The sequence below is a fragment of the Kitasatospora sp. NPDC051705 genome, from assembly GCF_044453265.1.
Lineage (GTDB): Bacteria > Actinomycetota > Actinomycetes > Streptomycetales > Streptomycetaceae > Kitasatospora.
Map to the genome: position 1 here is coordinate 226,874 of NZ_JBITCO010000004.1, position 54,525 is coordinate 281,398.

Consider the following 54,525-nt stretch of genomic DNA (forward strand, 5'->3'; position numbering starts at 1 on the left):
CGGCGGCCGGGCTCGTCCCGCTCGCCCTGGTGGTGCTCCAGCAGCGGCTGCGCCACGACGCGGCCGACACCCTGCGCTACTTCGAGGGCCAGCGGGTCCAGGCCAAGGTCATCTCCGGCGACGCGGCCGTCGCGGTCGGCGCGGTCGCCGCCCACCTCGGCCTGCCCGGCGCCGACCACCCGCTGGACGCCCGGACCCTGCCCACCGAGCCGGAGGCCCTCGCGGACACCGCCGAGCGGACCACCGTCTTCGGCCGGGTCACCCCGCAGCAGAAGCGCCAGCTGGTCGGCGCCCTGCAGTCCCGCGGCCACACCGTGGCGATGACCGGCGACGGCGTCAACGACGTGCTCGCGCTCAAGGACGCCGACATCGGCGTGGCCATGGGCACCGGCAGCGACGCCACCCGGGCCGTCGCCCAGATCGTGCTGCTGAACGACTCCTTCGCCACCCTGCCCTCGGTGGTCGCCGAGGGCCGCCGGGTGATCGGCAACATCGAGCGGGTCGCCGGCCTGTTCCTGGTCAAGACGGTCTACTCGGTGCTGCTGGCGCTGCTGGTGATCTTCACCCACTCGCCGTACCCGTTCCTGCCCCGGCACTCCACCGTGCTCTCCACGCTCACCATCGGTGTGCCGGCCTTCTTCCTCGCCCTCGCACCCAACAACGAACGGGCCCGCACCGGCTTCGTCCGGCGCGTGCTCAGGCTCGCCGTCCCCGGCGGCGTCATCGCCGGGACGGGCACCTTCGTCGCCTACTCGCTGGCCCGTGCCGACCACGCCACCGACCTCAAGGCCGACACCAGCGTGGCCACCCTGACGCTCTTCCTGATCGCCCTCTGGGTGCTCGCCATCGTCGCCCGCCCGTACAACTGGTGGCGGCTGCTGCTGATCGGCTGCATGGGCGGCGCCTTCGCCCTGGTCCTGCTGGTGCCCTGGCTGTCGGACTTCTTCCAGCTCTCCCTGGTCGGCACCCGGGACCCGTGGATCGGCGTCGGCGTCGCCCTGGTCTGCGGGGTGCTCCTGGAGATCACCTGGCACTTCGTGCAGCGCCGGGCGGACGACTGACCGGCGCGGGGCCGGACCGGCCCGCCCCACGACCGGGACCGGACCGGACCGGGCGGCCGCCCCGCCTGCTCAGCCGGCCCCGCCCGGTCAGTCCGGTCAGCCCGTTCGGCCCGGTCAGCCCTCGAAGTCCCGCGCCGCCGACAGCTCGTAGGCCCGGTCCGGCTCGCTGAGCGCGGCCAGCACCTCGAAGCGGCGGTGCCACTGCCCGACCGACCAGGCCAGCCCGGCCGCCAGGCCCTCCGGGGTGGCCGCGTGCAGCAGTCCGGGCACCGGCGGGAGCTCGAACTCGTCGTCCTCGTCGGCGGCCTCGGCCGTGTCCGGGTCGTACGGCGCCTCCGGCGCGTCCGCCCCGGTGTCCCAGCGCCAGTCCACCGCGGCCTCGGCGCCGTCCGGCCCGACCACCAGCAGCTCCTCGTGCTCCTCGTAGGCGACCGGGCAGCCGGGGAGCAGCTCCCGCACCACCGCGGGCACCCGGTGCAGCGTCCCCTCCGAGAGCACCCGCCCGCCGGCCACCTCGCTGGCGAGCGAGACGTGCAGCCGCTCGGCCAGGTCGGCGGCGAGCGCCGGGGCGACCGGCAGCAGCGGGTAGCCGTGCAGCAGCTGGACCAGGTCGGGGGCGTCCGCGACGACCGCCTCGGTGGCGTCGACGATCACCGTGTGGGCCGGGCGGCGGCCGGTGTCCCGGTCCAGCGGTGGCAGCGCCCGCACCACGTCCAGCGGTTCGATCCGCTCCGCGTCGACCCGGGCCAGCGCACTGTGCACGCCGTGCAGTTGGCGGTGCCCGATCTCGGACGCCGGGTCGGTGAGCCGGTCCAGCACCTCGTCGGGGCCGTGCGGCTCGGCCAGCAGCGCCGCCAGCGTGGTGCGCACGCCCAGCGCGTGCAGGAACTGCTCGTCCAGCGTGGTGCGGGCCTCGTCGTAGAGGCCGCGCAGCAGCGGGTCGGCCCCCGCGGCGCGCAGCCCGGCGGGCTCGCGTCCGTCGAGCACCGGGTGGTCGCGCAGCCACCAGGCGGTGTAGGGCGGCAGGTCGGCGTAGGAGCCGTCGGGCAGCAGGGTGCGGACGGGGTTGACCACGGCGTCCCGGTACGGCGGGCGGGCGAGGGCGGCGAGCGCCTCGGGCCACGCGTCGTCGTCGACCAGGTCGAGGTCGCGCACGGCCAGCAGTTCGGCGGCCACCGGCGGCACGCCCACCGCGTCGTCGGCGTGCAGGGTCTCCAGCACCTCCTCGGCCCACTCGGCCAGGCCGTCGGGCGCCTCGTCGAGCAGTCCGGTGGGGTGGCCGCCGGCCGCGCGGTCGGCGGGGGCGGTGGGGTCGAGGCGCTCCAGGTCGTCCGGGTCGAGCACCACGTCCTCGGCGCGGACCAGCACGAAGTCGGCCAGCACGCCGACGGCGGTCAGCACCTCCGGGCCCCACCGGTCCAGCAGCTCGTCGTCCACCCAGCCGGCGTCCTCCTCCCGGGCGAGGGCGGCGAACGGGCTTCCGGGCAGGACGAGTTCACCGGCCCGGGCGGGCTCGCCCTCGTCGTCGAGCAGGGCCAGCCGGGCCAGCCAGGGGTGCTCGCCGGGGGCCGGGGCGGCGGCCCTGACCAGCGCCAGGACGGCGTCGGCGAGGTCCGCGGCGGCGTCCGGGTCGTCCTCGGCCAGGTCGTGCGAGCGGGCGACGGCGGCGCGCACCTCGGGGGTGTCGAGGACACCGGCCGGGGTGGCGGTGCCGGCGCCGAGCCGGGCCAGCAGCGGGTGGGCGGCCTCCGGGTGGGCCAGCCGCAGGTCGAGGGCGGCGAGCGCGCCGGCCAGCGACTCGGGGTAGCCGGGGAAGGCCGCCCAGTCCGCGTCCTCCGAGGGCAGCAGGACCCTCCGGGGGCCGGTGACGGTGCGGCCGTCGGCGAGCGGCACGGGCAGCGCGCCGAGCGCCTCCGGGTCGGCCGCGCCCAGCGCCGCGTACAGGTTGCGCCACCAGGCGGGCTCGCGGTCGAGGCCGCCGAGCTGGTCGACCACGTCGGCGAGCGGCACCCGGCGCACGTTCAGCACCCGCAGCTCGGTGCGGCGCTCCAGGCCGGCCGGCAGCAGCCCGGGGAAGATCGGCGCGAGCGCCTCGACCACCGAGCCGTCGGCGCCCTCCAGCAGGGTGGCGTCCCGCGGCCGCAGCGCGGGCGTGCCCTCCTCCACCGGGGCCGGGTGGGGCAGGAACGGGGTGCCGGGCAGCCGGGCGAGGACGGCCGCCCGCAGCGCGCTGTCGAGCGCGCCCCGGCCGAGCGGCCCGGGGACGAGTCCCAGCGAGCCGAGGTCGGCGCCGCGGGCCCGCAGCAGGTCGGCGTAGCTGTCGGCGGCGCGCTCGGTGAGGAAGTCGGCGAGCGGGCCGGCGGCCACGTGCCGGCGGGTGGAGTCCAGCGGGTAGGAGGCGATGAGCAGCGCGGGCAGGCCGATCGGCTCGTCGCTGGGGGTCGGGGCGTGCAGCACCGCGGCGATGCCGGGCGGCTGCGGGGTGCCGTCCGCGGCGACCGGCACGGCCCAGGTGACCGTCCAGTACGGGCGGGCGCGCTCCTCCGTCGGGCGGTCGGCGAGCAGTTCGGGGGCCAGGGTCCCGGTGGCGCCGGCGGTCTGCCAGACGGTCTGCCGCAGCCGGCCGCCCGCGTCGTCGGTGACGGTGACCTCGGTGACGCCGTCGGGGCGCGGCTCGGCGGCGGCCCGGGTGAGCGTCCGGGTGCCCTCCGGGGTCTCCACGACGACCTCGGCGAGGCCGGGCAGGGTCAGCAGCAGGGCGTCGTCGACGCCGGCCAGCAGACGGCGGGTCAGGTCCTCGGCGGCGGCGTCGCGCAGCGGCAGGACCACCACCGTGTCGTAGCCGTCCGGGGCCGGGCCCTCGGCCGCGAACGGCAGCCGCAGCAGCGGGACGTGGCCGTCCCGGCGGCGCAGTTCGTCGGCCAGCGCGGGCTGCGCGTCGGCCAGCGAGCGGGCCTCGCCGAGCGACCAGCGCACCCCGCCGGCGGCACCGAGCACGGCCGGCTCGTCGGTGACGGCGAGGACGGCGGCGAAGCCGACGCCGAACCGGCCGACGGCGGGTGCCTCGCCGCGCTTGGAGGAGGCGCGCAGGGTGGACAGCGACTCGACGGCGGCCGCGTCCAGCGGGGCCCCGGTGTTCGCGGCGGCCAGCACGCCGTCCGCGAGGGTGAGCCGCAGCCGGCCGGGACCGCGCCCGGCCCGGACCGCCGCGTCGGCGGCGTTCTGCGCCAACTCGACGACCAGGCGGTCGCGGTAGCCGCCGAGGGCGAGCTCCTCCTCGGCGTTGGCGTCCTCCCGGAACCGGGCCGGCGAGGCGGCCCAGGCGTCCAGCACCCGTCGGCGCAGCGCGGCGCTCCCGAAGGGGTCCGCGAGGTGCTCGTCCGTGCCGCTGCCGATGATCCGAGGTTCCACTGGACCCGCCGCCTTCCGCCGCCCTGTACTTCGTACGGGGGGCATTCTCCCCCGCCGCGCCCCCTGCTCCGGACCGCGCCCCCGCCCGCGCCGCCCGGTCCGGCCCGCGGGCCTCCCACCTCCGGAAACGGAGCGGCCCGCCCCACCGGTTCGGTGGGGCGGGCCGCGGACCGCGTGCTCAGGAGTGCCCGAGCTCCTCCGCCGGGGCGTCCGGCTCGACCGAGCCGGAGGCCCGGTCCGGGTGCAGCTGCAGCGGCTCGACCACCAGCTCGTCCAGGATCAGCTCGGACGGCGCCGGCGGGGCCGGGATGACGGCCGCCTCGGAGTGCCCGCCGCAGCCGTAGGCGAAGGAGACGATCTGGCCGTCGGCCGGGCCGAACTCGTTGCCGCACACGCCGAAGGCCTGACCGAGCGAGCCGCCGATCGGGATCAGGAAGCCGCAGCTGCCGCACGCGGCGGGCGCGGCCTGCGCCATCGGGGTCTGCGGGCCGTGGGCCTTCTCCCAGCGGTCGGCGGCCAGGTGCAGCCCGAGCCGGGAGAGCACCCGGCTGCGGCCCATGCCGAGCTCCTCGGCGACGGAGTTGATCTGCGCGCGGGCCGGCGCGGGCTGGATGCCCGGGTCGGTGACGACCAGGTCCTCCTCGGCCGCCAGGACGACCGCGGAGTTCGGCGCGGGCTCGTCCTCGCCGCTCCAGCCGGGCTCCAGACGGGCGTCGTCGGCGCCGGTCGGCAGCAGGTCGCCGGGGCCCATGTCGCCGGGGCGCAGCCGCTCGCTCCACGGCACCCACTCGGGGGCGAGGACGGCATCGGGGCCGGGCAGCAGCACGACCTCGTCGAGCGTGACGTTCTTGGCGCGCGGGGCGCGGGCGACGGTCACCGCCCAGTGCCAGCCGCGGTAGGCCGCGTCGAGGCACTCGAAGGTGTGGGTGACGACGCGCTCGGCGTCCGCCTGGGCACCGAGGTGCGGCCCGACGGTCTCCGGTCCGACGGCCTCCTCGGCTGCCTGACGGGCGAGTTCGACGGCGTCGGCACAGAGCCGGTCGGGGGTACGGCTTCGCATCGCAGCACTCACGGCGTCGATTCTCTCCCAGTTCTTCTGTCGCCCACGGCGTGTTGCCTGTCCCGTCGCGGCTCGGTAGTCCCTCGTCCATTCTGCGCGACCGGAGGCCGCCGCGGGTACCGGCCGCGCCGCCCGTCCGGGCCTGCAGGGGCCCTGGCGCCCGATGACCGGACCCTGGGCAGGCTACCCGTCGGTCGGTGCCGCGGCACAGTCCGGGGCGGTACCGGCCGTTCCGGAGAGCGTGCCGGGCCGCGCCGAACGGGGTCGAATCCCGCGTCACCACGGCGATTCTGGGGCAGGATGGGCAATGTGGCGGACGAGAACCCGTCGCAGCACCCACTGCGCGCCTCGCAGGCCGGCAGCCCCGACGAGGCGACCGCCGTGCCGCGACAGCAGCCCCAGGTCCTCGCTGCGGGCGAACCGCAGCCGGGGGGCCGTCCCGCGCCGCCCACCGCCGTCGTGAGCCTCCTGAAGACCGCTCCCGACCCCGGCCCCGGCCGGGGCGACGGGCCCGCCGGACACCCCGCGGACGACGCGGACGACACGGCGGTGCACACCCGGCACCTCACCGCCCTCGACGAGGACCTCGCCGAGGAGGCCGCCGAGCCGCACCGCAACCTGCTGGTCCGCACCGCCTCCGCGGCCGGCGCGCGCACCGGCCGGGTGGTGCACGGCACCGGCCGCCGGATCCGCAAGGCGACCTCCGCCGAGGGCGCCGGCGAGTCCGGCCTGGCGAAGCTGATCGAGCTGCACGCGCTGAACTCCTTCGGCGACATGCTGATCACCATCGCGCTGGCCTCGACCATCTTCTTCTCCGTGCCGACCGGCGAGGCCCGCGGCCGGGTCGCGCTCTACCTGCTGATCACGATGGCCCCGTTCGCAATCCTCGCCCCGGTGATCGGCCCGCTGCTGGACCGGCTGCCGCACGGCCGCCGGGCGGCGATGGCGATGTCGATGCTGGCCCGGGCGGTGCTGGCCTGGACGATGGCGGGGGTGATCGCGGGCGGCGGCCTGGCGCTGTACCCGGAGGCCCTGGGCGTGCTGGTGGCGTCCAAGGCCTACGGGGTGGTGCGCAGCGTCGTGGTGCCCCGGCTGCTGCCGAAGCAGCTGTCGCTCGTGAAGGCGAACTCCCGGGTCACCCTGGCCGGGCTGCTGGCCACCGGGGTGGCCGCCGGAGTGGGCGGCCTGCTGCACCTGATCGGGCCGGGCTGGCCGCTGCGCGGGGCCTTCCTGGTCTTCGTGATCGGCACCCTGATGGCCTTCCACCTGCCGCACGAGGTGGACTCGGCGAAGGGCGAGCAGCGGGCCGTCCTGCACGCCGAGGTCCACGGCGAGCACGCCCGGCCGGGAGCCAAGGCCCCGAAGGCCTCGCTGCGCACGGTCGGCCCGTCGGTGATCCTGGCGCTGCGGGCGATGTCGGCGCTGCGCTGGCTGGTCGGCTTCCTGGTGATGTTCCTGGCGTTCCTGCTGCGGGACGAGCCGATCGGCGGCCTGCAGCCGACGCTGGCGCTCGGCCTGGTGGCGCTCGCCGCGGGGACGGGCAACGCGCTGGGCTCGGTGCTGGGCTCCTGGCTGCGCACCCGCGGCCCGGAGGCGACGGTCACCGCGATGCTGCTGCTGGCGACCTGCGCCACCGCGGCGGCCGCGCTCTGGTACGGCGCGGTGACGGTGATCCTGGTCGCCGGCGTCGCCGGGGTGGCGGCCTCGCTGGGCAAGCTGGCGCTGGACGCGCTGATCCAGCGGGACGTCCCGGAGGCGGTGCGGACCTCGGCCTTCGCCCGTTCGGAGACGGTCCTGCAGCTGTCCTGGGTGGCGGGCGGCGCGGTCGGCATCGTGCTGCCGCTGAACGGGACGCTGGGGCTGTCGGTGGCCGCCGGGGTGGTCGGCCTGATGCTGCTGTGGACGGTCCACTCGCTCTTCCGGGTGGGCCTGCGCCGGCGCCCGGCGGCACCCCGGGTGGCGTGACCGGGCTCCGGGCAACACGCGGTGGCCGACCCCCGCGTAGCGTGATCGGCGAAGCCCGGTAGATTCTGACGCATGAGCCTCAATACCCGTGTCATCGCCGCCCTCGGCGCCGTCGTCGTGGTCGGTGTCGCCACGGTCGGCACCTCCGTCGCCATCGCGAGCGACCAGACCGAGCACAGCTCCCACCGCGCGACCATCACGGTCGGCAACTCCTCGATCGCCGCGGACCCGCTCTGCTTCAACGGCGGCAGCCCGATCACCGAGGACCTGCAGCAGGAGTGCCAGGACAAGGCCACCCAGGCCCTCAAGGACGGCACCCTGCCGACCTCCGACGTCGTGGTCAGCGACAACGTGGGCGTCGGCGTCTCCCCGAACGTGGCCGACCGCGGCTGGTGGGCCTTCACCAACGGCGGCTCGCAGGGCCAGGGCGGGCGCTACAGCCTGTTCTCGTACGCCAAGGGCGCGACCTACTCCGGCTCCCAGCAGGCCGCCAAGCTGCTGAACGCCTCCGGCAAGACCCTGGTCACCGTCGTCGAGGGCGACAAGAACTCGGACAACCCGGTCGCCGTCTGGTACTTCCAGCTGAACACCCAGGACAACTGACGGTCCTGCGATGACCGCGCACGCGCCCGCCGACGGGCGGAACGAGCAGTCGGGCCCCGGGCGGGCCCGGCTGCTCGTCGTCGTCGCGGTGCCCGCCGAGGCCGAGGCCGTCCTGCGCGGGCTGGGCGGCACGGCCGCCGCGCTGCCGCTGCCCGGCGGGGGCCTGCACCGCGCCCAGGACGCCCCGGTCGACGTGCTGGCCGGCGGGGTCGGCCCGGCGGCCTCCGCGGCCGCCACCGCCGCCGCGCTGGGGGCGCACGACTACGCCCTGGTCGTCTCCGCCGGCATCGCCGGCGGCTTCGCCCCGCACGCCCCGGTCGGCGCCACCGTGCTGGCTTCGGCGATCGTCGCCGCCGACCTCGGAGCCGAGACCGGGGACGGCTTCGCCGACGTCACCGAGCTCGGCTTCGGCACCGTCCGGCACACCCCTCCCGCGGCGGCCGTCGCCCGCGCCGCCGGGGCGCTGGGCGCCCTCACCGGCCCGGTGCTGACCGTCTCCACCGTCACCGGCAGCGCGCGGCGGGCCGCCGAACTGGCCGCCCGCCACCCGGGCGCCCTCGCCGAGGCGATGGAGGGCTTCGGCGTGGCCGAGGCCGCCGCCCGGCACGGCGTGCCGGTGCTGGAGCTGCGGACCGTCTCCAACCCGGTGGGCCCGCGCGACCGGGCCGCCTGGCGGATCGGCCAGGCCCTGGGCGCCCTGGAGGCGGCCTTCGCCGCGCTGCCCGTCACCGAACTGATCGAGGAGGCCGGCCGTGGCTGAACGGCTGAGCATCGCGTACTCGCCCTGCCCGAACGACACCTTCGTCTTCCACGCGTGGGCGCACGGCCTGGTGGCCGGCGCGGACGCCCCCGAGGTGACCTTCGCGGACATCGACGTCACCAACGGCCTGGCCGAACGCGGCGAACTGGACGTGCTGAAGATCAGCTACGGCGCGCTGCCCTGGGTCCTCGACGAGTACGCCCTGCTGCCCTGCGGCGGCGCGCTGGGGCGCGGCTGCGGCCCGCTGGTGCTCACCCGGCCCGGGACCGCCGCGCCGGCGGACCTCACCGGGAGGACCGTGGCGGTGCCGTCCGAGCGGTCCACCGCCTACCTGCTGTTCCGGCTCTGGGCGGCCGGGGCGGTGCCCGGCGGGTTCGGCGAGATCGTCGTCCTGCCGTTCCACGAGATCATGCCCGCCGTCCGGGACGGCCGGGTGGACGCCGGCCTGGTGATCCACGAGGCCCGCTTCACCTACCGGCAGTACGGGCTGCACAGCCTGGCCGACATGGGCGAGGCCTGGGAGCGGGAGACCGGGCTGCCGATCCCGCTCGGCGCGATCGTCGCGCGGCGCTCGCTGGGCGCCGAACGGCTGCGCGAGCTGGCCGGGACGATCCGCGCCTCCGTCCGGCAGGCCTGGGACGACCCGGCGGCCAGCCGCGGGTACGTGCTGGCGCACGCCCAGGAGATGGACCCGGCCGTCGCGGACCAGCACATCGGCCTCTACGTGAACGAGTTCACCGCGGACCTCGGCGAGGAGGGGTACGCGGCCGTGCGCGCGCTGCTCACCCGGGCCGCCGCGGAGGGGCTGGTGCCCCCGCTCGACCCGGGTGCGCTGGCGTTCTGAACCCGGCCGCCACGGCCGGGGCCCGCGGGCCTCAGACGTCGAACTGGTCGGCCACCGCGCGCAGCAGGCCGGCCAGCTTCTGGCCCGTCGGCTTGGCCGGGTAGCGGCCGTGCTGCAGGCCCGGCAGCACCGCGTCCAGCGTGGTGATCAGGTCCTGGACGATCGGCGCCATGTCGTCGGCGCTCTTGCGCTGGGCGGCGGCCACCGACGGCAGCGCCTCCAGCAGCTGCACGGCCATCGCCTGGTCGCCGCGGTGGCCGGCGACCACACCGAACTCGACCCGCTGGCCGGGCTTGAGCACGGTGACACCGGCGGGCAGCGCCTTGGTGTGGACGAAGACGTCGCCGCCGTCGTCGCGCGACAGGAAGCCGAAGCCCTTCGTCTCGTTGAACCACTTGACCTGGCCGGTGGGCATCTCGAACAGTCCTCGAATGGGTGTGAGGGATCCCGGCCCTGGCCGGGGATCACTGGGTGGTGGGAAAGGCGGACGACCTCGGCTCGGCGCCCGCGGGCGCTCACGGTCGGCACGCTGTCAGGAGCAGACTAACGGTCCGTCACTGCCTCATCCGCGTTCCGCGGAAGATCCGCGACCGGGGCCCGGAGCGGGCGGTGCGGACGCGGCGATCTCGCTGTCGCGGGCGACCCGGCCCTGGCACGGCCGCGGCGCGACTCGGCGCGGTCCATCGGCTCACACCCCCGGGTCTGAGGACACGGGGCGCACCTGTCGCACCCCTCGGCACCCCCTGCATACCCCCGCTCAGCAGGGATCAAAACGTTCAGCTTCCGAGAAACTGCGCAACGTGACCGGACCGCTCCGGTGGGCGGGCCCGGCCGCCGCTCTGCCAGACTGGACGCCCCGCCGGGCACCGCGCCCGCCAGCCCCGAGGAGCGAGCAGACGTGAGCAGCCAGAGCGCCGACCCCGGCGACGTGTACGTCAAGGCCGGCACCGTGGTGTTCGGCCTGGGCGCGCTCGCCACCCTGGTCACCTTCGTCCCGCTGTTCCTGCACCTGACGCCGCTGCCGACGGCCGCGTACTGGCTGAGCATGCTGATGCCGGCCGGGTTCCTGTCCGCGCTGGTCGGGCTGCTGCGCAACGCGCGGGCCCAGCGCCGGCGGGCGGAGTCCGCCGCCTAGCGCGTTCCCGCGAGGTGGGCGGCGAGCCAGGCCGGGAACCCGGTGAGGTCCGCCAGGACCACGTCCGCGCCCGCCGCGCGCAGCTCGTCCGCGCCGTAGGGGCCGGTGGCCACGCCGACCGCGACGGCGTCCGCGTGCCGGGCGCCCCGGATGTCGCCGAGGTGGTCTCCGACGTAGACGCTCGCGCCGTGCTCGCGCAGCGCGTCGCCCTTGGTCTCCGCCCACAGGTCGCCGACCAGCGCGTCCGCGTGCAGGCCGGCGTGCTCCAGGTGGAGCCGGGCGTTCGGCTCGTACTTGCCGGTGATCACCGCGATCCGGCCGCCGTGGCTGCGGACCGCCTCGACGGCGGCGTGCGCGCCGGGCAGGGCGACGGTCGGGGCGAAGGCGTGGTCGCGGTAGAGCTCGCGGTAGCGGGCGGCGGCGCGCTCCACCTCCTCCTCCGGGAACCAGTTGCGGATCTCGTCCAGCAGCGGCGGGCCGAGCCGGGTGACCACGAGGTCGGCGTCGATGGGGGTGCCGGTCTCGGCCGAGAGCGCCAGATAGGTCGCGTGGATACCCGGCCGGGTGTCCAGCAGCGTCATGTCGAGGTCGAAACCGACGGTGAGCGGGGCGGCGGAGGTCTCGGGCATGCCGCCAGGCTATCCAACCGCCGGCGCCCCCGACGAGGGGATTTGCCCGCGCTTCGCGACGGAACTTAGGTTTGCCTGAGTTGTCTGCGGAGAGGCCTCATGACCGACACCACCGACACCACCGCGCCGCCCGGCGCAGGACGGACGCCGCCCCGGCGAATACCGTGGCTCGCCGCCGCACTGGCGCTGCTGGCCGTCGCGGTGCTGCTGAGCCTGGCGGTCGGCAGCCGCACCGTCCCGCTCGGTGACACCGTCGACGCCCTGCTGCACGGCGGCGGCACGGCGGACGCCGTCGTCGTGCGCGAACTGCGGCTGCCGCGCACCGTCGTCGGACTGGCCGTCGGCGCCGCGCTCGGCCTCGCCGGCGCGGTCATGCAGGGCCTCACCCGCAACCCGATCGCCGACCCCGGCATCCTCGGGGTCTCCCAGGGCGCGGCCGCCGGCGTGGTCGTCGCCATCTCCGGGTTCGGCGTCTCCACCCTGACCGGGTACGTGTGGTTCGGCTTCGCCGGGGCCGTCGTCGCCACCGTGCTGGTGTACGGCCTGGCCGAGCGCGGCCGGGGCGGGGCCACCCCGGTCAAACTGGCGCTGGCCGGCTCGGCGGCGTCCGCCTTCATCGCCTCGCTCAACACCCTGGTGCTGACCACCGACGCCGCCACCATGGACCGGTTCCGCTTCTGGCACGTCGGCTCGCTCTCCGGGCGGACCTCGGACGTCGCCTGGCAGCTGCTGCCGTTCCTGGCGGTCGGCACGGTGCTGGTGGTCGCGGTCGCGCGCGGTCTGGACGCGCTGGCGCTCGGCGAGGACACCGCCAAGGGGCTGGGCGCCAGGACCGGCCTGGTCCGGGCGGTCGGCGCGCTCGGGGCGACGGTGCTGACCGGCTCGGCCGTCGCCGCGGCCGGGCCGATCGCCTTCGTCGGCCTCGCCGTCCCGCACGCGGCCCGGGCCGTCGCCGGGGCGGACCACCGCTGGGTCCTCGCCTTCTCGGCCGTGCTCGGCCCGGCCCTGCTGCTGCTCGCGGACACGCTCGGGCGGGTGCTCTTCCCGCCGTCCGAGGTCCCGGCCGGCGTGATGACGGCGCTGGTCGGCGTACCCGTCCTGGTGGCCCTGGTCCGGCGGCGGAAGGTGGTCGCCGCATGAGCTCCGTCTCCCTGCCGGGGTACACCGCGCTGCGGGCCGGGCGGGCCTCCGTCCTGCTGCACCGCCGCTCGGCGGCGGTGGCGCTGGGCCTGCTGGTCGCCCTGGCGGCGGCCGCGGTGGCCTCGCTCTGCCTCGGCGAGTCCGCCGTGTCGCCGGTCGAGGTGGTGAAGGTGGTGCTGGGCCGGCCGAGTCCGCACGAGCTGGTGGTGGGCGAGTTCCGGCTGCCGCGGGTGGTGGTCGGGCTGCTGGTCGGCACGGCGTTCGGGCTGGCCGGGGCGCTGATCCAGACCGTCGCCCGGAACCCGCTGGCCAGCCCCGACGTGGTGGGCGTGACCTGGGGCGCGACCGCCACCGTGGTCGGCCTGACGGCCTACGGCGTGGTCGGCTCGACCGGGCAGGCGCCGTACGCGGCGGTGGCCGGCGGCCTGGCGGCCGGCTCCCTGGTCTACGCGCTGGCCTGGCGGCGCGGCCTGCACGCGCAGCGGCTCGTCCTGATCGGCATCGGGATCAGCGTGGCGCTCTCCTCGCTCACCTCGGTCTTCCTGACCAAGGGCGACGCCTTCCAGGCACAGGCCGCGAAGGTCTGGATGACGGGCAGTCTGAACGGCGCCGGCTACGACCAGGCCGGCTGGCTGGCGCGGGTGCTGCTGGCGGCCGTCCCGGTCGCCCTGTGGGCGGCGCGCGCCCAGCGCTCGATCTCCTTCGACGACGCGACGGCTGTCGGCCTGGGCCTGCGGCTGGACCGGATCCGGCTCGGCACGGCACTGCTGGGCGTCGTGCTGGCCTCCTGCGCGGCGGGCGCCGCCGGCCCGGTCGACTTCGTGGCCCTGATGGCGCCGCAGATCGCGCTGCGGCTGGCCCGGTCCGCGCAGGTCCCGCTGTTCTGCTCGGCGCTGACCGGCGCGCTGGTGGTGGTGCTGGCCGACCTGATCGCCCGGCGGCTGCTGGCACCCACCGAACTGCCGGTGGGCGTGGTGACCGGGCTGGTCGGCGCGCCCTACCTGATGTGGCTGCTGATCCGATCCCGTCGTGGAGGTTCCTGATGACCGCACACCGCCTGGAGGCCCGGGGCCTCACCCTGGCCTACGAGGCGCGCACGGTCGTCGACGGCCTGGACGTGAGGATCCCGGACGGCCGGGTGACCGTGATCGTCGGCCCGAACGCCTGCGGCAAGTCGACCCTGCTGCGCGCGCTGGGCCGGCTGCTCAAGCCGGTCCGGGGTGCGGTGCTGCTGGACGGCGAGGAGCTGGCGCGGATCTCGACCAAGCGGATCGCCCAGCGGCTCGGCCTGCTGCCGCAGTCGCCGACCGCCCCGGAGGGCATCTCGGTGGCGGACCTGGTCGCCCGCGGCCGGCAACCGCACCAGAGCTGGTGGCGACAGTGGTCGGCCGAGGACGAGGCGGCCGTCGCGGAGGCGCTGGAGCGGACGTCGACGGCGGACCTGGCCGCGCGCAGCATGGACGAGCTCTCCGGCGGCCAGCGCCAGCGCGCCTGGATCGCGATGGCACTGGCCCAGGGCACCGACATCCTGCTCCTCGACGAGCCGACCACCTACCTGGACATCGCGCACCAGGTGGAGGTGCTGGACCTGGTCCGCCGGCTGAACGTCGAACGCGGCCGGACGGTGGTGGCGGTGCTGCACGACCTCAACCAGGCCGCGCGGTACGCGGACCACCTGGTGGCGATGCGGGACGGCCGGGTGGTGGCGCAGGGCCCGCCCGGGGAGGTGGTGACGGCCGGGCTGGTGCGGGAGGTCTTCGGGCTGGACTCGGTGGTGGTGCCGGATCCGGTGACGGGCACGCCGCTGGTCGTCCCTGGCGCCCCCTGGGCGGCGACGGTGGACGCCTGACCGACCGGCGCAGGGCCCGGGGCGGTCGGGCGGCCCGTTCGTGGCGGGGACACGGCGGGGGGACGGCGGGCACGCCATCGGCACGGCGCGGGTACTTAACGGAAATCCAGCCACCAACCCGGACATAATCGACGCGCCCCCGAAGTCCGACCGTCCGAGGACCGCCGATGCACCGGATCACCCGCCGTTCGTTCCTCACCGGCCTCGGCGGGGCCGCCGTCGGCGCGACCGGCCTGACGGCCTGCACGACGGGCCGGCCGGCCCCGCCCACCACCGACAGCGTCGGCACCGACCCCTCCGCCTCCCCGACCCCGCCGCCACCCGTCACGGTGGACACCGCCACCGGCCCGGTGGTGGTGCCGGGCGCTCCGCTGCGGGTGGTCGTCCTGGACACGGACGCACTGGACTCGGCGCTGACCCTCGGCATCACCCCCGTCGGCGCCGCGCTCCCCGCCGCCGACACCCGGTTCCCGGAGTACTGGCCGGACTCCCGGGTCGCCGGGATCCGCCTGATCGGCCCGGCCGGCGCGCCGGACCTGACCGCGGTCCGGGCGCTGCGGCCGGACCTCCTGCTGTCCAACCAGACCCGTGACGGCGACCGGTACGACCGGCTGCGGGAGATCGCACCGACCGTCCTCACCCAGACCAGCGGCGCGCCGTGGAAGGCGAACGTCCAGCTGCACGCCCAGGCGCTGAGCCGGGAGGACGCGGCGGCGGCCTTCGCCGGCGCCTACCAGAAGCACGCCGGGCAGGTGGCGCAGTCGCTGTCGGCGGCGAAGCTGTCGGGCCGCCGGGTGAGCCTGGTGCGGTTCGTCGAGGGCGGCGGGATCCGGATGTTCGGGAGGCAGAGCTTCCCCGGGACGGTGCTGGCCGACGCCCAGGTGGCGCGACCGGACGCCCAGAACGTCGACCAGTCCGACGTCGAGGTCCCGCTGGACCAGATCGGGCGGGCGGACGGCGACCTGCTGCTCTACGCCACGTACGGCGACCCGGAGCGGGCGGGCACCGCCGCGGCGCTGGCCAGCCCCGGCTGGCAGGCGCTCGGGGCGGTGCGGGCGCACCGGGCCTTCCCGGTGGACGACCAGCTGTGGTTCCAGGGCATCGGCTACACCGGCGCCAACTTCGTGCTGGACGAGCTGCAGCGCTTCCTGGGGGCCTGAGCCGCGCCCTGGCGCGGGGCGGCGGCGAGCGGCGGTCCAGCGCCGCGGTCGAGTGCGGCCGTTCAGCGCGGCGGTTCCCCGGCGGGGCCGGCCAGCGCCGCGCGCAGCCTCGCGTACAGCAGCCGGACGGCCGGCGAGTGCTGGTCGGGGCGGGCGGCCAGGCCGAGGCGGGAGCGCGTCGCCGCGTCGACGACGGGGACTGCCCGCAGGCCCTCGCCGTCCATGGAGGACGGGCTCAGGACGGCGACGCCCGCGCCGCGCCGGGCGAGCAGGAGCAGGGTGGCCGGGGAACTGGCGTCGATGTCCACCCGCGGCTCCAGGCCGAGCAGTCCGCAGGAGTGCTCGTAGGCGGCGCGGATGCCGGTGCCCGGGGAGAGGCAGAGGATCTTCTCGTCGCGCAGGTCGGCGAGCGTCAGCCCGTCCCGGTCCAGGCGGTGGCCGACCGGGACGACGGCGGCGACCGGCTCGTCGAGGACGACGGTGACGTCCAGGCCGGGGGCGGGGTCGCCGGCGAAGCCGATCAGGGCCAGGTCGAGGGCGCCGGCCAGCACCTGCGCCTGGAGGCGCTCCGAGTGGCCCTCGTGCAGGCTCAGTTCGATGCCGGGATGGGTGCGGCCGAGGTCGGCGACGACGTCGAGGAACGGCGGGATCGAGCAGCCCATGATCATCCCGAGCCGGACCCGGCCGCGGACGGCGTCGGCGAACTCGGCGGCGGTGTGCCGGATGGCGTCCAGGGTGGCGAGCGCGTCCTTGGCCAGCGGGAGGACCGCCTCCCCGGCCGGGGTGAGACGGACGCGACCCCGCCCGGAGCGGTCGACGAGCTGCTGGCCCAGCTCGCGTTCGAGCTTGGCGACCTGGGTGCTGACCCCGGACTGGCTGACGTGCAGACGCATCGCGGCGGCCGTGAACGATCCCTCGTCGACGACGGCGGCGAAGTAGCGCAGCTGATGCATCTCCATAATCAGGAACGATAGTCGGCATCTGATCCATCTGTTGGACGGATCGATCGGGCGGGCAGAGGATGGATCCATGACGACGAGGACTGCACGCGAGATTTCCGAGACCTACTTCGCGGCCTGGGAGGCGGGCGACTTCGAGACGCTGCGCGGGCTGCTGGCGGAGGACGTCGACTTCGTGGGGACACTGGGCACCGCCTCCGGGGCGGAGGAGGCGCTGAACGGGCTGCGGCGGCTCGGACAGGTGCTGGAGCGGATCGAGGTGCACGGCCGGGTGGCGGAGGGCGACGACGTGATCACCTGGTTCGACCTGCACACCTCCGTCGCGGACCCGACGACGACGGCGAACTGGACGCACGTGGAGAACGGGCGGATCGCCCGGATCCGCGTCACCTTCGACCCGCGCGGACTGCTGGCGGGCTTCGACCGCTGACCGGGCCGCGGCGGCGGGCGGAGCGGCGGGCGGAGGAGGCTGCGGAGGCCGGTGCCCCACGGGGGCGGGCACCGGCCTCCGCGGTGCGGGCCCGGGATCGCGACCACGGCAGTGATCCACAGAGCACTACCGGCTAGGCGACCGACCGGCCGGTCCGCCACAATGGGCGCGCTCCATCCGCACCACCTCGGGGGAATCAACAGAGTGTCAACTTCCATCGCCCCGGCCGCTCCCGCGCGCAAGGGCAAGGCCGCCGTGCTCGGTTGGCTGGTCAGCCTCACCTTCAACGTCGCGGCGCCGATCCTCATCTACAACCAGCTGCACGACCACGGCTACAGCGAGTCCGCCGCCATCCTGCTCTCGGGCCTCGGACCGGTGCTGGACACCGTCATCTACCTCGCCTGGCACCGCCGGATCGACGAGTTCGCCGTGGTCTCGCTGGTCTTCGTCGGGCTCTCGCTCGTCGTCGCGCTGATCGGGCCGCAGGACCCGAAGATGCTGCTGGCCAAGGACTCGTTCGTCTCGGGCCTGCTCGGGGTGTTCTACCTCGCCTCGCTCGCCGCGCCCCGGCCGATCATGTTCTACTTCGGCCGCAAGTTCGCCACCGACGGCACCCCGGAGATGGTCTCCTGGTGGAACGGCATGTGGCAGTACCCGGGCTTCCGCCGCGTCCAGCGCAACCTGACCATCGTGTGGGGCACCGCCTTCGTCCTGGAGGCGGTCCTGCGGATCGCGCTCGTCTACACGATGTCGCACGGCACCGTGGTGACCGTCAACAGCATCCTCCCGTACGCGGTGCTCGGCGGCCTGGTCTACTTCACGATCGCCTACGCCAAGCGGGCCGGCGCCCGCGGCCGGGCCCAGGCCGAGGCCGAGGCCCAGGCCCGGGCGGCCGCAGCCCCCGCCGCGGCCTGATCACGACGGACGACCCGCAGCGCCTCCCCGGCCCGCGCCGGGCGGGGCGCTGCGCGCATCGGACGGTCCGGGCGCGGGCGTCCGGCCCGGAGCCGGACGGCCGGGCTAGAGCCGGCCGCCGGGCGCGGACGGGCGGAAGAGCTCGTCCAGGTGGTGGGTGAGGACGGCCAGCGCGGCGCGGCCGTCGCGCTGACCGCCGAGCACGCTCGACCCCAGGCCGTTGACCATCGCCAGCAGTCCGGCGGCCGTCATCGCGGCGTCCCGCTCCCGGTCGATCCCGCCGCTCTCCTGCGCCGCCCGGAGCTGCCGGGCGAGGAAGCCCTCCAGCAGGTCGGGCTGACCGGCCCCGGTACGGCCCATCACCTCGGGGTCGTCGAGCACCAGCGCGTAGTAGGCGGTGTAGGTCCGGGTGATCCGGCGGCTCTCCTCGTCCGTCGGCAGGATGCTCGACAGGATCGCCGTCACCACCTCCCGCGGGGCGCGCGCGTCGCCGATCCACCGCTGCATGCGGGCCTGGAGCTGGGTGCCGAGCCGGGCGAAGGCGTCGAGCAGCAGCCCCTCCTTCGTCGTGAAGTAGTACTGCACGAGGCGCAGCGAGACGCCGGCCTCCGTCGCGACGGCCCGCATGCTGGCCGACTTCAGGCCGTCGGTGGCCGCGATCCGCAGCAGCGCCTCGGCGATCTGCCGCCGGCGCTCCTCGTGGTCGGGCTTCGTGGTCATGGTGCGGCCTCCGCTCACCGACTCCTGGTACATCCGTATCATGCCTGTGATACATCTGTACCATGCGAATCAGCGAGTTCCGGAACACCAAGACCGAAGACCGCTTCCGCGCCGCCTACGAACGCGCCCTGGCCCAGCTCTGGCCGGGCCACCGCACGACCCTCGACCTGCCGACCGCCTTCGGCACCACCCGCGTCTACCGCACCGGCCCCGACCGCGGACGGCCGCTCGTGCTGCTCCCCGGCTCCGGCGGCAACGCCCTGATGTGGCACCGCTACGTCGCGCCGCTCGCCGAGCACCACCCCGTCATCGCCGTCGACACCGTCGGCGAACCCGGCGCCAGCATCCAGACCGCCCCGGTCCGCGACGGCCGCGACGGAGCCGCCTGGCTCGACGAACTCCTCACCGCCCTGGGGCTGTCCGACCCCCACCTGGTCGGCTGCTCCTACGGCGGCTGGCTGGCGCTCCAGCACCGGCTCCACCACCCCGGCCGCACCGCCGGCCTCACCCTCGTCGACCCGGCCGGCCTCGCCGACCCCGGCCGACGCTTCTACACCTGGCTGATCGCCGGCGGCCTCGCCGCCACCGCCCCGCGGCCCCTGCGCCCCCGACTGGCCCGCCTCGTCGACAACAGCACCATCCTGGAGACCGAGCTGATGACCCTCGTCCGCGCCTCCCTCGGCTTCCGCCGCGCACTCCCCCCGGCCACCACCCTCGACGACCGGGAGCTCGCCCGGCTCGCCGGCCTCCCGACCCTCGTCCTGCTCGGCGAACGCAGCGCCCTGCACGACGCCCACCGGGCGGCCGCCCGGCTCGCCCCGCACGCGCGGGTCGAGATCGTCCCCGGCGCCGGCCACGCCCTCCCCACCGACGCGCCCGGGCTCGTCGTCTCCCGGATCCTCACCTCGGCCGCCGGGCAGGCCGCCTGACCCCGCGCCGTCCCCGCCTCAGCCCTCCCCCGGACCGTCACCGCCTCGCTCGTCGGGTTCCTCGTCGGGGCCCTCGTCACCGTCCTCCGCGTCGTCGTCCTCCGGCGGCGGCGCGAGGACGATCGGCCGGTCGTCCCCGGCGGCGAGCGCCTCCTCGACCGGGGTGCCGGCCGCGGCCCTGACCACCAGCGTGCCCTCCCAGAGCCGGGCGGCGAGCTCCGGCCCGACGGCCGCCTCGGCGCGCAGCACCACGACGGCCCGCGGGTCGACGGCCGACCGGACGGGGAAGCCGGCCGGATCGACACCCACCTGCTCCAGCGCGAACGGGTACACCGCGACGTCCACGGCCAACCGGCCCCCCGCCCACGCGTGCTCGGCCCAGCCGTCGGTCTGCACCAGGTGGAACACCCCGTCGCCCTCGTGGCAGTACGACCCCAGCCGGTTCAGGGCGCGCTCGCCGGGGCCGCCCTCCGGGTCGACGAGCAGCACGGCCACCGGCACCAGCGGTGCGTCGGGGTACAGGCCGGAACGGACGGACAGTCGGGCCATCGGCCACCTCCACGGCACGGGAGCGGTTCGGACCGGTGCGGGCCACCGTCGGCACGGGCGGGTGCCGACACCGGTGCGGAGCCAGTACACACCGGCCCGCCGACACCCCGGCCGGCCCCGCGTCACGACTGCGCATCGGCAGCGCCGACGGGCCGCCCGGCGCACGCCCGGGCTGCGAGGATCGGTCGGGAACACGACCGGGGAGGGGACGGTGGCCGCACCGAACGGAACGCCGGCGGACGCCGACCGGTGGTCGGCCGCCGAGGCGGAGATCACCCGCCTGAACACCGCCGGGCTCTGGATGCCCGGCCCCACCACCGTGCTGGACGTCCTGGGGACCGACCGCAGGGAACGCTCGCACCAGCTGCTGATCGGCTGGCTGCTCGACCCCCGCCGCCCGCACGGCCTCGGCACCGCCGTCCTCGCCGGGCTGCTCGCCACCGCGGGACGCGCGGACCTCGCCGCCGCCGACGGGCTCCACCGGGCCCGGGTCGAGCTGGAGGTGGTGCGGGCGCGGTCGCGCGCGGACATCGTCGTCACCGCGCCCGCGTTCAAGCTGGTGATCGAGCTGAAGGTGGACGCCGCCGAGGGCCCCCGGCAGACCGAACGCCTCGCCGACGACCACGCCCAACCGCAGCCGCTCGTCCTGCTGTTCCTCACGCTCGACGGCGACGCTCCCGCCGACGGCCGCTTCACCGCGGTGTCGCTGCGCACCTTCGCGCGGGTGCTCCGCCGCGCCCTCGCCGACACCCCGCGCCCCGCGCACGCCCACCGCGGCCGGGAGACCGCCGCGGACCTCCTGGAGACCTTGGAGAGGATGACCGGCATGACTCCGGCGAACCAGGCGGCAGCCCGGCTCTGGCTCGGTCACGGCGAGCACCTGCTCGACGCCCGGGCGGCGGCCCGCGACGTGCTCACCCGGCTGCCCGCCGCCGTCGGCACCGCGCTCGGCGGGCTCGGCCTGGCCGGGCCGGTGCGGGTCGTCGCCCCGTTCGACTACCGGGCCGAGGGCCGCACCAGGACCGGCGGCGAGCCCGAGACCTACCCCGAACGCGCCGTCCTGCTGACCAGACCCACCTGGTGCACCGCCGACGGGAGGCCGCGCGCGGGCATCGGCCTCGGCTCCCGGGCCAAGCCCGACCCCTTCGAGAAGCGGGGGCAGTTGCGCCCGTTCCTGGGGATCCGGGCGACGGATCCGGCCGTCTACGACCACCTGGACGAAGCCTGCGAGCCCCTCGTGGGGGAGGCGCCCTGGGACTGGTGGCCGCGCTGGGAGTACCTCGACCTCGCGCTGCCGGCGGACGACGAGGACCTGGTCGAGGCCTACGCGATGCGGGCGGCCGTCCGCATCGCGGACTGGTGGGAACGCCACCACGCGCTGGTGGACCGGGCGCTGCGGGCGGCGGGGCCGGCGTAGCGCCCGGTCGGGTCGTGGTCGGTCGGGCCGCGTCGCGCTGGGGCGCAGCGCGCTCTGTCAGGCCGCGTCGTGCTCGGCCAGGTCGGCCGTCCGGTCCGCCTTCGGGCGGGTGACCAGGCCGCGGGCGGCGTGGACCGCCGCGGCGAGCGCGAAGCCGTAGACCGCCACCAGGCCGTGGCCGTTGTCCTGGGCGAGCCACATGGCCAGGCCGAGCACCGGGACGCCGACCGCCAGGGCGCGCTCCTTGGCGAGGCCCGTGCGGGTGAGCAGCGCGAGGGCGAGGGTGGCGCCGAGGAAGTAGGTGGCACCGGAGCTGCCGGCGAAGTTGCGCGGGTCGGTGCTGGGGCCGTCGCCGAAGCCGAGCAGGTCGTCGATCCGGCCGGGCAGCAGGATGCCGGCGAGGAAGAAGGAGAGGGTGAGCGGGCCGCCCCAGTACCACTGGGCGAGCGCGGCGACGGCGGCGAGGGTGGCGAGGTTCCAGAGGCCGCCGCCGAGGCCGCCGTTCTGCATGAACACCGAGGTGAACTCGCGCCACCAGCCGGACTTGGCGGGGTCCGCGTCGAGCGCGTCCATGGCACCGGACCAGAGCAGCTGGAGCAGGACGCCGCCGACGGCGATCGCCGTCAGCGCGACGGCCGCCCAGGGGACGGGCCGCCCGCGCAGGGTGTCGCGGCCGACGACGCCGAGCCCGCAGTTGACCATCATGACCATCAGTGCGGCCGTGGTCACGTTGAAGACGATCGCCTCCATGTCCTGGCCCTCCCCCCGGTTGCGGCGTTTTCCAACACCGTTCGAAACCTGCTGGCGCAAAGCTAGCACAGTTTTCGAACGGTGTTGGAAAAGGCTGTACGGTGGTCCCCATGAAGCTCACCAAGGAGCGCATCGTCGCCGCGGGCATGGCCGTCTTCGCCGAGGTCGGGTACCACAACCTGTCCATGCGTCAGGTCGCCGACCGCCTCGACGCCCACGCCGGAAGCCTCTACTACCACGTGCGCGGCAAGGACGAACTGCTCGCGCTGATGGCCGACCGGGTCTGCCGACAGGCCTACGACGCCGGCACCGAGGCCCTGACCTCCCTCCCGCCCACCGCCACCTGGCAGGACCGGATCGAGGCCCAGGCCACCACCCTGCGCCACGCCATCCGCCGGCACCCGGGCGGCGCGCTGCTGCTCGCCGAGAGCCCCGGCGTCCTCAGCACCGGCGGCCTGTCCCTGATGGAGCGCCTGCTGCGCACCCTCCTCGACGCCGGCCTGCCCGAAGCCCACTGCGGCATCGCCGCCGACACCCTGCTCAGCCACGCGACCGGCTTCGTCCTCCAGGAGCAGAACCAGCCGGCCTCGCCGCCCGCCGTCACCGCCGAGCGCTACGCCGACCTGTGCGCGCGGTTCCCGCTGATCATGGGCGGGGCGATGCCCCGGCTGACCCAGGACGAGAAGTTCACCCGGAGCATCCGCCAGCTCTGCACCGGCTTCGCCGCCCTCGTACCGAAGGACGGCACGGCCGACGGGTGACCGCCGGGCCCCCGGCTGACGAGCCAGCCTGCGGACGGCTGCCCGTCAGCCCTGCTGCGGCGGCCGGCGCCGCAGGCTGAGCAGCAGCAGGACCACCGCCGACAGCACCGCCGCCAGCCGCAGCACTCCCGGCGCCGCCGACCAGCTGATCTGCGTCAGCTGGGAGCCCGCCTGCACACCGGCACCGCCCTGGGCGCCCTGCTTGGCCTGCATGGCGTGCAGGGTGGCCGCGCTCATGGTGATCAGCGGCACCCCGAGGATGGCGAACTTGCGCATCAGATCCGAGAGTTGCCTGGACAGGTAACCCAGCGCCCACCCCACCAGCATGGCCGGGAAGAAGCTCGACACCGCACCGCCGACCAGCATCCCGCAGGAGAGCAGGATCAGCAGCGACGGCCGGCGCACCCCCGCCGCGGCGCCCGCACCCGGCTGGTCGGCGGGTGCCGGGCCCGCGGCCGGCTTGGCCTTGGCCTGCTCCGCGGCGGCCGCCTTCGCCCGGGCCTTCCGCTGCTTCCGCCCCTTCCCCGCGGCCGCGTCGGCCGTCCCGGCGGCCGCCCCGGCCCCCGCCGCGGGCTCGGCGCCGGCCCGCTGCTCGGGGACGGCCTTCGGCGGAGCCGGCGGCGCGTCCGAGAAGTTGAGCAGCACCAGGTCCCAGCCGTTGGCCCCCGAGCTGTACACCTGCGGTGGCGGGAGGGCGTCCGGGTCCTGCTCGGCCGCCGCCTCGAAGCGGGGCTTGTCCATCGACACCGGGGAGCTCGCGGCCGTCCGCGGCGGGTCCAGCGGCACCGACGGGGTCGCGCCGCCCGCGCCCCCGGTGGCCGGCACGTCGTAGACGCCGTCCCCGTCGGACGCCGCGGCGGCTCCCCCGGCGGCACCGGCGCCGTCAGCCGGCCCGGGCACGGCCGGGCCGCTCCCGGCCCCGCCCCCCGAACGGTCGCTCCACGGCCCGCTCTTGCGCCACCACTCGCCGTCCGTCATCACCGACACCCCGCCTCGCGCCCGAACCCCGGCCCACCGGACCACCCTCGGCCGTGACGCTACCCACCCCGCCCCCGACCACGCGAGTCCCCGCGACCGGAACCCCGCCCCGAGCCCCCGAGCGGAACCCCGGACCGGAGCACCCGGCCGACCCCCCGACCGGACCGGCGGCCCGCAACGCCCGGCCGGATGCCCGGCAGCCCCCGGCCTGACCCACCGAACAACCCCGGTTCCGCGGCCGCCGGACGGACACCCCGCCGCCCGCCCGCCCGACTAACCTAGGTCGAATGACCACACAGCAGGGACCTCAACGCCAGGGGCGGTCCGCCGCCGGCCCCCGCACCCTCGCCGAGGAGCTGCGCGCCCGCCCCGACGACGCGCTCGCCACCCTGCTCCGCTCCCGCCCCGACCTGCTCAACCCCGTCCCCGGCGACCTCACCCAGCTGTCCGCCCGGCTCTCCTCCCGGGCCTCGGCCCTGCGCGCCCTGGAGCGCCTGGACCGCTTCACCCTGCAGGTCGCCGAGGCCCTGGCCACCGCACCGGACGGCACCGGCCTGGCCGCCGTGCGCACCCTGCTGACCGGCCCGGCGAAGGTCCGGCCGCACCCCGGCGCGACCCCGCTGACCCCCGCCGACCGGTCCGCGGTGGCCGCCGCCCTGCCCCGGGCGGTCGCCACCCTGCGCGACCGGGCCCTGCTCTGGGGCCCGGACAACGGCCTGCGGCTGGTCCTCGCGGTGCGCGAGGCGCTCGCCCCGACCGCCGCCAACCCCGGCCGCACCGGCCTCGGCCCGACCCTCGCCGACGCCACGATCGGCGTGTCCCCGGCCCGGCTGCAGCAGTTGCTCGCCTCCGCCGGGCAGCCCGCCACGCCGGACCCGGTCACCGCCGTCGCCGCGCTCACCGCGCTGCTGAGCGACCGGGCCCGCTGCTCGGCGCTGCTGGAGACCGCCCCCGAACCCGCACTGCGGCTGCTGGAACGGCTGGTCTGGGGCCCGCCGACCGGCACCGTCCCGGACGCCACCCGCCCGGTCACCGCGGCGGACGCCCAGAGCCCGGTCGAATGGCTGCTGGCCCGCGGCCTGCTGCTGCCCAGCGGCCCCGGCAGCGTGGTGCTGCCGCGCGAGCTGGCCCTGCACCTGCGCGGCGGCCGCACCCACCGCACCGTCGAACCGGTCCAGCCCGAGCCCGCGCCGGCCGCCCCCGCGCGCGATCCACAGGCTGTGGACAACGCCGCCGCCGGCCAGGCCCACACCGCCGTCAGAACCGTCGAGGAGCTGCTCGACGGCTGGGGCCTCACCCCGCCGCCCACCCTGCGCGCCGGCGGCCTCGGCGTCCGCGACCTCAAGCGGACCGCCCAGACCCTGGAGACCACCGAGCAGCAGGCCGCCTTCTGGCTCGAACTCGCCTACACCGCCGGGCTGCTGGCCCCCGACGGCGACGCCGACGAACGCTGGGCCCCGACCCCGGCCTACGACACCTGGCTCCAGCAGGACACCGCCGAGCGCTGGTCCCTGCTCGCCGGAGCCTGGCTCGCCGCCACCCGCGTCCCCGCCCTGACCGGCACCCCCGACGGCAAGGGCAAGCCCCGGGCCGCGCTCGGCCCCGAACTCGACCGCACGCTCGCCCCCTCCGTCCGCCGCGCCGCCCTCGCCCTGCTCGCCGAACTCCCGCCCGGCACCCCCGCCACCGCGGCCGACCTGCTGCCCACCCTGCGCTGGCAGCGGCCGCTGCGCGGCGGACCGACCGGCCCGGACGGCCACGAGCTGCGCGAGGACCTCACCACCTGGACCCTCGCCGAGGCCGAACTCCTCGGCATCACCGGCCGCGGCGCGCTCGCCGCCCCGGCCCGTGCGCTGCTCACGGCCGAGTCCGACCCGGCCGAGGTGCTCGCCCCGCTGCTGCCGCGCCCGCTCGACCACGTGATCCTCCAGCCGGACCTCACCGCGATCGCCCCCGGCCCGCTGCTGACCCCGCTCGCGCAGGCGCTCGCCCTCTGCGCCGACATCGAGTCCAAGGGCGGCGCCACCGTCTACCGGTTCACCCCGGTCTCGGTGCGCCGCGCCCTGGACGCCGGCCGCACCGCCGCCGACCTGCGGGCCTTCCTGGAGCAGCACAGCCGCACGCCCGTCCCGCAGCCGCTCGGCTACCTGATCGACGACGTCGCCCGCCGGCACGGCGTCCTGCGCGTCGGCGCCGCCTCGTCCTACCTGCGCTGCGACGACCCGTCCCTGCTGAACGAGGTCCTCGCCGACCGCCGCTCCGCCGACCTGCGCCTGCGGCTGCTCGCGCCCACCGTCCTGGCCGCCCAGGCCGCCCCGGACGTCCTGCTCGCCGCACTGCGGACGATGGGCTACGCCCCGGCCGCCGAGTCCGCGGAGGGAGACGTCCTGATCACCCGCCCGGACAGCCACCGCACGCCGCCGCGCACCGCCCCGACCCCCGTCCCGGACGGCCCGCCCACCCCGGACGACGTGCTGCTCGCCGCCGCCATCAAGGCCGTCCGGGCCGGCGACCGGGCCGCCACCGCCAACCGTCGCGAACCCGCCCCCGACCCGCGCCAGCTGCCGCGCACCGCCGCCGCCGAGACGCTGGCCGCCCTGCAGACCGCCGTCCTGCTCGGCGAGCGGATGTGGATCGGCTACCTCAACGCCGAGGGCATCGCGAGCCAGCGCATCATCGACCCGGTCAAGGTCGAGGGCGGCTTCGTCACCGCCTTCGACCACCACGCCGACGAGCTCCGCACCTTCGCCCTCCACCGCATCACCGGCGTCGCCGAGCTGGACGAGTAGGCCCGGCGGGCGCCCCACGCTAGGGCGTGTCTTTCGGATCACGTCGGATCAGCGGGCGTCGTTGGGGTGCGTGCATCGGCGGCGCCGAGGAGGGAGTCCATGCGGAGCATCGGCGACTGACGAGAAGCCGGCGAGGTGCGTGCCCCGGCGGCGATCGCCTGGCGTGATCCGAAAGACACGCCCTAGTTGTTCTGACCACGGAGGTTGGTGACGGGGTTCACGGCCTGGCGATCTTGAAATGAGTGAGGGCCTTCTGGCTCGGTGTGGATTGCGACATCTGCACCGGCTCCCAGAAAGGCCCTCATGCCACACCGTAACGCACCGCTGACCGAGACCGGACGCCTGCGTCTGGCCCGCTGCGTGGTCGAGGACGGCTGGCCGCTGCGGCGGGCCGCCGAGCGCTTCCAGGTCTCGCCGACCACGGCCAAGCGCTGGGCCGACCGCTACCGCGCGCTCGGCGAGGCCGGCATGAGCGACCGCTCCAGCCGCCCGCACCACAGCCCGCGCCGGCTGCCGTCCCGCACCGAGCGGCGGATCGTCAAGGTCCGCGTCCTGCGCCGCTGGGGACCGGCCCGCATCGCCTACCTGCTGCGACTCAACCCGGCCACCGTCCACCGGGTCCTGGTCCGCTACCGCCTCGCCCGACTCGCGCACCTCGACCGCGCCACCGGACGCCCGGTGCGGCGCTACGAACGCGCCGCACCGGGCGAACTGGTCCACGTCGACATCAAGAAGCTCGGCAACATCCCCGACGGCGGCGGCCACAAGAGCCTGGGCCGCCAGGCCGGCCGCAGGACCCGCTCCGGCGCCGGATACAGCTACCTGCACAACGCCGTGGACGACCACTCCCGCCTGGCCTACAGCGAGATCCTGACCGACGAACGCAAGGAGACCGCCGCCGCGTTCTGGGCCCGGGCGAACGCGTTCTTCGCCCGGGCCGGGATCACCGTCCAGCGCGTCATGACCGACAACGGCGCCTGCTACAAGTCACACGCCTGGCGCGACGCCCTCGCCACCGAGGGCATCGCACACAAACGCACCCGCCCCTACCGACCCCAGACCAACGGCAAGGTCGAACGCTTCAACCGCACCCTGCTCGACGAATGGGCCTACGCCAGGCCCTACCGCACCGAACAGGAACGCCGAGACGCCTACCCCACCTGGCTCCACACCTACAATCACCACCGCGGACACACCGCACTCGCAGGCAAGCCACCCGCCAGCCGCATCCCCAACCTCACGGGACAGAACACCTAGTGCCCCTTCGCCTCCTTCACCTTCTCCTTGACGGCCTGGTCCGCCAGGGTGCCGATCTGCCCCTGCCCGACCGGCAGCTCCCCGCCGCTGACCACGTCCGCGAGCAGGAAGCCGGGCGCCGCCAACGGCCCGCCGGGCCCCTCCCCGATCCCCGCGAGGGCGTGCGCGGAGCCGGCGGAGGAGGCGGTGGCCGCGAGGGCCGAGCCCATCAGGGCGAGGGCGGTGAGGACACGCTTCGACTTGTTCATGACCGGCTCAACGAGCGATGCGCGGGCGGGTCACCCGGCGCGATTGCCCACCGCGCACACCCGGCGCAGGCTGGAACCGGGGGATGGCGAGAGGAGGCATCATGCTCGGCGAGCAGATAGCGGAGTTGACCACCACCGAGACCGGCCGGCGCGTCCTGGCGACCGTCGGCGGCCCCGCCGTCGAGGTCTCGATGACCGGCACGGGACAGCTGCTGGGCGTCCCGGTCCGGGAGTTCGTCACCTACGAGTCGGAACTGCGGCCGGACGGCTCGCTGTTCGGCGAGGGCCAGGGCGTCGGCATGACCGAGAAGGGCGAGACCTACAGCTGGCACGGCAACGGCATCGGCCACTTCACCGAGGGCGGCGCCGTCAGGTGGCGCGGCAGCATCTACTTCGAGAGCGGCGCCGACACCTTCCAGCGCCTCAACGACCTCGTCGGCGTCTTCGAGTTCGAGAACGACCCCACCGGCGCGGGCCGGTCCGTGCTGTACGAGTGGAAGTAGCCCGTCCCCGTTCCGCGCGGAATGCGCGACACTGGAGGGTCTGCGTCAGTCCAGCCTGTCAGCCAGTGGAGGGCACCCCCGCGTGAACGACGGACCGCTCATCGTCCAGAGCGACAAAACTCTTCTCCTGGAGATCGACCACCCCAGGGCCGCCGACTGCCGCCGTGCGATCGCGCCGTTCGCCGAGCTGGAGCGCGCGCCCGAGCACGTGCACACCTACCGGGTGACGCCGCTCGGGCTGTGGAACGCCCGCGCGGCGGGGCACGACGCCGAGCAGGTGGTGGACGCCCTGGTGACGTACTCGCGCTACCCGGTGCCGCACGCGCTGCTGGTGGACGTGGCCGACACGATGGGGCGGTACGGGCGGCTCCAGCTGCTCAAGCACCCGACGCACGGGCTGGTGCTCGCCACCACCGACCGGCCGGTGCTGGAGGAGGTGCTGCGCTCGAAGAAGATCGCCCCGCTGGTGGGGGCCCGGGTGGACCCGGACACCGTGGTGGTGCACCCGTCCGAGCGCGGCCAGATCAAGCAGGTGCTGCTCAAACTCGGCTGGCCCGCCGAGGACTTCGCCGGCTACGTGGACGGTGAGGCGCACCCGATCGACCTGGACGAGGACGGCTGGCAGCTGCGCCCGTACCAGGCGCAGGCCGTCGAGGGCTTCTGGCACGGCGGTTCGGGCGTCGTGGTGCTGCCCTGCGGCGCCGGCAAGACGCTGGTCGGCGCGGCCGCGATGGCGCACGCCAAGTCGACCACGCTGATCCTGGTGACCAACACGGTGTCGGCCCGGCAGTGGAAGCACGAGCTGGTCAAGCGCACCTCGCTCACCGAGGACGAGATCGGCGAGTACAGCGGCACGCGGAAGGAGATCCGCCCGGTCACCATCGCCACGTACCAGGTGATGACGACCAAGCGGAAGGGCGTCTACGCGCACCTGGAGCTGTTCGACGCCCGCAACTGGGGCCTGGTGGTCTACGACGAGGTGCACCTGCTGCCGGCGCCGGTGTTCAAGTTCACCGCCGACCTGCAGGCCCGCCGCAGGCTCGGCCTGACCGCGACGCTGGTGCGCGAGGACGGCCGCGAGGGCGACGTGTTCAGCCTGATCGGCCCCAAGCGCTTCGACGCGCCGTGGAAGGAGATCGAGGCGCAGGGCTACATCGCGCCCGCCGACTGCTGCGAGGTGCGGGTCACCCTGACCGACTCGGAGCGGCTGGCCTACGCGACCGCCGAGCCCGAGGAGCGGTACCGCTTCTGCGCCACCACGGCGACCAAGCGCCGGGTGGTGGAGGCGCTGGTGAAGAAGCACGAGAAGGACCAGACGCTGATCATCGGCCAGTACATCGACCAGCTGGACGAGCTCGGCGAGGTCCTGGACGCGCCGGTGATCAAGGGCGAGACCAGCAACGCCCAGCGCGAGAAGCTGTTCGACGCGTTCCGCAACAAGGAGATCGGCGTGCTGGTGGTCTCCAAGGTCGCCAACTTCTCGATCGACCTGCCGGAGGCCACGGTGGCCATCCAGGTCTCCGGGACGTTCGGCTCCCGCCAGGAGGAGGCCCAGCGGCTGGGCCGGGTGCTGCGCCCCAAGGCGGACGGCCACGCGGCGCACTTCTACTCGGTGGTCGCCCGGGACACCGTGGACCAGGACTTCGCGGCCCACCGGCAGCGCTTCCTGGCCGAGCAGGGCTACGCGTACCGCATCATCGACGCGGACGACGTGCTGTAGCCGGGGCCCCTCGGGGCCCGCGGGACTCAGTAACGGACACCGTCGCGCCCGAGGAAGACCACGCGCGCGGCGGTGTCCAGGGCGATGCCGAGGTTGCGGACGGCGGTGGCCAGCGGGTTGCGGTGCCGGCCGGGGACGGCGGTCGCGCCGGCGGGGGAGGCGGGGGTTCGGTTCGCTGTGCTCATGTGTTCCACGGTAGGCACCCGAACGGCCGAGGTCATCACTCCAAAGGCCGCATCCGCCGGGTCACGGGTCGTCCTGCGGGTGTACGGCCGCCCCCGAGACCTGCGGGGGCGGACCCCTGAGACCCGGCGGGGTCGCCCCCCGGGTACCGCCGGTCCGGGGCCCCTGGGACCCCCGGAACCTGCGGGGCTGGAACCCCGGGGCGCGCGGGTCTAAGATCGTCCGTCTGCCCCCTCCCGAACCGTGGTACCTGCTGAAGTCGCGCAGGCAGCCGGGGGAGGCGCCGACCGTCCGAAGGGCCCCTCCTTGCCCGTCGCCGGGCAAGGAGGGACGGTCGGCTGTCCCCACCGTGAGCTCCATCGATCCGCTGTGCCCGTCCGGGGCCAGCCGGGAAGGTTCGCCGTGCCCGCCACCCCCACCACCGACCCCCTCCAGCGCGAACGCGACCACCTGGCCGCGTCCCGGTCCGCGCTGCGCGCGATGCGCGAGGACGTCCAGGCACTGGACCTGCGCGACGTGACCGGCACCTGGGTGTCCGCCGTCGTCCTCCAGAACCAGATCGAGGCCCGGATCGCCGCCCTGGCCGACCTCGCGCACACCCCGCTGTTCTTCGGCCGCCTGGACTACCTGCACGCGATCAGCGAGGAGCTGAGCGAGGGCGGCGGCGGGGAGAGCTTCTACATCGGCCGCCGGCACGTCCACGACGCCGACGGCGACCCGATGGTGATCGACTGGCGCGCGCCGGTCTCCCAGCCGTTCTACCGGGCCAGCCGCACGGAGCCCCTGGACGTCGAGCGCCGCCGCCGCTTCGGCTACACCGGCGGCGAGCTCACCGCGTACGAGGACGAGCACCTGAGCGACCCGGCCGAGACGGACACGGCCTCCGCCCTGCTCGCGGCCGAGATCGAGAAGCCCCGCGTGGGCCCGATGCGCGACATCGTGGCCACCATCCAGCCGGAGCAGGACGAGATCGTCCGCTCGGACGTCACGGGGACCATCTGCGTCCAGGGCGCCCCGGGCACCGGGAAGACGGCCGTCGGCCTGCACCGCGTCGCGTTCCTGCTGTACGCGCACCGCGAGCGGCTGGCCCGCACCGGCACGCTGGTGATCGGGCCGAACAACGCGTTCCTCTCCTACATCGAGCAGGTGCTGCCGGCGCTGGGCGAGCTGGACGTCGCCCAGGCCACCGTGCAGCAGCTGGTCGGGCACGTCGAGGTCCGGGGCGAGGACACCCCGGAGGCGGCCCGGCTCAAGGGCGACGCGCGGCTGGCCGAGGTGCTGCGCCGGGCGGTGCGGGCCGGGATCACGCTGCCCACCGAGCCCTGCGTGGTGGTCCGCGGCTCCCGCCGCTGGCGCGTCCCGGCGTACGAACTCGTGGAGATCATCGAGGAGTTGAAGGGCCGCGAGATCCGCTACGGCGCCGCCAGGGACGCCCTGCCGCAGCGGATCGCGCACGCGGTGCTGCTGAAGATGGAGCAGGGCGGCGAGGCGCCGGACGACCGGGTGCAGGACGCGGTGGCCCGCAACGTCGCGGTCAAGGCGGTGGTGAAGGAGTGCTGGCCGGCGGTCGACCCGGCCAAGCTGGTGCTGCGGCTGCTCTCCGAGCCGGCGTTCCTGGCCGAGTGCGCGGAGGGCCTGCTGACCCCCGAGGAGCAGCTGGCGGTGCTCTGGCCCAAGCCGGGCCGCTCGGTGCGGACCGCCCGCTGGACGCCGGCCGACGCCGTCCTGGTCGACGAGGCGACGGACCTGGTGCAGCGCACGCCCTCGCTCGGCCACGTGGTGCTGGACGAGGCGCAGGACCTCTCCCCGATGCAGTACCGCGCGGTCGGCCGCCGCTGCACCACCGGCTCGGCGACCGTCCTCGGCGACCTCGCCCAGGGCACCACCCCGTGGGCGACGGCGAGCTGGCCGGACGCGCTGCGCCACCTGGGCAAGCCGGACGCCCACGTCGAGGAGCTGACCAAGGGCTTCCGGGTGCCCGAGGAGGTCATCGCGTACGCCTCGCGGCTGCTCCCGGCGATCGCCCCGGGGCTGGCCCCGGCGTCCTCCGTCCGCGAGGCTCCGGGCTCCCTCGTGGTGCGCCGCGTCGAGGAGGACGGCTCGACGGAGGCCGTGCTCGCGGCCTGCCGGGAGGCGCTGGAGCACGAGGGCTCGACCGGGCTGATCGCCGCCGACGCCCGGATCCCGCGGCTGGCCGAGGCGCTGACCGCGGCCGGGCTGCCGTACCTCTCCCCCGGTGAGGAGACCAGCGAGCAGGCCCGGCTGACCCTCGTGCCGGCCTCGCTCGCCAAGGGTCTGGAGTACGACTACGTGGTGCTGGACGAACCGGCCGCGGTGGTCGCCGGCGAGCCGGACGAGCGGACCGGACTGCGCCGGCTGTACGTGGCGCTGACCCGTGCCGTCTCCGGCCTGACGGTGCTGCACAGCGAGCCGCTGCCCGAGCAGCTGCGCTGACGGGGTGGGTCCGGCCCCGCCGGGGCCGACCCCGGTGCCCGCTCAGGCGTCGATCAGCGCCCGCCACTCGGCCACCTTGGCGGCGTCGACCGGCGTGTCCCAGCCGGCGACCCGTACCGCGCCGCCGACGTGGAAGGCGTCGAAGCCCTCGGCCCGCAGGCCCTTGAGGTGCTCGGCGCGCAGGCCGCCGCCGATCAGGATCCGCTGCCCGTACCCGGGCTCGCCGGCCCGGGCGGCTTCGGCCCGCAGCACCTCCCGCCCGGCGTCCACCCCGGCGGCCGCGCCGGAGGTCAGGAAGGTGTCCAGTCCGGGCAGCGAGCCGACGGCGGCCCGCAGGGCGGCCCGGTCGGCGCTGTGGTCGATCGCCCGGTGGAAGGTCCAGCGGCAACCGGCGACGGCCTCCGCGACGGCCTCGGTGGCAGCCCGGTCGACGGTGCCGTCGGCGTCGAGGAAACCGAAGACGAACTCCTCGGCTCCCTCGGCGCGCAGTGCGGCGGCCCGGGCGGCCAGCGCGTCGAGGTCGCCCGGGGCGAAGCCGTCCCTGATCCGGAGCATGACCCGCAGCGGGATGCCGACCGCGGCCCGGATCCGGGCGAAGTCCTCGACGGACGGGGTGAGCCCGTCCGCGGCCATGTCGGTGACCAGTTCGAGGCGGTCGGCGCCGCCCGACTCGGCGGCCTGGGCGTCCTGGGGCGTCAGCGCGATGACTTCGAAAATTGGTCTAGACATGCCGGACAGCCTGCCACATCGCCCGGCCCCCGGCGAGACCCGGGCGCCCTCCCTGCGACGGGACCGGGGCGCCCCCTCAAGGGGCCGCCCGGCCCCCGGTGGTCACGCCAGGCCGGGCCGCTCCTCGACCCCGTCGCCACCACCCACGCCGCCACCCTCGCCGTCACCGGGGCCGGCGCCCCGGCCACCACCACGGCCGGCCGCACGCACGGCCACCGCCACCAGCACCAGCAGGCCCGCCGCCGGCGCCACGACCGGCAGCACCTGCGAGATCCCGCGGCCCTCGCGCCAGATGTTGAACAGGCCCGCGAAGGTGGTCAGCGACAGCACCGCGACCCCGATCGCGGCCGGCACCACCCGGCCGCGCAGCACGGTGAACGTCAGCAGCAGCGGCACGAGCAGCAGCAGCACGAACCACTGGACGTCCAGCGGGAAGTTCGTGTCGTCCCAGCGCTGCAGCGCGACCAGCAGCCCTCCCCCGGCCACCGAGGCCAGCACCACGCCCCGGGTGCGCCAGTCGGGTGCGGGCAGCAGCGCGGTCGGCGCCGCCAGCAGCAGCACCGCGGCCACCGCGGCCGGCAGGGTCGCCATCCCGACGTACCCGGCCCACCAGAGGTCGAACGCCGGCCGGACGAGCGCCTGCGCCAGGACGCCCAGCCCCATGACGGCCTGCACCACCGCGATGACCCGCACCGCCGTCCAGCGCCCCAGCAGCGCCGCCACCGCGAGCAGCAGCGCGACCACCGGCGGCGCGATCGTCTGGGCGTAGGTGCCGTACGAGTGGTCCCAGGTCAGCTTCCAGGCGGCCCGGTCCGGGTCGAGCACCCACGGCACCAGCCCGGCCCCGGCCAGCGCGCCGGCGACCATCGGCGCGGCCAGCGCGAGCACCCGCCCCAGCACCGAGGAGCCGGTCAGCCCGAGCCGCACCCGCAGTCCGTACAGCGCGAGGTCGAACACCTCGCGGGCGACGGCGGAGCGGCCGGCCTCCGCCGTGGTGTCGGCGAAGACCGCGGCCATCTCCTCGCCGCGCTCCCGGCGGTAGTGCGCCGGGTAGAGCTGCAGCGCGGCCCGCAGCGCCGCCGAGGGCGCCCCCAGGATCGGTGTGGTCATGCGAAACGCCCCCTCTTCGTGGACCTCCCCGGCGACTCCGCCGGCTTCCCCTGCAGCATCGAGCGGACCGCCGAGAGCCGGCGCTCCGCCTCGGTGGCCACCGCCCGCAGCCGCTCGGCCTCGGTGGCGAGCGCGGTCCGACCGGCGGCGGTCAGGGCGTAGCTGCGCCGGGCCCGGCCGTCCACCACCTCCTCGGCCGCGACCTCGATGAGCCCCTGCTGCAGCAGGCGGTCGAGCGCGCCGTAGAGCGTGCCGGTGCGCATCGTGACCCGTCCGTCCGAGATGGCGGCGATCTCCTGGATGAGCGCGTAGCCGTGTCTGGGGGCGTCGGCGAGTGCGGTGAGCAGCAGCAGCGTGGGCTCCTGCATCGAGCGTTCAGTCATGTGACTACATATATCGTCGATCTACCTATCGGTCCAGTGCGACGGCACCGCGAGAATGGCCCCCATGCCCATCACCGAGGAACGCGCCGGGGACCACACCGACGACCGCGCGGACGCCCTGCTCGCCGACTGGACCGCGCTGCTGCACCGCTGCGCCGCGACCGAGGACCCCGAGCCGTACGGGCGGGAGCTGCTGCGCCGCTGGGCCGAACCGCAGCGCCGCTACCACACCCCCGAGCACCTGCGGGCCGTGCTGCGGCACGTCGACGAGCTCGCCGGGCACGCCGCCGACCCGGACGCCGTCCGGCTCGCGGCCTGGTTCCACGACGCCGTCTACCGGCCCGACCGCTCCGAGAACGAGGAGCGCAGCGCCGCCCTGGCGGTCCGCGCGCTCACCGCCGCCGGCCTGCCCGCCGCGCGGGTGGCCGAGGTCGAACGGCTGGTCCTGCTCACCGTCACGCACCGCCCCGAGCCGGGCGACCGCGACGGCGAGGTGCTCTGCGACGCGGACCTCGCCGTGCTCGGCGGCAGCCCCGGGGCGTACGCCGCGTACGCGGCCGCCGTCCGGGAGGAGTACGCCTTCGTCCCGGAGCCCGACTTCCGCGCCGGCCGGGCGGACGTCCTGCGCCGGCTCCTCGCGCTGCCCGCGCTCTACCGCACCCCGGCAGCCCTGGCCCGCTTCGACGCCCCGGCCCGCGCCAACCTGGCGGCCGAACTGGACCGGCTGGCGTCCGGCGGGGCCTGAGAACGGCACCCGGCCACGGCGTGTCCGACAAGACACGCCCCAGGGCGTGTCTTTCGGATCACGTCGGATCAGCGGGCGTCGTTGGGGTGCGTGCATCGGCGGCGCCGAGGAGGGAGTCCATGCGGAGCATCGGCGACTGACGAGAAGCCGGCGTGGGGGTACCCCCGGCCGAAGGCTGGGGGAGTGCGTGCCCCGGCGGCGACCGCCTGGCGTGATCCGAAAGACACGCCCTAGGCGAGTCCCCCGACCGGCGCGACCACCGCACCGTGCTTGCCGCACACCCAGTGCGGCTCCGGCCCCAGCTCGGGCTCCACGCTGAGCGCGTGCGGGTCGCCGTCGGCGGCGCAGTCGGCGCACAGCGGCCAGCGGCCGTAGGCCTCCAGCAGCGCGTCCTGGACGTCCTGGGCGACCAGCCCGAGCACGTACTCGGTGCCGTCCGGCCACTGCTCGAGCCACCAGCGGCGGTGGGTCACGGCCTGTTCCACCAGGGAGACGACGGCGGCGTCCGCCACGTCCCGCGCGGTGAGGTCGGCCAGGATCAGGGCCCGCGCGTTGTGCAGGGCGGTCTCGATGTCGTCGGAAGCCATCTGTCCATTCTCCGGTAGTGCGCCGCTGGAACGCCGTGTGGGCGGCCCCCCGAAGGGGACCGCCCACACGATCGGGATTCGACCGATCCGATCTCAGGAGATCAGGATCAGAAGTCCATGTCACCGCCCGGCATGCCGCCGCCGGCGGCCGCGGCGGCCTTCTCCGGCTTGTCGGCGATGACGGCCTCGGTGGTGAGGAACAGCGCCGCGATGGAGGCGGCGTTCTGCAGCGCGGAGCGGGTGACCTTGGCCGGGTCGATGATGCCCGCGGCGACCAGGTCGACGTACTCGTTGGTGGCGGCGTTCAGGCCGTGACCGGCGGGGAGGTTGCGCACCTTCTCCACCACGACGCCGCCCTCGAGGCCGGCGTTGGTCGCGATCTGCTTGATCGGGGCCTCGAGCGCGACCTTGACGATGTTGGCACCGGTGGCCTCGTCGCCGTCCAGCTCCAGCTTGTCGAAGGCGACACCGGCCTGCAGCAGCGCGACGCCACCACCGGCGACGATGCCCTCCTCGACGGCGGCCTTGGCGTTGCGGACGGCGTCCTCGATGCGGTGCTTGCGCTCCTTGAGCTCCACCTCGGTGGCCGCGCCGGCCTTGATGACGGCCACGCCGCCGGCCAGCTTGGCGAGGCGCTCCTGGAGCTTCTCGCGGTCGTAGTCCGAGTCGCTGTTCTCGATCTCGGCGCGGATCTGGTTCACGCGGCCCGCGACCTGCTCGCTGTCGCCGCCACCGTCGACGATGGTGGTCTCGTCCTTGGTGATGACCACCTTGCGGGCGGTGCCCAGCAGGTCGATGCCGGCGTTCTCCAGCTTGAGGCCGACCTCCTCGGAGATCACGGTGCCACCGGTGAGGATGGCGATGTCGCCGAGCATGGCCTTGCGGCGGTCGCCGAAGCCCGGGGCCTTGACGGCGACGGACTTGAAGGTGCCGCGGATCTTGTTCACGACCAGGGTCGACAGGGCCTCGCCCTCGACGTCCTCGGCGATGATGACGAGCGGCTTGCCGCTCTGCATGACCTTCTCCAGCAGCGGCAGCAGGTCCTTGACCGAGCCGATCTTGGAGTTGGCGATGAGGATGTACGGGTCCTCGAAGGTCGCCTCCATGCGCTCCAGGTCGGTCGCGAAGTAGGCGGAGATGTAGCCCTTGTCGAAGCGCATGCCCTCGGTGAGCTCGAGCTCCAGACCGAAGGTGTTGCTCTCCTCGACGGTGATGACGCCTTCCTTGCCGACCTTGTCCATGGCCTCGGCGATCAGCTCGCCGATCTGGGTGTCGGCGGCCGAGATGGAGGCGGTGGAGGCGATCTGCTCCTTGGTCTCCACGTCCTTGGCCTGGGCCAGCAGCTGGTCGGAGACGGCGGCGACGGCCTTCTCGATGCCGCGCTTCAGGGCCATCGGGTTGGCGCCGGCGGCGACGTTGCGCAGACCCTCGCGAACCAGGGCCTGGGCGAGCACGGTGGCGGTGGTGGTGCCGTCACCCGCGACGTCGTCGGTCTTCTTGGCGACCTCCTTGACGAGCTCCGCGCCGATCTTCTCGTACGGGTCCTCGAGCTCGATCTCCTTGGCGATGGAGACACCGTCGTTGGTGATCGTGGGGGCGCCCCACTTCTTCTCCAGCACGACGTTGCGGCCCTTGGGGCCGAGCGTGACCTTCACTGCGTCGGCGAGCTGGTTCATGCCACGCTCAAGGCCGCGGCGAGCTTCCTCATCAAAGGCGATGATCTTGGCCATCAGAAGTGGTCCTCCGGGACACGGTCGACTGCTCGGACCAAGGGGTGCCCGCGACGGACGGCCCTGGTGTGCGGGGGTCTTTTCCCCTACCGCTCCCGGGGGCCTCACCGACCCGGTCCGCTGTCACTCTCACGCTGTGAGTGCTAACGCCAATGATTAGCACTCCGGGTGGTCGAGTGCAAGCCCAATCGCGATCCCGCGAGCCGTCCGGCGCGATCCCGGGGGCCCCCGCAACTCCCCGCCCGGGAACGCCGACGGGCCCGCACGACGCGTGTCGTACGGGCCCGCCGAGAAGCGAGTGGTCACCAGCCGTGGGCCGCGCCGAGCTCCTGGAGCCGAAGAGGTCAGACCGAGCGGACCATGTCCGCCTGCGGGCCCTTCTGTCCCTGGGAGATCTCGAACTCGACCCGCTGGCCCTCCTCGAGGGTGCGGTAGCCGTCCATCTGGATCGCGCTGTAGTGGACGAAGACGTCCGCACCACCGTCGACCGCGATGAAGCCGTAGCCCTTCTCCGCGTTGAACCACTTGACGGTGCCCTGAGCCATTCCGAACTCCCCTAGTGCTGTGCTGGCCCTTCACGCGCCCGCAGGTCGCGGGCCCGGGTCTGGTTTGGAGGCCGGCCCGGGGAACCCCCCCTGGGCGCAGCCGTGCACGCCGCAATCCTCCGCCGGGGCGCCTGACGGCATCCTGTGAGCGGCTGACTACGTCGACCGCCGCTGAATGTATCCGGATCGACGCCCTCTGCAACAGGGTCAACTGCGGGGAATTCCGGGTGCGCACCAGGGGACACTGCGGGCGGAATCGGAATGAACTCGGCATTTGACGCCGGACATAGCGGACGAATTACTACAGATCACCGCGCGAATTCTGACATCGGCCTGACATGTTTCGCAGCGCCGGGGCCCAGCGGGTCTCAACGGCCGGACGGCGGTCCGGCGAATCGCGGGGGAGGATGAAGAGAATCCCTTTTCCCAGCCGAGCCACACTCTACTCCGACTCCACCGGGATATATTCCCGCCGAAATGCGCACGGCCGCCCACGCGCACGGAGAGCGGAATTCCGTGCGCGCGGGCGGCCGGCCCGGGCGGGTGCGGCTCAGCAGCCGCCGGCCACCGCCGGGATGATCGAGACGCCGGCCCCGTCCGCGACCTCCGTCGCCAGGCCGTCGGCGAAGCGCACGTCGTCGTCGTTCACGTAGACGTTGACGAAGCGGCGCAGCTTGCCGGTGTCGTCCAGGATGCGGGCGGAGATGCCCGCGTGGTTCTTCTCCAGGTCGGCGATGACCTCGCCGAGGGTGGCGCCCTCGGCGCTCACCTCGGCGGCGCCGCCGGTGTAGGTGCGCAGGATGGTGGGGATGCGGACGTTGACGCTCATGGCTCTCCTAGCGGGGGTGCGGCCCAGCGGGTGGGGGTGGTTCAGGCGGACGCGAGGCCGGCGTCGCGGAAGGACGCCAGGGTCGGGCGGATGACGGCGGTCATGCCGGCCCCGGCGACGGCGTCCAGGGTCTTCAGGCCGTCGCCGGTGTTGATCGCGACGGTCTCCTTGGCCGGGTCGAGCTGGCCGGTCTCCACCAGCTTCTTCAGCACGCCGACGGTGACCCCGCCCGCGGTCTCGGCGAAGATGCCCTCGGTCCGGGCCAGCAGCCGGATGGCGTCCACCACCTCGGCGTCGGTGACGTCCTCGACGGCGCCGCCGGTGCGCCGGGCGATGTCCAGCACGTACGGGCCGTCCGCCGGGTTGCCGATCGCCAGCGACTTGGCGATGGTGTCCGGCTTGACCGGCCGGATCACGTCCTGGCCGGCCTTGAACGCGGCCGACACCGGCGAGCAGCCCGCCGCCTGGGCACCGAAGACCTTGTACGGCCGGTCCTCGACCAGGCCGAGCCTGATCAGCTCCTGCAGACCCTTGTCGATCTTGGTCAGCTGGGAGCCCGAGGCGATCGGGATGACGATCTGCTCCGGCAGCCGCCAGCCGAGCTGCTCGCAGATCTCGTACGCCAGCGTCTTGGAACCCTCCCCGTAGTAGGGGCGCAGGTTGACGTTGACGAAGCCCCAGCCCTCACCGGCCGGGTCGCCGATCAGCTCCGAGCAGAAGCGGTTCACGTCGTCGTAGTTGCCCTCGATGCCGACCAGCTCGCCGCCGTACACCCCGGCCATGACGACCTTGCCCTGCTCCAGGTCGTGCGGGATGAACACGCAGGACCGGAACCCGGCCCGGGCCGCCGCCGCACCCACCGCACCGGCCAGGTTGCCGGTCGACGAGCAGGACAGCGTGGTGTAGCCGAAGGCCCGGGCGGCCTCGATGGCGCAGGCCACCACCCGGTCCTTGAAGGAGTGGGTGGGGTTGCCCGAGTCGTCCTTGACGTGCAGCGGGGCGGTGAAGCCGAGCTCGCGGCCCAGGTTGTCCGCCTTCACCAGCGGGGTCCAGCCGGGGTTCAGGTTGGGCTTCGAGGCGACGTCGGCCGGCACCGGCAGCAGCGGGGCGTAGCGCCAGATCGAGGTGGGGCCGGCCTCGATCCGCTTGCGCAGCTCCTCGGCCCGCTCGCCGCCGAACTCGTAGGCGATCTCCAGCGGGCCGAAGCACTCCAGGCAGGCGAAGCTCGGACCGAGCGGGAAGCGGGTGCCGCACTCCCGACAGGACAGGGCGGCGGCGGGGCCGAGGTCCACGGATGCGGGTGCGACGGTGTCGATAGCCATGATGGCGAGGCCTCTCTCCTCATCTTCCCCGTGGCGCGGTCGCGCCACAGGCCGGAATTGGCACCTGTCCCGCCGGGGCCTGTACGACGACAGCCGAGCGAGAAGGTTGCCGGGACGTCAACGGGCCGTTCCCTCAGTCCCTCTGGATGAGCTTGTGAAATTGTGGTGGCGCTCAACGGTGACCCCGGCGTGCAAAGGTCCGACCGCTGTACGAAGACTGTATCCGAAGGCGTCAACGCCGAACGGGACCGTCCGCCACGCGAGATGACGCGTCCCACCCGATCCCGCCGAGGAGAGTCACGTGCCCGCCGAACCGATCCCCGCGCTCCTCCCGCAGGCGGCGTCCTGGCTGCGCCGCCGCTCGTGGAGCGCGGCCGACCGGCCGGTGCGCACCCTGCTGGAGGCCAAGCGCCGCACCGGTCACACGGTCAGCGTGGTGCTCCCCGCCCTGGACGAGGAGGCCACCGTCGGCGACATCGTCCGGACCGTCCGGCGCGAGCTGATGGAGCGCGTCCCGCTGGTCGACGAGCTCGTCGTGGTCGACTCCGGCTCCACCGACGCCACCGCCGCCGTCGCGGCGGGGGCGGGCGCCCGGGTGGTGCACCGCGACGCCGTCCTGCCGCGGATCCCGGCCGTCCCCGGCAAGGGCGAGGTGCTCTGGCGCTCACTGTTGGTGACCCGCGGCGACATCGTCTGCTTCGTCGACGCCGACCTGCGCGAGTTCGACCCGGCCTTCGTCTCCGGCATCCTCGGCCCGCTGCTCACCGAACCGGACATCCAGCTGGTCAAGGCCATGTACGACCGCCCGCTGGAGGTGTCGCTCGACGGCTCGGCCACGGGCGGCGGCGCCGTCGTGCCGTCCGGCGGCGGCCGGGTCACCGAACTGGTCGCCCGCCCGCTGCTGAACCTGCACTGGCCGGAACTCGCCGGTTTCGTCCAGCCGCTGGGCGGCGAGTACGCCGCGCGCCGCTCGCTGCTCGAACGGCTCCCCTTCCCGACCGGCTACGGCGTCGAGCTCGGACTCCTGGTGGACGCACTGGAGGCGGTCGGACTGGACGCCCTCGCCCAGGTGGACGTCGGGGTCCGGCACCACCGGCACCAGGACGGCCAGGCGCTGGGCCGGATGGCCGCCACCATCTACCGCACCGCCCTGGAACGGCTCGACCGCACCCACCGGCTGAAGGCCTCCGCCGACCTGGTCCACCCGCTGCTGACCCAGTTCACCCGGGACCCGCGGACCCGGGAGTTCACCGCCCACACCCACCCGGTGACGGCTGTCGAGCGCCCCCCGATGCACACCGTGCCCGAGTACGCGACCCGGCACTGAGGGGTTTGCCGCCCCGGGGCCACGGCAACGTACCAACCATGGGCGATCTCACGACCGAACGTTCGAGCGCGACCGGCACCGCCCCCGTCCTGGTGGCCTCCAACCGGGGACCGGTGTCGTTCGGAACCGCTGACGACGGCACGCTGACCCTCCGGCGCGGTGGCGGGGGCCTGGTCTCCGGCCTCTCCGCCATCGACGACCCGAACGCCGTCTGGGTCTGCGCCGCCCTCGGCGCGGCCGACCGCAGAGCAGCCGCCGAGGCCCCGGACGGCCGCCTCGACCGCGCCGGGCACGACGTCGGCGGACAGGCCGTCCGGATGCTCGACATCGACCCGGACACCTTCGCCCGCGCCTACAACGGCGTCGCCAACTCCACCCTCTGGTTCGTCCACCACCTGCTGTACGCGACCCCGACCGCCCCCTCCTTCGACGCGGACTTCCGCACCGAGTGGGCCGCCTACACGGCGTACAACACCGCCTTCGCCGAGGCCCTCGCCGCCGAGGCGGCCCCCGGCGCCGCCGTCCTCGTCCAGGACTACCACCTGTCGCTGACCCCGGCCCTGCTCCGCGCCGCCCGCCCCGACCTGCGGATCGGCCACTTCTCGCACACCCCCTGGGCGCCGCCGGACTACTACCGGCTGCTGCCCGACGACGTCGCCCGGGCCGTCCTGACCGGCATCCTGGGCGCCGACCGGGCCGGCTTCCTCACCCGGCGCTGGGCGCTCGCCTTCGCCGACTGCTGCGAGGAGCTGCTGGGCGCCGTCGTCGACCGCGAGGCCCTCACCGTCACCCTCACCGGGCCCTCGGCCGGGGAGACCCGCACCACCCGGCTCGGCGTCCACGCGCTGGGCGCCGACGCCGACTTCCTGCGCGAGCGCGCCCACCGCCCCGACGTGGACGAGCGCCTGGCCGTCCTGCGGGAGGCCGTCGGCGGGCGCCGCACCATCGTCCGGGTCGACCGCACCGAGCTGAGCAAGAACATCGTCCGCGGCCTCCAGGCCTACCGGCACCTGCTGCGGACCCGCCCCGAGTGGCACGACCGGGTGGTGCACATCGCCTTCGCCTACCCGTCCCGCACCGACCTCGCCGAGTACCGGGCCTACACCGCCGAGGTCCGGCGGCTCGCCGGGGAGATCGACGCCGAGTTCGCCACCGACACCTGGAAGCCGCTGATCCTGCACGTCGACGACGACTTCCCGCGCTCCCTGGCCGCCTACCGGCTCGCCGACGTCGCCCTGGTCAACCCGATCCGGGACGGCATGAACCTGGTCGCCAAGGAGGTCCCGGTGGTCTCCGACCACGGCTGCGCCCTGGTGCTCTCCCGCGAGGCCGGCGCGCACGCCGAGCTGGCCGAGGACGCCCTGACGGTGAACCCCTACGACGTCATCGCCACCGCGGACGCCCTGCACGCGGGCCTCACCATGGCGGAGGAGGAGCGCGCCGACCGCACCAAGCGCCTCGCGGCGGCGGCCACCGCACTCCCCCCGCAGCAGTGGTTCCTGGACCAGCTCAGCGCGCTGTGAGCGACCGGCTCGACGCGCCGTGAGCGACCGGCTCAGTGCGCCGTGAGCGCCAGGGCCAACCCTTCGAGCAGCTCCACCACGCCGGCCGGGCCCGGGACCACCAGGTCCGCCCGGTCGGCGAGTTCGCGCACCGGTGCGTCCCCCACCGCGCCGCTGCACACCAGCAGGCCCGCCAGACCCTCGCCGCGCAGCTCCTCCACCGCCGCGAAGGCCGCCACGTCCCCGAGGTCGTCGCCCGCGTACAGCACCGACCGCGCCGCGCGCTCACGCAGGAAGCCGGTCAGCGCCGCCCCCTTGTCGACCCCGGGCGGCCGCAGCTCCAGCACCAGCCGCCCGGGCTCCACCACCAGCCCGAGCCCCGCCGCGAGCTCGCCGACCGGCCCGCGCAGCAGCTCCAGCGCCTCCTCGGGCGCGTCCGTGCGCCGGGTGTGCACCGCCAGCGAGCGCCCCTTGTCCTCCACCCACGTCCCGTCGGGCGCCCCCGTCTCCGCCAGCAGTCCGGGCAGCGCCGCCCTGGCCCGCACCACCCCGGGGTGCACCGGCGGCGCGCTCACCTCGCCGTCCTCCCAGCGCTCGGCGCCGTAGTGCCCGAGCACCACCACCCCGGGGAGCCCGGCCAGGCCCCCGTACTCCACCGCCAGGGCGGCCGGGCGGCCGGTCACCACCACCACGGCCCGCACCCGCGGGCCCAGGGCCCGCAGGGCGGCCACCACGCCGGGATGCGCCCTGGCCCGGTCCGGGTCCGGCACGATCGGCGCCAAGGTCCCGTCGAAGTCCAGGGCGATCACCGCGCCCCCGGGCGCCTCCAGGATCGCCCGCACTCCGTCCCGCCCGGCCGCAGTGACCGGCGTCCACGTCTCTTCGAAGCCCATGCCCGAGCCATACCCCGCTGCCCGACTCCCACCCAACCCGTCCGGCGGCACCCACCGCGAGCGGCGCGACGCGACCGCCGCGACGCGGCGCGGCCCGGCCCGCAAGGTTCAGCGCGCGGCCCGGCGGGCCTCCCGGATCCGCCGCAGCCGGTTCACCAGCACCGGCGCGTGCGCCAGGGCCTCCGGCCGGTCCAGCATCGCGTTCAACAGCTGGTAGTACCGGGTGGAGGAGATCCCCAGCTCCTCCCGGATCGCCCGCTCCTTCGCCCCGGCCGTGCGCCACTGCCGCCCCTCCAGCGCCAGCACCGCCACGTCCCGCTCACTCAGCTCGCCCACCAGGACACCTCCGCCCTCACTACGGAGTGTCATTCTCGCGCGGAACCCCGACACACTCTGCGTCCTCCGCGCACCCCGCACCCCGGATAGCGTCGGAACCATGACCACGCCCAGCTTCGCCGTGCACATCCCCACCGCCGACCTCGAACCCGACCCGCTCGACCCCGCGCAGATCGTCTCCGGCTCCCCGGAGGTCTCCGGGAGGGTCCTCGCCGAGTCCCCCGACGGCCGCCAGCTGCGCGGCATCTGGCAGATCACCCCGGGCGTGGTCACCGACGTCGAGGCCGACGAGATGTTCGTGGTGCTCAGCGGCCGGGCCACCATCGAGGTCGAGGGCGGCCCGACCCTGGAGGTCGGCCCGGGCGACTGCGCGGTGCTGCGCGAGGGCGACCGGACCACCTGGACCGTCCACGAGACCCTCCGGAAGGCCTACGCCATCACGCTCCCGTAGGGCCCCTCCTCGAACCCGCGCCCGCGGGGCGGTTCCCCCACCGGCCCGGGTTCACTTGCGGACCCGGGCCGCCTCCTTGACCGCCGCGTCCTGCAGGCCGGTGAGCACCTGCTTCGGGTCCCCGGTGACGGCCTGCCCGATGCCGGCCTTGATCCGGTTGCTGACGTCGCCCCAGGCCGGGTCCCCGAAGGGGTAGAAGCTGGCGTTGCCGAGCCCGGCGGCGAACTGCTTCAGGTCCTCGTGCTTCGGGTCCGAGGTCATCTGCGCGAACGCGTCCTGGGTGACCGGCAGCAGGTTGTACTGCTCGTCGAACTTCAGCTGGTACTCGCGGGTGTAGGCGAAGGACAGGAACTTCTTGATCTCGTTCTTGTGCCCGTTGGCCTTGAACGCCATCATCCAGTCCGCGACGCCGAGGCTCCCGGTCTTGGTCACGCCGTCCTTCTTCGGGATCGGCGCGGTGCCGAAGTCGATCTTCCCGGCGGTCGCCATCCGCAGCAGCGTCGGGTGCCCGTTCAGCATCGCGACCTTCCCCGCCGCGAAGTCCTGGAACACCGGGGTGCGGTTCATCCTGCCCGGGTCGGCGTAGGTCAGCCCGGTGGCCACCAGGTTGCTCTTCAGCCAGCCGAAGGTGGCCTGGTTCTGGTTGCTGTCGATGGTGTAGTTGCCGACGTCGTCGGAGAGGCTGCCGCCGCCGCTGAGCGTCCACAGCATGGACTCGGCCGGGGCCTCCTCCGGTCCGAGCGGCAGCCCGTACGGGGTCACGCCCGGCACCTTGGCCTTGATCTTCTCGGCGGCCTGGCGCAGCTCGTTCCAGGTGGCCGGCGGCTGGGTGATGCCGGCCTGGCGGAAGACCGCCTTGTTGTAGAAGAGCACCCGGGAGGACGAGACGAACGGGATGCCGTACTGGGTGCCGAGCACCTGGCCGGCGTGCGAGAAGGTGTCCAGGAACTTGGCCTGGGTGTCCATCGAGAGCACGTCGCCGGCCGGGTAGAGCCGGTCCGCGGCGACCTGGTCGGCGAAGCCGCCGGTCTGCAGCAGGTCGGGGGACTTGCCGGCCGCGATCATGTCGTCGACCTTCTTGCCGATGTCGGTCCAGCTGTCGACCTCGACGTCGACCTTGATCCCGGGGTTCGCCGCCTCGAAGCCGCGCGCGACCTCGTCCCAGTACCGCTTGGAGCCGGTGTCGGCGTTCTCCCCGTAGTCGGCGGCGACCAGCTTGAGGGTGACCGTCCCGTCGCCCTGCCCGCCGCACGCGCTGACCGCGGGGAGCACCAACGCGCCGGCCAGCGCGGTGCCGAGGACACGGGTGGGAACGTGGGCGCGCCTGTTCAACGCGGGTACCGCCTTCGGGGGGAGGACTGCGGCCGAACGGGGGAATCCGGCAGGGGGGAGGCGGCAACACTGCCAAATCGAGCGGGCGGTGGTCCACACCACTACCCCGAGCCCGCCGAGTAGTTATCGAAGTGCGGAGGTCGTTGCACGATGCGCAACAGGAGGTGACCGCGCGCCGCCCGGCGCAAAGCCCCGCACACCGCCCGCAGCTGCGACAAAGCTCACCCGTTCTGGACCAGACCAATCCGACAACTGGACTAGACCTCTTCTACCAGCCAGGGGAAACTGTCCTCCGTGAAGCACGTCATCGCACTCGATGTAGGCGGCACCGGCATGAAGGCCGCGCTGCTCGCCCAGGACGGCTCCGTGCTGTTCGAAGCACGCCGACCGACCGGGCGGGAGCACGGCACGGACGCCGTGGTCGCCGCCATCCTCGACTTCGCCGCCGACCTCGCGGACGAGGGGCGCAGCCGCTTCGGCGTCGCCCCGCTCGCCGCCGGCGTCGCCGTCCCGGGCACGATCGACGAGAGGAACGGCATCGCCGTCTACTCCGCCAACCTCGGTTGGCGGGACCTCCCGCTGCGCAGCCTGCTGGGCGAGCGGCTGGCCGGCCCCGACGGCTCCGCGATGCCCGTCGCGCTCGGCCACGACGTGCGCTCCGGCGGCCTCGCCGAGGGCCGGATCGGCGCCGGCCGCGGTGTCGACCGCTTCCTGTTCATCGCCCTGGGCACCGGCATCGCCGGCGCCATCGGCATCGGCGGCCGGATCGAGGCCGGCGCGCACGGCTACGGCGGCGAGATCGGCCACGTCGTGGTCCGCCCCGGCGGACCGCAGTGCGGCTGCGGCGCCCGCGGCTGCCTGGAGACGCTCGCCTCCGCCTCCGCCGTCTCCCGCGCCTGGGCCGAGGCCTGCGGCGACCCCGACGCCGACGCGGCATCCTGCGCCGCCGCGGTGGACGCCGGGGACCCCCGCGCGCTCGCGGTCTGGCAGCGCGCCGTCGACGCCCTCGCCGACGGCATCGTGCTCGCCCAGAGCCTGCTCGACCCGTCCACGGTGATCGTCGGCGGCGGGCTGGCCGAGGCCGGCGACACCCTCCTCACCCCGCTGCGCGCGGCGGTCACCGAGCGCCTGACCTTCCAGATGCCCCCGAAGGTCGTACCGGCCATGCTCAAAGACACCGCCGCGTCCCTGGGCGCCGGCCTGCTCGCCTGGGATCTGCTCACCTTGGAGGTGACCGCGTGACCGCGGACCGCATCACTCTGGCCGGCGCCCGGCTGGTCCTGCCCTGCGGCGTCGTCGAGGGCGGCCGACTCACCGTCGAGGGCACCGCCATCGCCGGCCTCGGCGGCGAGCCCGAGCCCGGCGACCTCGACCTCACCGGGCACACCCTCGTCCCCGGCTTCGTCGACCTGCACGTCCACGGCGGCGGCGGCGCCTCCTACGCCTCCGGCATCGCCGAGGAGGCCCTGCACGCCGCCCGCACCCACCTCGCGCACGGCACCACCACCACCGTCGCCTCCACCGTCACCGGCGAGATCGACGAGGTCGCCCGCCAGGCCGCCGTCCTCTCCGAACTCGTCGAGGACGGCGTCCTGGCCGGCATCCACTTCGAGGGCCCCTTCATCTCCCACAACCGCTGCGGCGCCCACCGCCCCGACCTGCTCCGCGACCCCGACCCCGCCCTGGTCCGCAAGCTCGTCGACGCCGCCCGCGGCCACGCCGCCATGGTCACCCTCGCCCCCGAACTCCCCGGCGGCCTCGACTCCGTCCGCATGCTCGCCGACCTCGGCGTGATCGCCGCCGTCGGCCACACCGACTCCGACTACGCCACCACCCTGCGCGCCGTCGACGCCGGCGCCACCGTCGCCACCCACCTCTTCAACGCCATGCCCGGCATCGCCCACCGCGCCCCCGGCCCCATCGTCGCCCTCCTCGAGGACGACCGCGTCACCGTCGAACTGATCAACGACGGCGTGCACCTGCACCCCTCCGTCCTCGACCTCGCCTACCGCACCGCCGGCGCCTCCCGCGTCGCCCTGATCACCGACGCCATGGGCGCCGCCGGCATGGGCGACGGCCTCTACCCCCTCGGCCCCCTCCAGGTCCGCGTCCAGGACGGCGTCGCACGCCTGGTCGAGGGCGGCGCGATCGCCGGTTCCACCCTCACGCTGGACGTCGCCTTCAAGCGCTCCGTCACGGTCAACGGCCTCAGCCTGGGCCAGACCGTCGAGTCGCTCTCCACCACCCCCGCCCGGCTGCTCGGCCTGGCCGGCACCACCGGCTCCCTCGAGACCGGCAAGCTGGCGGACCTCGTCGCCCTCGACTCCGAGACCTACGACCTGGTCGCCGTCATGCGCCGCGGCCACTGGGTGCTCGGCGCCGAGCGCTTCGACGTGGTGAAGCCCGCCTGACGGCCCCCGGGACGCCGACGGCCGCCCTCCCCCACGGGGACGGGCGGCCGTCGCGCACTCGGACGCCGGGCGTCAGCCGCTCGGCTCGACGGTGATCTGGTCGATCAGGATCGGTCCGCCCGGCGCGGTGATGACGACGCTGTTCGCCCCGGCCTGCAGCTGCGGGAGTATCCAGGTGGTGTACCAGGAGGACGCCGGGTCCTTGCCGGGCGAGTAGTTCTTGAACGGCAGCCCGCTCGGCCAGTCCTTGCCGTTCACCGAGGCCGCGCCCTTCACGTCCGCGCCGGCGTTGCTGAAGTGCACCGTCAGCTTGTACGTCCCGGCGGTGGCGACCTCGCCGTTCCACGTCACCGAGCCGCCCTGCTGGAGGGTCAGGTAGCTGCCGTCCGCGGACTTGGCGCCCTTGACGCTGTTGCCGGACGGCGCGTTCTGGGCCTGCAGCTGGCCCGCGTCCACGGTGGTCGGGCCGGCCGCGACGGTGGCGCTCGCCGAGGGCGAGGCGGTCGGGGACGACCCGCCGGTCGCGGCGGTGGTGGGCGGGGCCGCGGCGGTGGTCTGGGTGCCGGACTTGGCGGTCTTGTCGCCGTCCGGGTCGCCCGAGGACAGCGCGATGCCGGCGCCGATCGCGATGGCCGCGACGACGGCGACCGCGCCGATCACCGCGCCCTTGCTGCGACCGCTGCTCGGCCGCTCCTCGCCCGGCTGCGGCCGGGAGTGCTCGGCGTAGCGGTTCTGCTGGGTGGGCGCCGTGCCGTACTCGGGCTGCTGCGGCGCCCCCTGCTGGGCGTACGGGGTCTGCTGCTGGCCCGGGTAGCCCGGCTGCTGCTGGCCGTAGGCCGGCTGCTGCGGCGCCCGGGGCGGGTACTGCTGCCCGTACTGCGCCCGGCCGACCTCCATCGGGCGGTTGTACGACGTCCGGGGCACGCCCTGCTGCGGCTCGGCCGACTGCCCGGTCGAGCCCTCGGCCGGGCGGTAGAGGTAGCCGAACGGATCGTCGTCCTGCGGGGCACCGCCCCCCTGGCCCTCGGGCACTCCGTTGCTGCCGGCGGTCGTCACGGTGGTCAACTCCCCCATCCGGTTCGCGCCGCCGGGTGCGGACCGGCGCAGATCATGGACGCTCTCGTACCCGGGAACCCTACCTGCCGTACCCGACTGCCGGGAAAGAGCCCTTGACAACCCACGGGTAACCTGCGCGGCCCCGGGGCCCGGTCAGCCCGCCCGCCGGTGCGAACGCTCGCCGCGCGCGCCGCGCACCGCGCCCCCGCGCGCCCGCTTCTCGTCGTACATCCGCTCGTCCGCGGTGTGCAGCACCTCCTCGGTGCTCATCCCGCAGCCCGCCCAGCCGATGCCGAGGCTGACGCCCACCCGCATCGCCCGGCCGTCGATCCGCATCGGCGGGATGATCGCGTTGCGCAGCCGGTGGGCGAGGTCCTTGGCCTCCTCCCGGCCGATGCCGTCGGCCAGCACGACGAACTCGTCGCCGCCGAGCCGGGCCACCGTGTCGCCGTCCCGGACGGCCTGGCTCAGCCGCCGGGCGACCTCGACCAGCACCGCGTCGCCCGCGTTGTGGCCGAACCGGTCGTTGATCGACTTGAAGCCGTCCAGGTCGCAGAAGAGCACCGCGAGCCCCTTGTCCGCGTGGGCCGCGGCCCCCGAGCGGAAGGGCGCCGACCAGGCCTCGCCCGGGCCGTGGTCGGTGGGGACCACCGCGTGCACGTGCTCCCCGCAGGCCGCGGTCAGCCCCGGCAGCGGACCGGCCTCGGGCAGCCCGTAGCCGTGCACCGGCCCGGCGTACGGGTCCGCCCCCTCCAGCCCGTCGTAGGCGGCGTGCGCGGCGTAGGAGTCCGCGGGGTAGCCGTACGGGGCCGGGTAGGCCGTCTCGGCCCCGGCGGCGGCGCCGACGGTCTGCGGCTCGTTGCAGAGCCGACGGGCCAGCCGGGCCTTCAGCTCGGCGCTGTTCGGCAGGCCGGTGAGCGCGTCGTGGCTGGCCCGGTGGGCGAGCTGGAACTCGTGCCGCTTGCGCTCCTCGATGTCCTCGACGTGGGTGAGCAGGAAGCTCGGGCCCTCGGCCGCGTCCGCCACGATCGAGTTGCGCAGGCACACCCACTGGTAGCCGCCGTCCCGCCGGGACAGCCGCAGCTCCGCCCGGCCGCTCTCGGCGCTGGTGCGCTCCAGCAGGGCCCGGTCCTCGGGGTGGACGAGATCGGCGAAGCTCTGCTGGCGCAGCACCGCGCGGGGGCGGCCGAGCAGTCGGCAGAGCGCGTCGTTGACCCTGGTCAGCTGGCCGCGACCGGCGCCGTGCAGTTCGGTGATGGCCATCCCGCTGGGCGCGTACTCGAAGGCCTGGCGGAAGCTCTCCTCGCTGGCCCGCAGCGCCTGCTGCTCCTTCTCCAGCCGGGCCAGGGCGCGCTGCATCTCGGCCCGCAGCCGGGCGTTGCCGATCGCGATGGAGGCCTGAAGCGAGAACATCTCCAGCGCCTCGCGGGTCCACGCCCCGGGCCGCTTGCCGCTGCGCGGACGGTCCACCGAGAGCACGCCGAGCAGGTCGCCGCCGGCGCTGTACATCGGGGCGAGCAGTCCGTCGGCCGGGTGCCAGTCGTTGGCGTAGACGGGCAGCGGGCCGTCCCCGATCCAGCGCGGGATGTCGCTGGCGACGGCCCAGCCTCGGTCGTAGGGGAGGAAGCGCAGGGTGCCCCAGTGGTCGCTGACGCCGAGCAGCCGGTCCCAGGACTCCCGGGAGCCGACCTGGCCGAGCAGCACGGAGGGGCCGCCCATGGCGCTCTCCTCGAGCTCCCAGACGGCCGCCACCACCAAGTCGCCGTCCGGGCGGACCAGGCTGACCGCGGCGGCGTCGAAGCCGAGCCCGTGAACCGCGCCCTCGACGACGGCCTGCAGCGTGCCCGCCAGGCTGCGGGCAGCGTTGAGGTCCGCCACGACCCGGTGCAAGGTGCGGAGGGTCGCGAGACGGACGTACGGCTCCGACTCGGCTTCCATGCGGGGGCTCCCCGGCTGCTTCGGATAGTTCTTGATTGGTTATCGTCCGATTGCCAGAAGAACTGAATCACAGGGAGCACAGCGTTCGGCACGCTCGGTCAGCAATAGGCCGCTACTTGTGACTTAAATCACACAACACTAATGCGCCCTTAATCAGCTCATCCGCCCCATAGCGGTACATCACGCGCTATCAGGGCAATTCCCGTGGTCGACCTCATCGGTCCCGCACTGAAGCCCCCTGCCGCCCGGCAGGCCCCTCGCTTCACTCCTGAGAGTGAGCTCCACCACCTCGCGGGGGGCGGGTCCCGCCACCGCCCGTGACCCCGGCCCGCGCCGGTGGTCCTACGACCTCGGCCCGATGCAGAGCGTGGCGGCCTCCGGCTACCGTGCGGTACGTGTACCCGTCCCCGCAGCCCGAAGCTGCCACCCAGGCCACGCCCGACGAGTTCCGGGCAGCACTCTCCCAGCTCGCCGCCGGCGTCAGCCTGGTCACCGTCCACGACCCGGAGGACGGCGAGGACGTCGGCATGACCGCCACGTCCTTCCTCTCGGTGTCGCTGGAGCCCCCGCTGGTGCTGATCTCGGTCCGCGAGGACTCCCGGATGGACGAGGTGCTCACCCGGACGGACACCTGGGCGGTCTCGCTGCTCACGGAGGGCCAGAAGGCGCTCGGCTCCCGCTTCGCCATGAAGGGCCGGCTCAGCGACCGGCTGCTCTTCGCGGACACCCCGCACCGGCGCGGCCCGCACTCCGGGGCGCCGCTGATCGACGGCGCGCTCGCCACCGTCGAGTGCCGCACCGAACAGCGGATACCCGCGGGTGACCACACGCTGCTGCTCGGCCGCGTCCTGGAGGCCGTGGTCCCCAACCCGGCCGGCCGGCCGCTGCTCTACTTCCGCGGCGGGTACCGCGCCCTCGGCTGAGCCCGCCTACTCGCCGCCCCGCGGCGAGCGCCGGCCCTGCTTCAGCTCGGAGCGGTGCCGCTTGCCGGCCAGTCGCCGCTCGACCGTCCCCCGGCTGGGCCTGGTCGCCCGCCGGGCCTTCGGCGGCGGCGCGCACGCCTCGGTCAGCACCGCCGACAGCCGGGCCGCGGCCGCCTCCCGGTTGCGCCACTGCGAGCGGAACTCGGAGGCCTGGATCACCAGCACCCCGCCGTCCACCAGCCGCCCGGCCAGCCGCTCCAGCGCACGCTCGCGCCACACCTCGGGCAGCGCCCGGGAGGACGCCAGGTCGTAGCGCAGCTCGACCTTCGTGTCGGAGGTGTTGACGTGCTGGCCACCGGGGCCGGAGGAACGCGAGAAGCGCCAGACGAGCTCGGCGTCGGGGACGACCACCGACCCCCGTACGCGGATGGGCTCGGGCATGCGCCCATCATCCCGCGCCCGCCCCCGCCGGGTCACCCGGTTATCCGCACCGGTCCGGGCGGGTCCGCGGACCCCCGCCCGCCCGCCACCGGCGCCGCCCCGGTTCCGCGGCACCGCCCGCAGCCCGGACAATGGCCTACGTGATCGAGCTCGGCTACTCCCTCTCCAACCGCTTCCCCGACCCTCCGCAGACGGACTACCGGTCCGCCTCGGTGCACGCGCTGCGGTACGACCTGTTCTGCGGCGACGTCTACCTGGAGGCCGAGGGCGCCGAGCTGTCCACCGCCTGGGGGTGGGTGCCGGTGCTGGACTTCGCGTGGGCGCTGTGCGACATCGCCGAGCAGCTGGACCGCGACCCGGACGGCGGCCGGGCCGCCCGGGTGCAGACCGCCGACCTGGACTTCACCCAGAACACCGAGCTGCTGCGGTTCGCCCGCCGCTTCAACTGGGTCGAGGTCAGCGCGACCTGGCTGCCGGACGAGCCGCCCGCGGTGGTGCGCCACGGCGAGCTGCGGCGCGAGGCCCGGGACTTCCTCCAGGACACCCTCGCCGATCTGTTCGACATGCACCCCGACCTGGCCGACAATCCGAACATCTGGTCGCTGCAGGGCCGGTTCCGCCGGATCTGATCCCCGTTATTGCCCCGCCTTTGCCCGGGGATTGGCGGCCACCAGAAATTCACGGACTCCGTGGAACCAACCCACCCGAGCATTGCGTTGTCCGGGGAAAAGCGAACGAAGGGACTGCAATCGCCAT

General features: G+C 74.8%; 54 protein-coding genes and 1 riboswitch (2 of these 55 only partly in view). Of the genes, 29 read left to right on the plus strand and 25 right to left on the minus strand.

What is annotated here, in order from left to right; translation table 11 throughout:
- Window positions 1-1,061, plus strand: the 3' portion of a protein-coding gene (locus ACIA8Q_RS07580) for an HAD-IC family P-type ATPase (RefSeq protein ID WP_360212586.1). Its footprint begins 1,390 nt before the window's first position; the window shows 1,061 of its 2,451 coding nt (coding positions 1,391-2,451); the start codon falls outside the window, past its left edge; it ends in the stop codon at window positions 1,059-1,061.
- Window positions 1,062-1,175: 114 nt separating this feature from the next.
- On the opposite strand, the gene ACIA8Q_RS07585 is transcribed toward ACIA8Q_RS07580, so the two are convergent.
- A complete protein-coding gene (locus ACIA8Q_RS07585) occupies window positions 1,176-4,472 on the minus strand; it encodes a sacsin N-terminal ATP-binding-like domain-containing protein (RefSeq protein WP_360212588.1) in 3,297 nt (1,098 codons plus the stop codon).
- Window positions 4,473-4,650: 178 nt separating this feature from the next.
- Entirely contained in the window at window positions 4,651-5,532 is an 882-nt protein-coding gene (locus ACIA8Q_RS07590) for a DUF3027 domain-containing protein (RefSeq protein ID WP_360212590.1), read from the minus strand.
- Between the two features lie 618 nt (window positions 5,533-6,150).
- On the opposite strand from ACIA8Q_RS07590, the gene ACIA8Q_RS07595 reads away from it, so the two are divergent.
- The 4 genes from ACIA8Q_RS07595 to ACIA8Q_RS07610 all read left to right on the plus strand — a co-directional run bounded on the left by ACIA8Q_RS07595 (window position 6,151) and on the right by ACIA8Q_RS07610 (window position 9,704).
- On the plus strand, window positions 6,151-7,497 hold the full coding sequence (locus ACIA8Q_RS07595; protein WP_387901038.1) for an MFS transporter: 1,347 nt from the start codon (window positions 6,151-6,153) through the stop codon (window positions 7,495-7,497).
- A 72-nt stretch (window positions 7,498-7,569) separates the two neighbouring features.
- Entirely contained in the window at window positions 7,570-8,100 is a 531-nt protein-coding gene (locus ACIA8Q_RS07600) for a hypothetical protein (protein WP_360212592.1), read from the plus strand.
- A gap of 10 nt (window positions 8,101-8,110) precedes the next feature.
- Entirely contained in the window at window positions 8,111-8,860 is a 750-nt protein-coding gene (locus ACIA8Q_RS07605; protein WP_396316884.1) for a futalosine hydrolase, read from the plus strand.
- Window positions 8,853-9,704 (plus strand): 1,4-dihydroxy-6-naphthoate synthase, encoded by an 852-nt coding sequence (locus ACIA8Q_RS07610; RefSeq protein WP_360212596.1) that lies wholly within the window; start codon window positions 8,853-8,855, stop codon window positions 9,702-9,704. Before ACIA8Q_RS07605 ends, ACIA8Q_RS07610 begins: the two co-directional genes overlap by 8 nt.
- Before the next feature lie 31 nt (window positions 9,705-9,735).
- On the opposite strand, the gene ACIA8Q_RS07615 is transcribed toward ACIA8Q_RS07610, so the two are convergent.
- Window positions 9,736-10,119, minus strand: a complete 384-nt coding sequence (locus ACIA8Q_RS07615) for a cold-shock protein (RefSeq protein WP_360212598.1) — start codon at window positions 10,117-10,119, stop codon at window positions 9,736-9,738.
- Window positions 10,120-10,602: 483 nt separating this feature from the next.
- Here ACIA8Q_RS07615 and ACIA8Q_RS07620 point away from each other — a divergent pair, with 483 nt between their 5' ends.
- Entirely contained in the window at window positions 10,603-10,839 is a 237-nt protein-coding gene (locus ACIA8Q_RS07620; protein ID WP_360212600.1) for a hypothetical protein, read from the plus strand.
- Here ACIA8Q_RS07620 and ACIA8Q_RS07625 read toward each other — a convergent pair.
- The gene (locus ACIA8Q_RS07625) at window positions 10,836-11,468 is read right to left on the minus strand and encodes an HAD family hydrolase (protein ID WP_396316885.1); all 633 of its coding nucleotides are present in this window, start codon (window positions 11,466-11,468) and stop codon (window positions 10,836-10,838) included. The genes ACIA8Q_RS07620 and ACIA8Q_RS07625 overlap by 4 nt on opposite strands.
- Window positions 11,469-11,567: 99 nt before the next feature.
- On the opposite strand from ACIA8Q_RS07625, the gene ACIA8Q_RS07630 reads away from it, so the two are divergent.
- From ACIA8Q_RS07630 to ACIA8Q_RS07645, 4 genes are all read left to right on the plus strand, one after another.
- Window positions 11,568-12,608 (plus strand): FecCD family ABC transporter permease, encoded by a 1,041-nt coding sequence (locus ACIA8Q_RS07630; protein ID WP_396316886.1) that lies wholly within the window; start codon window positions 11,568-11,570, stop codon window positions 12,606-12,608.
- Window positions 12,605-13,651, plus strand: coding sequence for a FecCD family ABC transporter permease (locus ACIA8Q_RS07635; protein WP_387900806.1), 1,047 nt, complete (start codon window positions 12,605-12,607; stop codon window positions 13,649-13,651). The genes ACIA8Q_RS07630 and ACIA8Q_RS07635 overlap by 4 nt, the downstream gene beginning before the upstream one ends.
- A complete protein-coding gene (locus ACIA8Q_RS07640) occupies window positions 13,651-14,457 on the plus strand; it encodes an ABC transporter ATP-binding protein (RefSeq protein WP_360212608.1) in 807 nt (268 codons plus the stop codon). The genes ACIA8Q_RS07635 and ACIA8Q_RS07640 overlap by 1 nt, the downstream gene beginning before the upstream one ends.
- A gap of 167 nt (window positions 14,458-14,624) precedes the next feature.
- Window positions 14,625-15,617, plus strand: a complete 993-nt coding sequence (locus ACIA8Q_RS07645; RefSeq protein ID WP_396316887.1) for an ABC transporter substrate-binding protein — start codon at window positions 14,625-14,627, stop codon at window positions 15,615-15,617.
- A gap of 62 nt (window positions 15,618-15,679) precedes the next feature.
- Here ACIA8Q_RS07645 and ACIA8Q_RS07650 read toward each other — a convergent pair whose 3' ends face one another.
- Entirely contained in the window at window positions 15,680-16,576 is an 897-nt protein-coding gene (locus ACIA8Q_RS07650) for a LysR family transcriptional regulator (protein WP_387900800.1), read from the minus strand.
- 70 nt (window positions 16,577-16,646) lie between these two features.
- Here ACIA8Q_RS07650 and ACIA8Q_RS07655 point away from each other — a divergent pair, with 70 nt between their 5' ends.
- Together ACIA8Q_RS07655 and ACIA8Q_RS07660 are read left to right on the plus strand one after the other, a co-directional pair.
- Window positions 16,647-17,006, plus strand: a complete 360-nt coding sequence (locus tag ACIA8Q_RS07655; protein WP_396316888.1) for a nuclear transport factor 2 family protein — start codon at window positions 16,647-16,649, stop codon at window positions 17,004-17,006.
- Between the two features lie 204 nt (window positions 17,007-17,210).
- Window positions 17,211-17,921, plus strand: a complete 711-nt coding sequence (locus ACIA8Q_RS07660) for a VC0807 family protein (RefSeq protein WP_396316889.1) — start codon at window positions 17,211-17,213, stop codon at window positions 17,919-17,921.
- A 105-nt stretch (window positions 17,922-18,026) separates the two neighbouring features.
- Here the strand turns inward: ACIA8Q_RS07660 and ACIA8Q_RS07665 are convergent, their stop codons facing one another.
- The gene (locus ACIA8Q_RS07665; protein WP_387900799.1) at window positions 18,027-18,641 is read right to left on the minus strand and encodes a TetR/AcrR family transcriptional regulator; all 615 of its coding nucleotides are present in this window, start codon (window positions 18,639-18,641) and stop codon (window positions 18,027-18,029) included.
- A 62-nt stretch (window positions 18,642-18,703) separates the two neighbouring features.
- Here ACIA8Q_RS07665 and ACIA8Q_RS07670 point away from each other — a divergent pair, with 62 nt between their 5' ends.
- On the plus strand, window positions 18,704-19,570 hold the full coding sequence (locus ACIA8Q_RS07670; RefSeq protein WP_360212620.1) for an alpha/beta fold hydrolase: 867 nt from the start codon (window positions 18,704-18,706) through the stop codon (window positions 19,568-19,570).
- An 18-nt stretch (window positions 19,571-19,588) separates the two neighbouring features.
- On the opposite strand, the gene ACIA8Q_RS07675 is transcribed toward ACIA8Q_RS07670, so the two are convergent.
- Entirely contained in the window at window positions 19,589-20,119 is a 531-nt protein-coding gene (locus tag ACIA8Q_RS07675) for a hypothetical protein (RefSeq protein ID WP_396316890.1), read from the minus strand.
- Between the two features lie 211 nt (window positions 20,120-20,330).
- Between ACIA8Q_RS07675 and ACIA8Q_RS07680 the strand changes: the two genes are divergently transcribed.
- Window positions 20,331-21,536 (plus strand): PD-(D/E)XK nuclease family protein, encoded by a 1,206-nt coding sequence (locus ACIA8Q_RS07680; RefSeq protein WP_360212624.1) that lies wholly within the window; start codon window positions 20,331-20,333, stop codon window positions 21,534-21,536.
- 57 nt (window positions 21,537-21,593) lie between these two features.
- On the opposite strand, the gene ACIA8Q_RS07685 is transcribed toward ACIA8Q_RS07680, so the two are convergent.
- A complete protein-coding gene (locus ACIA8Q_RS07685; protein WP_360212626.1) occupies window positions 21,594-22,286 on the minus strand; it encodes a hypothetical protein in 693 nt (230 codons plus the stop codon).
- Between the two features lie 110 nt (window positions 22,287-22,396).
- Here ACIA8Q_RS07685 and ACIA8Q_RS07690 point away from each other — a divergent pair, with 110 nt between their 5' ends.
- Window positions 22,397-23,047 carry a TetR/AcrR family transcriptional regulator C-terminal domain-containing protein gene (locus tag ACIA8Q_RS07690; protein ID WP_360212628.1) on the plus strand — a complete coding sequence of 217 codons (651 nt, stop codon included), beginning with the start codon at window positions 22,397-22,399 and terminating at the stop codon, window positions 23,045-23,047.
- A gap of 45 nt (window positions 23,048-23,092) precedes the next feature.
- Here the strand turns inward: ACIA8Q_RS07690 and ACIA8Q_RS07695 are convergent, their stop codons facing one another.
- The gene (locus tag ACIA8Q_RS07695) at window positions 23,093-24,025 is read right to left on the minus strand and encodes a hypothetical protein (RefSeq protein WP_360212630.1); all 933 of its coding nucleotides are present in this window, start codon (window positions 24,023-24,025) and stop codon (window positions 23,093-23,095) included.
- A 287-nt stretch (window positions 24,026-24,312) separates the two neighbouring features.
- Between ACIA8Q_RS07695 and ACIA8Q_RS07700 the strand changes: the two genes are divergently transcribed.
- Together ACIA8Q_RS07700 and ACIA8Q_RS07705 are read left to right on the plus strand one after the other, a co-directional pair.
- Window positions 24,313-26,814, plus strand: coding sequence for a helicase-associated domain-containing protein (locus tag ACIA8Q_RS07700; protein ID WP_396316891.1), 2,502 nt, complete (start codon window positions 24,313-24,315; stop codon window positions 26,812-26,814).
- Between the two features lie 303 nt (window positions 26,815-27,117).
- Window positions 27,118-28,071, plus strand: a complete 954-nt coding sequence (locus tag ACIA8Q_RS07705) for an IS481 family transposase (protein WP_396316892.1) — start codon at window positions 27,118-27,120, stop codon at window positions 28,069-28,071.
- Here the strand turns inward: ACIA8Q_RS07705 and ACIA8Q_RS07710 are convergent.
- Window positions 28,068-28,319, minus strand: coding sequence for a hypothetical protein (locus ACIA8Q_RS07710; RefSeq protein ID WP_360212634.1), 252 nt, complete (start codon window positions 28,317-28,319; stop codon window positions 28,068-28,070). The two genes, ACIA8Q_RS07705 and ACIA8Q_RS07710, sit on opposite strands and share 4 nt — an antisense overlap.
- A 101-nt stretch (window positions 28,320-28,420) precedes the next feature.
- Here ACIA8Q_RS07710 and ACIA8Q_RS07715 point away from each other — a divergent pair, with 101 nt between their 5' ends.
- Window positions 28,421-28,822, plus strand: a complete 402-nt coding sequence (locus ACIA8Q_RS07715; RefSeq protein ID WP_360212636.1) for a hypothetical protein — start codon at window positions 28,421-28,423, stop codon at window positions 28,820-28,822.
- An 82-nt stretch (window positions 28,823-28,904) separates the two neighbouring features.
- The gene (locus ACIA8Q_RS07720; RefSeq protein WP_360212638.1) at window positions 28,905-30,542 is read left to right on the plus strand and encodes a DNA repair helicase XPB; all 1,638 of its coding nucleotides are present in this window, start codon (window positions 28,905-28,907) and stop codon (window positions 30,540-30,542) included.
- Between the two features lie 26 nt (window positions 30,543-30,568).
- Here the strand turns inward: ACIA8Q_RS07720 and ACIA8Q_RS07725 are convergent, their stop codons facing one another.
- Window positions 30,569-30,727, minus strand: a complete 159-nt coding sequence (locus tag ACIA8Q_RS07725) for a hypothetical protein (protein ID WP_360212640.1) — start codon at window positions 30,725-30,727, stop codon at window positions 30,569-30,571.
- Window positions 30,728-31,127: 400 nt separating this feature from the next.
- On the opposite strand from ACIA8Q_RS07725, the gene ACIA8Q_RS07730 reads away from it, so the two are divergent.
- Window positions 31,128-33,179 carry a HelD family protein gene (locus ACIA8Q_RS07730; RefSeq protein ID WP_396316893.1) on the plus strand — a complete coding sequence of 684 codons (2,052 nt, stop codon included), beginning with the start codon at window positions 31,128-31,130 and terminating at the stop codon, window positions 33,177-33,179.
- A gap of 42 nt (window positions 33,180-33,221) precedes the next feature.
- On the opposite strand, the gene ACIA8Q_RS07735 is transcribed toward ACIA8Q_RS07730, so the two are convergent.
- The 3 genes from ACIA8Q_RS07735 to ACIA8Q_RS07745 form a co-directional block, all read right to left on the minus strand.
- Window positions 33,222-33,908: a copper homeostasis protein CutC gene (locus ACIA8Q_RS07735; RefSeq protein WP_360212644.1), complete on the minus strand. Its 687-nt coding sequence runs from the start codon at window positions 33,906-33,908 to the stop codon at window positions 33,222-33,224.
- A gap of 102 nt (window positions 33,909-34,010) precedes the next feature.
- The gene (locus ACIA8Q_RS07740; RefSeq protein ID WP_360212646.1) at window positions 34,011-35,018 is read right to left on the minus strand and encodes a hypothetical protein; all 1,008 of its coding nucleotides are present in this window, start codon (window positions 35,016-35,018) and stop codon (window positions 34,011-34,013) included.
- Entirely contained in the window at window positions 35,015-35,401 is a 387-nt protein-coding gene (locus ACIA8Q_RS07745) for a PadR family transcriptional regulator (RefSeq protein WP_387900782.1), read from the minus strand. Before ACIA8Q_RS07745 ends, ACIA8Q_RS07740 begins: the two co-directional genes overlap by 4 nt.
- Window positions 35,402-35,465: 64 nt before the next feature.
- Between ACIA8Q_RS07745 and ACIA8Q_RS07750 the strand changes: the two genes are divergently transcribed.
- Window positions 35,466-36,146, plus strand: a complete 681-nt coding sequence (locus ACIA8Q_RS07750; protein ID WP_387900780.1) for a hypothetical protein — start codon at window positions 35,466-35,468, stop codon at window positions 36,144-36,146.
- A gap of 230 nt (window positions 36,147-36,376) precedes the next feature.
- Here the strand turns inward: ACIA8Q_RS07750 and ACIA8Q_RS07755 are convergent, their stop codons facing one another.
- The 5 genes from ACIA8Q_RS07755 to thrC form a co-directional block, all read right to left on the minus strand.
- Complete coding sequence (locus tag ACIA8Q_RS07755) at window positions 36,377-36,733, minus strand: hypothetical protein (RefSeq protein WP_360222922.1); 357 nt, start codon at window positions 36,731-36,733, stop codon at window positions 36,377-36,379.
- Between the two features lie 107 nt (window positions 36,734-36,840).
- Entirely contained in the window at window positions 36,841-38,463 is a 1,623-nt protein-coding gene (gene groL / locus ACIA8Q_RS07760) for a chaperonin GroEL (protein WP_045692318.1), read from the minus strand.
- Window positions 38,464-38,807: 344 nt separating this feature from the next.
- Window positions 38,808-39,008, minus strand: coding sequence for a cold-shock protein (locus tag ACIA8Q_RS07765; protein WP_360222925.1), 201 nt, complete (start codon window positions 39,006-39,008; stop codon window positions 38,808-38,810).
- 550 nt (window positions 39,009-39,558) lie between these two features.
- Window positions 39,559-39,837, minus strand: a complete 279-nt coding sequence (locus tag ACIA8Q_RS07770; protein ID WP_360222928.1) for a MoaD/ThiS family protein — start codon at window positions 39,835-39,837, stop codon at window positions 39,559-39,561.
- Window positions 39,838-39,878: 41 nt separating this feature from the next.
- Complete coding sequence (gene thrC / locus ACIA8Q_RS07775) at window positions 39,879-41,159, minus strand: threonine synthase (RefSeq protein ID WP_360222931.1); 1,281 nt, start codon at window positions 41,157-41,159, stop codon at window positions 39,879-39,881.
- A 16-nt stretch (window positions 41,160-41,175) separates the two neighbouring features.
- A riboswitch (SAM riboswitch) is annotated at window positions 41,176-41,312 on the minus strand.
- A 148-nt stretch (window positions 41,313-41,460) separates the two neighbouring features.
- Between thrC and ACIA8Q_RS07780 the strand changes: the two genes are divergently transcribed.
- Window positions 41,461-42,486, plus strand: a complete 1,026-nt coding sequence (locus tag ACIA8Q_RS07780; protein ID WP_360222934.1) for a glucosyl-3-phosphoglycerate synthase — start codon at window positions 41,461-41,463, stop codon at window positions 42,484-42,486.
- A gap of 38 nt (window positions 42,487-42,524) precedes the next feature.
- On the plus strand, window positions 42,525-44,009 hold the full coding sequence (locus tag ACIA8Q_RS07785; protein WP_360222937.1) for a trehalose-6-phosphate synthase: 1,485 nt from the start codon (window positions 42,525-42,527) through the stop codon (window positions 44,007-44,009).
- A 32-nt stretch (window positions 44,010-44,041) separates the two neighbouring features.
- Here the strand turns inward: ACIA8Q_RS07785 and otsB are convergent, their stop codons facing one another.
- Window positions 44,042-44,881, minus strand: a complete 840-nt coding sequence (gene otsB, locus ACIA8Q_RS07790; RefSeq protein ID WP_396316894.1) for a trehalose-phosphatase — start codon at window positions 44,879-44,881, stop codon at window positions 44,042-44,044.
- A gap of 108 nt (window positions 44,882-44,989) precedes the next feature.
- Window positions 44,990-45,250, minus strand: a complete 261-nt coding sequence (locus ACIA8Q_RS07795; RefSeq protein WP_360222943.1) for a DUF3263 domain-containing protein — start codon at window positions 45,248-45,250, stop codon at window positions 44,990-44,992.
- Between the two features lie 67 nt (window positions 45,251-45,317).
- Here ACIA8Q_RS07795 and ACIA8Q_RS07800 point away from each other — a divergent pair, with 67 nt between their 5' ends.
- Complete coding sequence (locus ACIA8Q_RS07800; RefSeq protein ID WP_360222946.1) at window positions 45,318-45,668, plus strand: cupin domain-containing protein; 351 nt, start codon at window positions 45,318-45,320, stop codon at window positions 45,666-45,668.
- 51 nt (window positions 45,669-45,719) lie between these two features.
- Here ACIA8Q_RS07800 and ACIA8Q_RS07805 read toward each other — a convergent pair whose 3' ends face one another.
- Window positions 45,720-47,000, minus strand: a complete 1,281-nt coding sequence (locus tag ACIA8Q_RS07805) for an extracellular solute-binding protein (protein WP_396316895.1) — start codon at window positions 46,998-47,000, stop codon at window positions 45,720-45,722.
- A gap of 294 nt (window positions 47,001-47,294) precedes the next feature.
- Between ACIA8Q_RS07805 and ACIA8Q_RS07810 the strand changes: the two genes are divergently transcribed.
- Both ACIA8Q_RS07810 and nagA read left to right on the plus strand, forming a co-directional pair.
- Window positions 47,295-48,242 (plus strand): ROK family protein, encoded by a 948-nt coding sequence (locus ACIA8Q_RS07810; RefSeq protein ID WP_360222952.1) that lies wholly within the window; start codon window positions 47,295-47,297, stop codon window positions 48,240-48,242.
- Window positions 48,239-49,411: an N-acetylglucosamine-6-phosphate deacetylase gene (gene nagA / locus ACIA8Q_RS07815; protein ID WP_396316896.1), complete on the plus strand. Its 1,173-nt coding sequence runs from the start codon at window positions 48,239-48,241 to the stop codon at window positions 49,409-49,411. The genes ACIA8Q_RS07810 and nagA overlap by 4 nt, the downstream gene beginning before the upstream one ends.
- A 72-nt stretch (window positions 49,412-49,483) precedes the next feature.
- On the opposite strand, the gene ACIA8Q_RS07820 is transcribed toward nagA, so the two are convergent.
- Complete coding sequence (locus ACIA8Q_RS07820; RefSeq protein WP_360215098.1) at window positions 49,484-50,476, minus strand: hypothetical protein; 993 nt, start codon at window positions 50,474-50,476, stop codon at window positions 49,484-49,486.
- A 144-nt stretch (window positions 50,477-50,620) separates the two neighbouring features.
- Entirely contained in the window at window positions 50,621-52,405 is a 1,785-nt protein-coding gene (locus ACIA8Q_RS07825) for a diguanylate cyclase domain-containing protein (protein WP_396316897.1), read from the minus strand.
- Window positions 52,406-52,791: 386 nt separating this feature from the next.
- On the opposite strand from ACIA8Q_RS07825, the gene ACIA8Q_RS07830 reads away from it, so the two are divergent.
- The gene (locus ACIA8Q_RS07830) at window positions 52,792-53,328 is read left to right on the plus strand and encodes a flavin reductase family protein (protein ID WP_396316898.1); all 537 of its coding nucleotides are present in this window, start codon (window positions 52,792-52,794) and stop codon (window positions 53,326-53,328) included.
- 6 nt (window positions 53,329-53,334) lie between these two features.
- On the opposite strand, the gene arfB is transcribed toward ACIA8Q_RS07830, so the two are convergent.
- Window positions 53,335-53,769 (minus strand): alternative ribosome rescue aminoacyl-tRNA hydrolase ArfB, encoded by a 435-nt coding sequence (gene arfB / locus ACIA8Q_RS07835; protein WP_360215089.1) that lies wholly within the window; start codon window positions 53,767-53,769, stop codon window positions 53,335-53,337.
- Between the two features lie 131 nt (window positions 53,770-53,900).
- On the opposite strand from arfB, the gene ACIA8Q_RS07840 reads away from it, so the two are divergent.
- A complete protein-coding gene (locus ACIA8Q_RS07840; protein WP_387907478.1) occupies window positions 53,901-54,398 on the plus strand; it encodes a hypothetical protein in 498 nt (165 codons plus the stop codon).
- A gap of 125 nt (window positions 54,399-54,523) precedes the next feature.
- Window positions 54,524-54,525 carry a 2-nt sliver of a TerD family protein gene (locus ACIA8Q_RS07845; protein WP_360215083.1) on the plus strand. 574 nt of this gene lie beyond the right edge of the window, so only 2 of the gene's 576 nt are visible here; only part of the start codon is in view: it crosses the right edge, with 2 bases visible at window positions 54,524-54,525; its stop codon lies beyond the right edge, outside the window.

Coding starts and splice junctions, on each gene's coding strand:
- ACIA8Q_RS07650 (WP_387900800.1), bottom strand. CDS start 16,576: ATGGAGATGCATCAGCTGCGCTACTTCGCCGCCGTCGTCGACGAGGGA.
- thrC (WP_360222931.1), bottom strand. CDS start 41,159: ATGGCTATCGACACCGTCGCACCCGCATCCGTGGACCTCGGCCCCGCC.
- ACIA8Q_RS07740 (WP_360212646.1), bottom strand. CDS start 35,018: ATGACCACACCGATCCTGGGGGCGCCCTCGGCGGCGCTGCGGGCCGCG.
- ACIA8Q_RS07800 (WP_360222946.1), top strand. CDS start 45,318: ATGACCACGCCCAGCTTCGCCGTGCACATCCCCACCGCCGACCTCGAA.
- ACIA8Q_RS07625 (WP_396316885.1), bottom strand. CDS start 11,468: ATGCCCGAGACCTCCGCCGCCCCGCTCACCGTCGGTTTCGACCTCGAC.
- groL (WP_045692318.1), bottom strand. CDS start 38,463: ATGGCCAAGATCATCGCCTTTGATGAGGAAGCTCGCCGCGGCCTTGAG.
- ACIA8Q_RS07635 (WP_387900806.1), top strand. CDS start 12,605: ATGAGCTCCGTCTCCCTGCCGGGGTACACCGCGCTGCGGGCCGGGCGG.
- ACIA8Q_RS07785 (WP_360222937.1), top strand. CDS start 42,525: ATGGGCGATCTCACGACCGAACGTTCGAGCGCGACCGGCACCGCCCCC.
- ACIA8Q_RS07690 (WP_360212628.1), top strand. CDS start 22,397: ATGAAGCTCACCAAGGAGCGCATCGTCGCCGCGGGCATGGCCGTCTTC.
- otsB (WP_396316894.1), bottom strand. CDS start 44,881: ATGGGCTTCGAAGAGACGTGGACGCCGGTCACTGCGGCCGGGCGGGAC.
- ACIA8Q_RS07605 (WP_396316884.1), top strand. CDS start 8,111: ATGACCGCGCACGCGCCCGCCGACGGGCGGAACGAGCAGTCGGGCCCC.
- ACIA8Q_RS07695 (WP_360212630.1), bottom strand. CDS start 24,025: ATGACGGACGGCGAGTGGTGGCGCAAGAGCGGGCCGTGGAGCGACCGT.
- ACIA8Q_RS07645 (WP_396316887.1), top strand. CDS start 14,625: ATGCACCGGATCACCCGCCGTTCGTTCCTCACCGGCCTCGGCGGGGCC.
- ACIA8Q_RS07665 (WP_387900799.1), bottom strand. CDS start 18,641: ATGACCACGAAGCCCGACCACGAGGAGCGCCGGCGGCAGATCGCCGAG.
- ACIA8Q_RS07685 (WP_360212626.1), bottom strand. CDS start 22,286: ATGGAGGCGATCGTCTTCAACGTGACCACGGCCGCACTGATGGTCATG.
- ACIA8Q_RS07615 (WP_360212598.1), bottom strand. CDS start 10,119: ATGCCCACCGGCCAGGTCAAGTGGTTCAACGAGACGAAGGGCTTCGGC.
- ACIA8Q_RS07705 (WP_396316892.1), top strand. CDS start 27,118: ATGCCACACCGTAACGCACCGCTGACCGAGACCGGACGCCTGCGTCTG.
- ACIA8Q_RS07710 (WP_360212634.1), bottom strand. CDS start 28,319: ATGAACAAGTCGAAGCGTGTCCTCACCGCCCTCGCCCTGATGGGCTCG.
- ACIA8Q_RS07655 (WP_396316888.1), top strand. CDS start 16,647: ATGACGACGAGGACTGCACGCGAGATTTCCGAGACCTACTTCGCGGCC.
- ACIA8Q_RS07840 (WP_387907478.1), top strand. CDS start 53,901: ATGGCCTACGTGATCGAGCTCGGCTACTCCCTCTCCAACCGCTTCCCC.
- ACIA8Q_RS07765 (WP_360222925.1), bottom strand. CDS start 39,008: ATGGCTCAGGGCACCGTCAAGTGGTTCAACGCGGAGAAGGGCTACGGC.
- ACIA8Q_RS07755 (WP_360222922.1), bottom strand. CDS start 36,733: ATGGCTTCCGACGACATCGAGACCGCCCTGCACAACGCGCGGGCCCTG.
- ACIA8Q_RS07630 (WP_396316886.1), top strand. CDS start 11,568: ATGACCGACACCACCGACACCACCGCGCCGCCCGGCGCAGGACGGACG.
- ACIA8Q_RS07750 (WP_387900780.1), top strand. CDS start 35,466: ATGCCCATCACCGAGGAACGCGCCGGGGACCACACCGACGACCGCGCG.
- ACIA8Q_RS07735 (WP_360212644.1), bottom strand. CDS start 33,908: ATGTCTAGACCAATTTTCGAAGTCATCGCGCTGACGCCCCAGGACGCC.
- ACIA8Q_RS07825 (WP_396316897.1), bottom strand. CDS start 52,405: ATGGAAGCCGAGTCGGAGCCGTACGTCCGTCTCGCGACCCTCCGCACC.
- ACIA8Q_RS07675 (WP_396316890.1), bottom strand. CDS start 20,119: ATGGCCCGACTGTCCGTCCGTTCCGGCCTGTACCCCGACGCACCGCTG.
- ACIA8Q_RS07745 (WP_387900782.1), bottom strand. CDS start 35,401: ATGACTGAACGCTCGATGCAGGAGCCCACGCTGCTGCTGCTCACCGCA.
- ACIA8Q_RS07670 (WP_360212620.1), top strand. CDS start 18,704: ATGCGAATCAGCGAGTTCCGGAACACCAAGACCGAAGACCGCTTCCGC.
- ACIA8Q_RS07700 (WP_396316891.1), top strand. CDS start 24,313: ATGACCACACAGCAGGGACCTCAACGCCAGGGGCGGTCCGCCGCCGGC.
- ACIA8Q_RS07725 (WP_360212640.1), bottom strand. CDS start 30,727: ATGAGCACAGCGAACCGAACCCCCGCCTCCCCCGCCGGCGCGACCGCC.
- ACIA8Q_RS07795 (WP_360222943.1), bottom strand. CDS start 45,250: ATGACACTCCGTAGTGAGGGCGGAGGTGTCCTGGTGGGCGAGCTGAGT.
- arfB (WP_360215089.1), bottom strand. CDS start 53,769: ATGCCCGAGCCCATCCGCGTACGGGGGTCGGTGGTCGTCCCCGACGCC.
- ACIA8Q_RS07590 (WP_360212590.1), bottom strand. CDS start 5,532: ATGCGAAGCCGTACCCCCGACCGGCTCTGTGCCGACGCCGTCGAACTC.
- ACIA8Q_RS07715 (WP_360212636.1), top strand. CDS start 28,421: ATGCTCGGCGAGCAGATAGCGGAGTTGACCACCACCGAGACCGGCCGG.
- ACIA8Q_RS07770 (WP_360222928.1), bottom strand. CDS start 39,837: ATGAGCGTCAACGTCCGCATCCCCACCATCCTGCGCACCTACACCGGC.
- ACIA8Q_RS07600 (WP_360212592.1), top strand. CDS start 7,570: ATGAGCCTCAATACCCGTGTCATCGCCGCCCTCGGCGCCGTCGTCGTG.
- ACIA8Q_RS07640 (WP_360212608.1), top strand. CDS start 13,651: ATGACCGCACACCGCCTGGAGGCCCGGGGCCTCACCCTGGCCTACGAG.